This is a genomic window from Bifidobacterium samirii (genome assembly GCF_003952945.1).
GTDB classification, from domain to species: Bacteria; Actinomycetota; Actinomycetes; order Actinomycetales; family Bifidobacteriaceae; genus Bifidobacterium; species Bifidobacterium samirii.
On record NZ_QXGK01000014.1, the window covers coordinates 1 to 57,671 of the forward strand.

The window sequence follows — 57,671 nt, forward strand, 5'->3', positions numbered from 1 at the left end:
CGAGAACGAATCCCGGCTTAACCAGGAATCATCCTCACTGGCGCGCTCTCAACGAGAAGAACCACCGACCATCCCGGCAAATGCGCTCATATGGAAACCGCCAGTGAGAACATCCTCCGGCCAGACCAGCGCGAATCATCTCGATGAGACCGGCCGTCGCCGAAATCGAAGAACCGGGAGGAGAAAGAACCGTCAGGCGAGGACGCCGACGTCGGCGGTACGGACCGTGTGGAGGATGCCGTCGGAGGTGCGAATCAGCAGGGACGCGTCGTCGGCGAGGGCGACGGCGTCGCCGCGCATCATGGAGCCGTCGGCGAAATGGGCTTCGACCGGGCGTCCGAGCGTCCAACACACGGAGCGCGTCTCATCGGCGAGCGCCGCCGCCTCGACATGCGGATCGCGCACGAACCGTCCGAGCCGGCCACGCAGGGAGGCGACGATCCGTGCGGCGATCGCGTCGCGCAGACGGTCGGCATCATATCCGCTCGATCGCGCGGCTCCACCGTCATGCGACGCGGCCGCGGCATCAGGAGAGGAGGACGACACGGATGTGACTGCCGAGTCGGACACCCCCGACCTCCGCATGCGTTCCGTAAGGTCGGGGAAGCACAGTTGCAGGGACGTCGCCTGCGGGGTCGGAAGCCGGTCGGCGGGGATGGCGAGGTTGATGCCGATGCCGATGATGATGGCCACGTCGTCCGCCGATGCGGCGGGCGGGACGACCAGTTCGGTGAGGATGCCGCCGAGTTTGCGGCCGTCGCAGAACATGTCGTTGGGCCATTTGAGACGCAGACGGTCCGGCGCGGAGCCGCTCGCGCAGCCGCCCGCAGACCTGTCGAAAACGAGCGCGCGCAGGGCGTCGAGGGCGGCATGGCCGGCGATCATCGTCAGCCATCCGTTGACCTGCGGGTCGGCGGCGACCGCGCGCGGGACGCGCACGACGAACGAGACGGTGAACGACTCCCCCGGCCGGCTCGTCCACGCGTGGTCGAGGCGCCCTCGCCCGGCGGACTGCCGGTCGGCGGCGACGACGGCGACCGGGATCGGCGGTACCGGATCCGAGTCAGGAGCGGATGCGACCGCACCATCATCCATCCCGGAGCCCGGCCCGGAATCCTGCCCGAAGCCCCTGCCGACGCCGGCCCCGGAATCCTTCCGACCATCGGCGAAACCGCCGTCGAGAATCAGACGGCGGGCGACGACGTTGGTCGAATCGACCTCATCGAACAGCAGCGTCGCGGAACGGCCGGCGGCCGCGCAGGTGAGCGGCATGCGGGCGGCCGCCATCCGGACCGCATCGGAGACACCGTCGGCGGAACGGCCCGCGGAACCACCAGGAACGGAGGCGAACGCATCAACGAACGTGATCATGGCGACCAATCTTAGGCGGGATATGAGGCTTCTCGCGCTGTGGCGCGCAGGCGCAATACGGTTCCCATCCAATCCACGAAAGAACCGGACCGTGCAAGCGCCGAACCCGCTGATCTGATTGTTGAGGCGGTCTCTGCGGACAACGAACCGTATGCGCGTCCGATCCGTAACTGGACATCGGCGTCGGCGACGCGTACCGCTCCGAGGCGAAAATGCGAGGCGATTTGCCGAGTGAGGGGAAGAATCGGGGCCTTGCATGCTTCTTTCGGCGATCTGAGGGGAAGGTTCTTCCGGAGAGCTCCGGTCCCGTTACGCCGTTTCGACCGGAAATCCTTGATTTCCGGGCTTCGGTTCGGGAGATCCTTTCCCCTCAGTCGAAAGAAAGAAGCGTGCAAGGCCCCGATTCTTCCCCTCAGATCGGAAAATCATGCGGATGCGGCCGGCATATGAAACCACACGCCCCGTATCCGCACAATATGGGGAGTCGGCATGGCACCGCAGACGGCGGCCGCCCGACCTACGGAATCGTGGGCGGGCGGCCGCAAAAACCGGTACGGTCCGACGCAACCGGAACAGGCGTCGGACGATCGGACGATCAGACGAGGACGCCGACCTCGCTGGCGAGGAGCGGACGGACCTCGCCGGACGGCATGCGCACGCTGATCGACGCGTCGTCGTTGAGCGCGACGACCTCGCCGGTGACGGACGTGCCGTCGCTGAGCTGCGCTTCGATCCGACGGCCCATCATCCAGCAGACGTGGCGCATTTCGGAATGCAGACGGCCGCTCTGCACCAGCGGCATGTCGACGAACGCTTCGAGACGGGCGCGCAGGGACGCGACGAGGCGGGCGGCGATCATGTCGCGCAGGATGTCGGTGGACGGCAGCGGCGCGACGTGCATGCTCAGCGACGTGGCCTTCGGCGTGGGCAGGCGGTCGGCCGGTATCGCCAGGTTGATGCCGAGGCTGAAGATGACGGCCATGCGCTCGTCGTCGTCCGGCAGCGGCATCGACTCGGTGAACGTGCCGCCGAGCTTGAGCCCGTGGCAGTAGATGTCGTTGGGCCACTTGAGTTTGAAGCCGCAGTCGGGGTCGGTCGCGCGGGCGCCGCATGCGTCGATCGCGCCCTCCAGCGCGTCGAGGGACGCCAGGCCGGCGATCATCGGCAGCCATCCGTTGACCATCTCGTCCTCGGCGACCGCGCGCGGGATGACGGCGATGAACGACATCGTGAACGATCCGCCCGGCAGGCTCACCCACGGGCGGCCGAAGCGCACCAGCGCGTTCGTCTGACGGTCGGCGGCCACGACGGTCACGGCGATGCCGCCGTCCTCGCGTACGTGCGGCACGTCGCCGGCCTCGACCATGCGCCGGGCCTGCGCGTGCGTCGCATCCAACTCTCCTTCGGCGACCACCTTGTCGGCCACTTCCTGCGTGGCGGTAAGTCGCGGCGTCGCGACCTTCAGCAATGAAATCATGGTCAACACCATACGCCGCGCCATTGCGGCCGTCAAAGCCGAACCCGCCTCCCGGACCCGCAAACGCTTGCAATGTGACGCATCTCACGCTCCGCCCGCCGCGGCGTGGACGGCGGCGTGAGACGGGCGGACGATCGCAGCCGGACGCCGCCGTTCCGCCGTTCCGGCGTTCCGGCCGATCGGCCGCGTTCGGAACGGCTCGGTAGAATGGCGTCCTATGACCGACTCCAGCCGTCCCGCCGCAACCCCCCGCACCCGCGCCACCCTCGCGTCCCGTCTCGCCGCCGTCGCCTGCTGGACGCCGGTGGCGCTCGCCTGCCTGTGGATCGGCCTGTGCGTCGCGGTCGGACCGCTGTATTGGAAGGACGGGTCGATCGCCGACTGGACGGGCGCCAACACGCGCTATTTCATCGCCGCGACGCTCGTAGCCGCCGCAATCGTCGCCGCGCTCACGCGCATCGGCCGCGGCCGGCGCGTCATCCCCGACTCGTGGCGTCGGTCCGTATTCTGGCGCGCGTGGGCCGACTGGGGTCGCGCGTGGGCCGCCGACCGTCGCGTCGCGCGCCTCATCGCCGCGATCCGCCGTGCGGGAGCCGCCGTGGCGCGGCTGATCGTGCGTGCCACCGACCGCCGGTGGAAGATCGTGCTGATCCTCGCGATCGGCTGGCTGTGGGTGCCGACGACGCTGCTGAGCGCGTTCGGCGCGGACGTGCGCTCGCAGGCGCGCGAGTTCAGCTGGGCGTGGAACCAGTGGACCGGCATGAAGCAGCCGTACATCGGCTTCTTCTCGTTCGTCCCGATGGACATCTACCCGACCGCCCACTATCTGTGGCCGGAGAACCCGACGTATCTGACCGATCAGCACAACATCGTGCTCACGCTCGTCTACGGCGGCGCGGCGGCCTTGTCGCGTTCGCTGACCGGCTCGAACGACGCGGGTTTCGTCGTATTGTCGGCCGTGCAGTGGATGTTCGCCGTCGGCTGCTGCGCGGCGGCGGCGAACCGCTTCCTCAACCTGCCGTGGCTGCGTCCCGCGTATGCGACACGGCCGGTGCGCTACGGCCGGCCGGAGCGCCCGCACTATCTGACGCCGGTCGATTTCGCGCATCCGGAGCGCGGCATGGTCTCGTCGCTGACGGTGACGAAGCTGCCGCCGATGGACTATCCGAACCGTGCCGCCGGCGCGTTCGCGCGCGCGGCGACGGTCCTGTTCTTCCTGACGTGCCCGCTGGCCGTGTTCGCGACGATCTCGATCACGAAGTCGCCGCTGTTCGCGTTCGCGTTCGTCTGGTGGTTCTCGATCTGGTACGAGCTGCATATGACGCGCCGCGACGACGATGCGCGCGACCGCGGCGACCACGACGACCGCGGCCTGCGCGGATGGTCGCGTCGTCTGCGCGCCGGCCTGCGACGCGGCCTGCGCGGCGTCGTCCGCCCGCCGGCGCGCACGACGGCCGCGTTCACGGCCGCCACGTGCGTGATGCTCGTGTCGGCGAAGTACGCGTGGTACATCATCGCCGCGCAGATCGTGCTCGCGCTGCTCGCCGACCGCCGCCGATGGCGCACGTACGCGGTCGCACTGCTGCTGCCGACCGTCGTCATCCACGGCGGCGTGGCGATGCTGATCTCCAGCGGCGCGATCATCGGCGGCGACGCGATCGAAAGCCGCGCGATCCAGCTGCAGACGATCGCGCGCGCGGCGAAGCTCGCGCCGGACAGCATCCCCGAATCCGCCAAGGAGAAGCTCGAACCGCTGTTCAACCTCGATCAGATGGCCGACGCGTACTACCGGCAGGACGCCGACCCGGTCAAATCGTCCGGCATCCAGTCGAAGAAGGTGAGCTACAAGTGGCGCACCGTCACCGAAGCCGACATGGACGCGTTCAACGAGGCGTGGATCGAGATTGTCAAGGCGAACCCGATCGTCGCCGTCGACGCGCTGCTGACCGAATGCTTCGGCTACTTCGACCCGACCGACCTGCCGTACGTGTCGATGGACTACTACGTGAACAGCGACTACGTGCAGAAGACCAGCACGTGGATCAAGGACTACAACCACGACTGGCGCGACCTGGTCGCCGGATTCGCCAAGGCGTGGGGCTCGATTCCCGTGCTCGGATGGCTGACGCACGGCAACCTGTACGTGACGCTCACGCTGCTCGTCGGCGGCGTCGAAGTGGCGCTGCGACGCTGGCGCACGCTCGCCACGCACTTCCCGCTGCTGCTGCTCATGGGCGTGATGATCACCGCCCCGGCGAACAACTTCGAACGCCACATGCTGCCCGTCGCGTTCGTGTTCGGCTTCGTCTGCCTCACGTTCTGGCGCGAATCGCGCGCCGGCGCCAGGGTGGACGGCCGGATGTCCGACACGTCCGACGCGTCCGGGGATACGGCCGATAGCCGGACGCCCGCCGAGCGGAGCGCCCGTTAGTCCGACCGTGAGAAACGGCACGATTCGACCGTCACGCCTGATCGTCCGCCGGTAGGCGACGGCTAGACTGGGCGGTATGAGACTGACGGGCAGACGACACGACAGGAACGGGCGCGGCAAGGACGCGGACACGCAGGCGGAGTCCGTGACTGCCGTCACGGCATCGGACACGAGTGCCGGCGCGACGATTCCGACGACGCATGGCGTCGCCATGTCCGCCGCCGACCCGGCATCGGCAGACGCGGCGGGTCCGACGGTTCCCGCAACGACGGCCGTCGAGCCGGGCGTCATACCGCACTCCCCGGCGACCGCACCGACCATCGCGCCGCCCGCCGTCCCCGATTTCCTCGACCTGATCGCCGCCGACCCGGCACGGCTCGAATCCGTCGCCTTCGAATGCCTCATCAACCGGCTCGCCGACGCGCGCGTCGCGTCCGTCATGCATGTCCTCGGCTGGCCCGACGACGCCCCCTGCTTCGCCGTCGCCGGCCGTCCGCCGCGGTCCGTCGCCGCCGCGGCGACGCTGGAGCGGCTGCGCGGCGCCGCGCGCGATCTGGGCGGCACGCTCGCGATCGCCGGCATCCACGACGGCGTCGCCGCGATCGTCGTCGCCATGCAGGCCGCCGCCACCGGCGAGGTCGCCTGCACGACGATGGCCGCCGCGTTCGCCGACGACTCCCCCATCGCGCTCGGCCCCGTCCGGCACGGCGTCGGCGGCGCGGTCGCGACCCTGCACGCCGCCCTGCACACGATGACGGCCGCACCGGCGCTCGCCGTCGGCGTGCCGGCCGCGGTCACGTCGTCGCCGACGGTCATCCGCGCCGACGACGCGCTGCCGGAGCGCGCCCTACTGGGCGACGCGGATGCGCGGCGCGAGCTGGTCGACGTCGTGTACGCGAGTCTGACCGAGTCGGGGCCGGACGATCCGACGCTGGGCACCGTGTCGACGTTCCTGTTCTCCGGCGGTTCGCTGGAGATCACCGCGAAGACGCTCGGCGTGCACCCGAACACGGTCCGCTACCGGCTCAAGCGCGCCGCCGACACGACCGGCTGGGACGCGACCGACCCGCGCGAGGCGTACGTGCTGCGCACCGCCATCGCCCTCGGCCGCATGACCGTCGCCTGAGCCGGGGCCTGAACGGTCCCAGCGTCGCAATCCGCATCGAGAACCCGACTCATGTACGGATTGCGACGCAATACACGTCCCCAGCGTCGCAATCGGCACGCGGGAGACCGTCCGCATACGAATTGCGACGCAACATGCCTCCCCAGCGTCGCAAACTGCATACAGGAGGCCGGTCATGTACGGGTTGCGACGCAACACGGACCGGCCGCCCGCCCCAGTCCGCTCAACCCGCACCGCACCAGCCCCGAGATACGACGAAGCCCCGCTCGCTCGGGGCGAGGCGGGGCTTCGGTCCGCTAGGCGAATGCTCTAGGCGAGATGCGCTCAGGCGACGGTCATCGGGTCGACCGGAACGCCCGGGTTCATCGTGGAGGTGATGGTCACCTTGGTCAGGTAACGGCCCTTCACGGTGGACGGCTTGAGACGCTTGACCTCGTCGGCCACGGCCTTGAAGTTCTCCTCCAGGGCGGCGGCGTCGAAGGACAGCTTGCCGATCAGGAAGGACAGGTTGCCGTGCTTGTCGACGCGGAAGTCGACCTTGCCGCCCTTGATGTCCTTGACGGCCTTGGTCACGTCCATGGTGACGGTGCCGGTCTTCGGGTTCGGCATGAGGCCACGCGGGCCGAGCACGCGGCCCAGACGGCCGACCTTGCCCATCATGTCCGGGGTGGCCACGACGGCGTCGAAGTCGAGGAAGCCGCCGGCGACCTTCTCGATCAGCTCGTCATCGCCGACGATGTCGGCGCCGGCCTCGGCGGCCTCGGTGGCCTTCGGGCCACGGGCGAACACGAGGACCTTGGCGGTCTTACCGGTGCCGTTCGGCAGCATCACGGAGCCGCGGACCAGCTGGTCGGCCTTGCGCGGGTCGACGTTCAGGCGCAGGACGGCCTCGACGGTCTGGTCGAACTTGTACTCCGGCATGCTCTTGATCAGAGCGATGGCCTCGCTGGAGGTGTAGAGGTTGCTGCGATCAACGCGCTCGGCAGCTTCGCGGTACTTCTTGGAACGCTTCACCATTGGTCCTTCTCCTCTCTCAGTCCTCGACCGTGATGCCCATGGAGCGGGCGGTGCCCGCGATGATCTTCATGCCGGCCTCGATGTCACGGGCGGACAGGTCGGCCATCTTGATCTCGGCGATCTCGCGGACCTGGGCCTTGGTGACGGAGCCGACCTTGTGGGTCAGCGGGTTCTCGGTGCCCTTCTCGATGCCGGCGGCCTTCTTCAGCAGAGCCGCGGCCGGCGGGGTCTTCAGGACGAAGGTGAAGGAACGATCCTCGTAGACGGTGATCTCGACCGGGATGACCTGGCCCATCTTGTCCTGCGTGGCCGCATTGTAGGCCTTGCAGAAGTCCATGATGTTCACGCCGTGCGAACCCAGGGCCGGGCCCAGCGGCGGGGCCGGGTTGGCCTTGCCAGCCTGGATCTGGAGCTTGATCAGCGCCGAGACTTTCTTCTTGGGAGCCATGTTATGGTTCTTCTTTCTATGAAGCGGTGATAGTGGCGGACGCGTTGGTCTCCCGCGGCGAACTCCTCCCGCAACGTGTGTGTTTGCTGTGCTGTGCTAGCGGATGGACGCGCCGTCGCGCCGCGTGGCGCGGGCCGTCGTTCCTCCAGACACAAACCTCATCATTATGCCCGTCGCCGCGGACATCCCCGCCGCCGACGCCCGTCGCCACCCGTCGATGCCCGGATACGAGAAATCCCCGCCCGGAGGCGGGGATTTCGCAAAGTCCTACGATCGTCACCACCCAGTAGCGGTGCGATGCGCGTGCGGAGACCGCCGTCCGAACCCGAAAGCGTGCTTCGCACGTCGAGGGTGAGGTAAGGCGGTATACGCTCCGCAGCGTGCCGCTACTGCAGCTTCTCGACCTGATTGAAGCCGAGCTCCACCGGCGTATCGCGGCCGAAGATGGAGACGAGCACGGTGAGCTTCTGCGTGGTCGGCTCGACGTCGGAGACGACGGCGGCCATCGTGGTGAACGGGCCGTCGGTGACGGTGACCTGATCGCCCACGGCGTACGACACCTCGACGCGGCGCTTGCGCGCGGCAGCGGGCTTGTCGCCGGCCTTCTTGAGCGCCTCGGAGGCGATCATCGGGGCCATCATCTGCACGACTTCCTTGCGGCTGAGCGGAGCCGGGTCCTTGGTCGGACCGACGAAGCCGGTGACGCCTTCAGTCTCGCGCACGATGCGGCGGGCGTCCTCGTCGGGCCACATGCGGATGAGCACGTAGCCGGGGACGCGCACGCGGGTGATGACCTTCTTGCCCTTTTCGGTGTGCTTCTCGACCTCCTCCATCGGCACTTCGATCTGGAAGATCTTGTCTTCGAGACCGAAGCTGGCGATGCGGGATTCGACGTTGGTCTTCACGCGCTTCTCGTAGCCGGAGTAGGTGTGGACAACGTACCACTTGCCTTCGAGGGTGCGCAGCGACTTGGCGAACTCCTCGACGGCCTTGGTGCCCGGATCGACGGTCTCGTCCTCATCCTCGACGGTCTCATCCGACTCGTCATCGGATTCGCCGGACTCGCCGGATTCGGAGGTCTCGTCGGCAACGTCGGCATCATCGGATTCGTCGGCGGCCGGAGCGGCGATGAGATCGCCCATGATGTCCATGTCGTCCTCGTCGGAGGCGACGGGCAGCGCTTCGAGGTTCACCTCGGCCTCCTCGGCGCCATGCTCGGGCGTCTCGCCCAGCGCGTCGAAGCCTTCGAGATTCACTTCATCATTCATGCGTTATTTCACCTTCACGTTGATTCGCGATCAGCCGAACATCCACAGCATGAGCTTGCCGAGGCCGAAGTCCATGCCCGTGACGAACGCCATCAGAAGCAGCACGAAGATGAACACAGCCAGAGACCAGAAGAACAGCTCCTTGGCAGTGGGGGTGACGACCTTGCGCAGTTCGTCGATGATTTGCTTGATGAACAAACCGATGCGCATGAAGACGTTGGGTTTCTTCGCCTTGACAGTCGTGCTTGCCTTCGCCATGAAACCCATCCTTACGATTACGATCGTTTGTTGCACACGATACTTGGCAGGGAAGGCGGGACTCGAACCCACAACCTACGGTTTTGGAGACCGTTGCGCTACCAATTGCGCCACTTCCCTAGGTGAACTCTGCCGCGCCATCCTGCAAGACAGGACGCTAACGCCCGGCAAAACCGCCAAGTCGATATAGTAGCGGGTATTTCCGGTTTCGTCCAATCAACAGGAAATCCCGCGGCGAAAACCGCGGGATTCCAACGTTTGTTCGGCATGTCTCACGTCGCGTCGGCGACGGTGAGACATGCGTCCGACGGCCGTCCGTCAGTCAGCCGTCGAGGCGTCCGTCGGGCCGGACGTCAGGCGGCCCACTCCTTGAACCGGCGCATGCCCTCGGCGAGCTGGTCGTCGGCGAGCGCGTACGAGAAGCGCAGGTATCCGGGCGCGCCGAACGCCTCGCCGGGGACGGCGGCGACGTGCGCCTGGTCGAGCAGGGCGGCGGCGAGCGCGGACGAATCCTCGCACACGACGCCGTCGGGGCCGATCGGGCGGCCCAGCAGGGCGCGCACGTCGGCGAACGCGTAGAACGCGCCGGTCGGGGTCGGGCAGACGACGCCGTCGATGGCGTTGAGCGCGGCGACGATCGCCTTGCGGCGCGCGTCGAACGCCTCGCGCATGCGGTACACGTCGTCGAGCGGGCCGGAGACGGCGGCGAGCGCGGCGCGCTGGGACACGTTGGCGACGTTGGACGTCATGTGGCCCTGCAGCTTGGCGACGGCCTTGGCGACGGGCGCGGGGGCGACCATCCAGCCGACGCGCCAGCCGGGCATCGCGTACGTCTTGGCGACGCCGTTGAGCACGATCAGCTGGTCGCGGCATTCGGGGACGGCGGCACCCACGTACGTGGTCCTGGCGCCGTCGTAGTTGAGGTGCTCGTAGATCTCGTCGGACACGATCCAGATGTGGTGTTCGATCGCCCAGCGGCCGATGCGTTCGATCGTGTCGGCCGACCAGACGGCGCCGGTCGGGTTGTTGGGCGACGTGATGATGATCGCCTTGGTGCGCTCGGTGCGCGCCGCCTCGAGCGCGTCGAGGTCGGGTTCGAAGCCGCGTTCGCCGCCCGCGAAGACGGTGACGGGCACGCCGCCGGCGAGCTTGACGGCCTCCGGGTAGCTGGTCCAGTACGGGGTGGGGATGATGACCTCGTCGCCGTCGTTGAGCAGCACCTGGAACGTCGAGTAGACGGCCTGCTTGCCGCCATTGGTGACGACGACTTGGTCGGCGGTGACTTCGTAGCCGGAGTCGCGCAGCGTCTTGGCGGCGATGGCCTCGCGCAGTTCGGGCAGGCCGGGGGTGGGCGTGTAGCGGTAGTTGCGCGGATCCTGGACCGCTTCGGCGGCCGCGGCTACGATGGGCGCCGGGGTCGGGAAGTTGGGTTCGCCCGCGCCGAAGCCGACGACGTCGATGCCGGCGGCCTTCATGGCCTTCGCCTTGGAGTCGACGGCCAGGGTCGCGCTCGGCGCCACGTTGTTGATACGGTCGGAGAGTGTCTGCCATTGAGCCATAGTCATGGCCCCCAGAATAGTCCTGCCGTACGAAATGCCGGGGCCGTCGTCCATGATGGCGACAGGCCCGGCGGGACGCCGACGCGCCCCCTACACGAGGACGAGCCCGTCGCGGTGGACGAGCGGGTGCGCGTACTCCTCGCCGAGCGTCTCGCCCAGGTCGGCGGTGGTGCGACCGAGCATCTGCGGCACCTCCTCCGCGTCGTAGCCGGCGAGGCCGCGCGCCAGGTGGGTGCCGTGCTCGTCGTCGATCCACACCGGGTCGCCAGCGGAGAAGTCGCCGCGCACGGCGAGCGTGCCGGCGGCCAGCAGGCTCGCCCGGCCGCCGCGCACCGCGCGCGCCGCGCCGTCGTCGACGACGAATGTGCCGCGCGGGTCGGCGGCGAAGCCGATCCACAGCCGCTTCGACGTGTCGCGTCCGTTGACGGGCGCGAACGCGGTGCCGACCGGGTCGCCCATGAGCGCCGGTCCGGCGTTCGACGCGCATGTCATGACGGCGGGGATACCGGATACGGCGGCCACGCGCGCCGCCTCGAGTTTGGTGACCATGCCGCCGGTGCCGACGCCCGACGTCGACCCGCCGACCTGCACGGCGGCGAGCGCCTCGATGACGTCGGGGACGTAGCCGATGCGCTGCGAGCCGGGTTCGGACGGGGGCGCGGTGTACAGCGCGTCGACGTCGGTGAGGAGGACGAGCGCGTCGGCGCGCACGATGTTGGCGACGAGCGCGGAGAGGCGGTCGTTGTCGCCGAAGCGGATCTCGTTGCTGGCGAGCGAGTCGTTCTCGTTGACGATGGGGACGACGCCGAGGTCGAGGAGCCGGTCGAGGGTGCGCTGCACGTTGCGGTACTGCGTGGCGCGGATGGTGTCGGCGGCGGTGATGAGGATCTGGCCGACGCGCAGGCCGTGGCGGGCGAACGCGGTCTCGTACTGCGCCATGAGGAGGCCCTGGCCGACGGCGGCGGCGGTCTGCTGGGTGACGACGTCGGCGGGGCGGGCGTCGAAGCCGAGCGGTCCGAATCCGGCGGCGATGGCGCCGGAGGAGACGAGCACGACGCGCGCGCCCTGGTGGGCGGCCGCGGCGAGGGCGGCGACGAGCGCGGTGAGCCGGTCGGCGTCGAGGTGGCCGGACGGCGTGGTCAGCGAGCTGGATCCGACTTTGACGACGATGGTCTGCGCGCCGGCGATGGCGCGGCGCACTGCGGCTTCGTTCATGGACATGGTCGTTCCCTCTCCCCTGCTCCCGTGGCGGCTGTGGTGTCTGGTCCTATCTTGCGACGACGCCTCCCTCGCGTGAGGGAGGCGTCCGGATTGCGGCGGTCGCGGGTTATTCGCCGCGGCCGAAGAGGCTGGTCTCGTCGTGGCGGTCGTCGTCGATGGACGGGTCGGCCCAGTGGCCGGCGGCGCGTTCGGCCATCATGGCCTCGCGCACGGCGGCGCGGGCGTCCATCATCTCGTGGTACTGGCGGCGGCGTTCCGCGTTGGTGCGGCGGCGTCCGCCCGGCTCGTCGCCGGCGAGGCGCAGGTCCTTGCCGCGCGCGCCCAGCTGGGCGCCGTCGAGCATCTCCGCGCCGGCGGCGATGGCCGGATCCCAGTCGAATTCGACCATGCGGTTGCCGCGGCCGATGCGCACCTCGTCGCCGGGCTTGGCGCCCTTGCGGCGCAGCTCGTCCTCGACGCCGAGCTTGGCGAGACGGTCGGCGAGGTAGCCGACGGCCTCGTCGTTGTCGAAGTTGGTCTGCATGACCCAGCGTTCGGGCTTGGTGCCGAGCACTTCGAACCAGAATTCGCCGTCGGCGTTCTCCTTGCGTTCGACGGTGAATTCGAGCATGTTGCCGGATTCGTCGGCGCGGCGGCGTCGGCGGGCCGCGGTCTCGAGCGGCTTGATGACGACGCGCGACTCCTCCTCGGCCTGCTCGCGGCGGGCGACCTCCTGGCGCATGTCGGCGACCATCGCGGCGAGCGCGAAGCTGAGTTCCTTGAGGCCGGCGTGCGAGGCGGTGGAGATCTCGAACACCTTGAAGCCGAGCTTCTCGAAGTCGGGGCGCACGAATTCGGCGAGTTCCTTCGCCTCGGGCACATCGACCTTGTTGAGGATGATGATGCGCGGGCGTTCCGGGATCGGGATGGCGCCCAGCGGCAGTTCCAGCTGGTCGGCGTAGACGGCCAGCTCGTGTTCGAGCGCCTCGTAGTCGGCGACGGGGTCGCGGTCGGGTTCGAGCGTGGCGCAGTCGATCACGTGCGCGATGATCTCGGTGCGTTCGATGTGGCGCAGGAATTCGAGGCCGAGGCCCTTGCCCTGCGAGGCGCCGGGGATCAGGCCGGGCACGTCGGCGATCGTGTAGCGCGCGTCGCCGGCCATGACGACGCCGAGGTTCGGCACGAGCGTCGTGAACGGGTAGTCGGCGATCTTCGGCTTGGCGGCGCTGATGGAGGCGACGAGGCTGGACTTGCCGGCCGACGGGAAGCCGACGAGCGCCACGTCGGCGATGGACTTGAGTTCGAGGATGACGTCGCGTTCCTCGCCGAGCTCACCCAGGAGCGCGAAGCCGGGGGCGCGGCGGGTGCGGTTCGCCAGCGCCGCGTTGCCCAGGCCGCCCGCGCCGCCGGCCGCGGCGACGAAACGATCGCCCTCATGACGCAGGTCGGCGAGCTGTTCGCCGGGCTGCTTGGCGGCGCCCTGCGGGCCCTTCGCCTCGAAGATGACGGTGCCGACCGGCACGGGCAGGATCAGGTCGTCGCCCTTGGAGCCGTCCTTGGTGTCGCCCAGGCCCATCGTGCCGTTGCCGGCGCTGCGATGCGGCATGAAGCGGTAGTCGAGGAGGCTGTTGGCGTTGCGGGTCGCCTCGAAGACGACCGAACCGCCGTCGCCGCCGTTGCCGCCGTTGGGGCCGGCCAGCGGCTTGTACTTCTCTCGTTTGATGCCGGCGGAGCCGTTGCCGCCGTCGCCGCCCTTCACATGGACGGTCACTCGATCCACAAAATCACTCATGGTTCTCCACTGTACAGATTGGGGGTGATGGCCCGGACGCCCTACGCCCGGGGAGGATTCGGGGATATCGCGGGGCGTGCAGAGGGCCGTATACGAAAGAAGGCCGCACCGGCGGATGCGCGGTGCGGCCTTGCGAAGCCTTGGAAGACTGTCGTGAACCCTGGTCCTATCGGACTCAGGCGGCGACGACGTCGACGACCTTGCGGTCGCGGCGGACGCCGAACTTCACGGAGCCGTCGGCCAGGGCGAACAGGGTGTGGTCCTTGCCCATGCCGACGTTGGCGCCCGGGTGGAACTTGGTGCCACGCTGGCGGACGATGATGTTGCCGGCCACGACGGCCTCGCCGCCGAACTTCTTCACGCCGAGGTACTGCGCGTTAGAATCGCGACCGTTGCGAGAGCTGGATGCGCCCTTCTTATGTGCCATGATCTGTTCCTTTCGGTGCTAGCTAGGCCTGGTTTCAGGCGATCGCCGTGATCTTGACGGCGGTCAGCGGCTGGCGGTGGCCCTTGCGACGGGCGACGCCGGTCTTGTTCTTGTACTTCATGATGTTGATCTTCGGGCCCTTGGCCTCGTCGTCAACAACCTCGGCCTTGACGGACACCTTCGCCAGATCGGCGGCGGCCATGGTGACCTGGGCGCCATCGACGACGAGGGCCACCGGGAACTCCACGGTGTCGCCCTTCTTGGCGTCGAGACGGTTCACGAGGATCACGTCACCGACCTCGACCTTTTCCTGATGGCCACCGGCCTTCACAATCGCGTACATGCTCAATTCCTTTTTATGGTGTTATAAAGCTACTTGCCTGACGCACGCAAGCCGCTGGTCAGACACCGACTATCTAACGTACACCGACCCCTGTACTAACGCAAGTCAAACCCCGGCGTGTCAAGTGCGACACGCCACGGTCCGCGGCGCATCCGGGACACGCCCGGGATTCCCGCGGACCGGAGTCCGACACGCGTCCGAATGGCGTACATACGGCGTCCGCATGCTGTCTGGACGCCGTCGCGGCGCCGCCCACCGAAGCGGGTGCGGCGCCGCCGGGATCGGAGTCGTCGAGCGGGTCGGCCCGCTCCCCAGCCGGCGGACGGCCGTACACGGTCATCGCATGACCGCAGGCCGCCGCCGGCGTTCCCGTCAGTCGTCGACGCCGGTCGCGGCGACCGCGGCCGCGGCGATCTGCGCCAACTTGGCCTTGACGTCCGCGGAGGAGCCCTGCGGCACCTGCACGTCGGAGCCGCGGCCGTGCTTGTTGGTCTTGACGAACGGGTCGCCGCCCTTGAGCGCGTACGGATCGTCGTAGTCCGCGCTCACGGTCGGATCCTCGTGCAGGATGAAGCCGCGGCCCTTGCAGGTCGGGCACTCCTCCGAGAACGCCTCAACCAGGCCCTGGCCGATGCGCTTGCGCGTCATCTGCACCAGACCCAGCGACGTCACCTCGGCCACCTGATGCTTGGTGCGGTCGCGCGCCAGGCATTCGACCAGCCGGCGCAGCACCAGGTCGCGGTTGGCGGGCATGACCATGTCGACGAAGTCGATCATCACCATGCCGCCGATATCGCGCAGGCGCAGCTGGCGGGCGATCTCCTCGGCCGCCTCCAGGTTGCAGCGCGTCACCGTCTCCTCCAGCGACTTGCCCTTGCCGATGAACCGGCCGGTGTTCACGTCGATCGTGGTCATCGCCTCGGTGCGGTCGATGACGATCGAGCCGCCCGACGGCAGGTACACCTGACGTTCCATGCCCTTGCGCAGCTGCGAGTCGATCTGCCAGCGGTCGAACACGTCCTTGCCCTCGTGCTCGGCCGGATCCCAGCGCTCCAGCTTGTCGCGCAGGTCCGGGGCCATCGTCTCGAGGTACTCCTCGATGCGCTCGTACACCTTGTCGCCCTCGACGATCATCCGGGTGAAGTCGTCGTTGAAGATGTCGCGCACGACGCGGATCGCCACGTCCGGCTCGCCCTGCAGCAGCTTGGGGCGACGGCCGTGCCAGAACTCGTCGCGCTTGGCGCAGATGCGCTCCCACTGGCGCACCAGGTTCTCCAGGTCCTTGACGATCGCCTCCTCGGACGCGCCCTCGGCGGCCGTGCGGATGATCACGCCCATGTCCTTCGGCGCGATCTTGGAGACGATGTTCTTCAGACGGCTGCGCTCACGCTCCGACAGCTTGCGGCTCACGCCCGTCATGCCGCCGGACGGCACGAGCACGAGGAAGCGGCCGGCCAGCGTGACCTGCGACGTCAGACGCGCGCCCTTGTGGCCGATCGGATCCTTGGTGACCTGCACGAGCACCGGGTCGCCGGACTTGAACGCCAGCTCGATGCGGCGCGGCTGGCCCTCCAGACGCGTCGCGTCCCAGTTGACCTCGCCCGCGTACAGCACGCCGTTGCGCGCCTGGCCGATGTCGACGAACGCGGCCTCCATGCTCGGCAGCACGTTCTGCACGCGGCCCAGATACACGTTGCCGACGGTCGCGACCTCCTGGATGTCGGACACGTAGTGCTCAACGAGCACGTTGTCCTCGATCACGGAGATCTGCGTGTGGCGGCCGCGCTCGCGCACGACCATCAGACGCTCGACCTTCTCGCGGCGCGCGAGGAAATCCTGCTCCATGAGCTGCGACTGGCGGCTGCGCTCGCGACGGTTGTCGCGGCGGCGCTGCTTCTTCGCCTCGAGTCGCGTCGACCCCTCGATGTCGGTGATCTCGTCGATGTACTGCTGCTTGCGCGAACGACGCGGCGTCGCCTCCTCGGCCGGCTCCTCGCCGGAACGGGAGCGACGACGGCGACGACGGCGGGTGACGGTCGAATCCTCGTCCTCGCCCTCCGATTCGCCGCGGCGGCGACGCGACGCGTCCTCGCCCTCGACGACCTGCTCGACGAGCTCCTCGACGACCTCGGCCTCGCGCTCCGCCTCGTTCTTGGCGCCGCGGCGACGGCGACGGCGCGAACGCGTCGGGCCTTCGCTCAGATCCTCCTCGGTGATCGGCGCGTACGTGATCTCGTCGAGCTCGAGGTCCTCCTCGATCTGCTCGACCTCGGCGGCGGCGCGGCGCTCCTGCGCGTTCAGACGGCGCGAACGGCGCGAGCGGCCGGACGTCTCGCCGTCCGACTCGCCGCGGTCGGCCGCGCGGCCGTCACGCTCGTCGGCGTCGGCGGACTGGTCGTCGGCGCGGTCGTCGCGCGGCGACTCGGCGCTCTCGCGACGATCGTCGGACGCGGATGCGGATGCGCGGCGACGGCGGGAGCGACGCGACGGGCGCTCCTCGCGCGCCTCGTCGGCGTCGCGATCGTCGCGATCGTCGCGCGTGTCGCGGGATGCGCGGTCGTCGGCGCGATCGTCGTCACGGTCGTTACGGTCGTTGCGGCGGTCGTCGTCACGGTCGTCGTCGCGCGCGTCGCGGGACGCGCGGGAGGACCGGGACGGGCGTTCGGCGCGCTCCGCACGATCGTCGTCGGCGGCGGCGCGACGGGAACGACGGCGTCGCGGCGTCTCCTCGACCTCGTCGTCCTCGTCGTCGCGCGACGGACGGGCGACGATCACCGGCTCCTGGAACAGCAGCGACGTCATCGGACGGATGTTGCGCGGCATGTCGTCGACCGTCTCCTCGCGCGACGAGAACGTCTCGTCGGCGGACGCCGTACGACGACGCGAACGGGTGCGCACGGCCGGCTCGTCGTCCTCGCGCGGCGACTCGTCACGGGACTCGTCGCGAGCCTCGTCGGCGGCACGCGACGCGCGCGTGCGACGGCGGGTGCGGGTCGGACGCTCCTCGTCGCCCGACTCCGGCGACGCGGCGGACGGACGGTCCTCGGACGCGTCGGCGTCGCGATCGGCGGACGCAGACGACGCGGCGGACGCGCGGCGCGACGGCGCGGCCGGCGGGGCCGGCGGGTCGAGCACCGGCACGCGCGGCTCGGCGAACAGCGGCGTATGCTCCTGGACGGTCATCTCTACGGCGGCGCCGGCGGCACCGGCGCCACGCACGACGCGACGGCCGCCGCGACGGCGACGCGGCGCCGGGGACGCGGCCGCGGAAGAAGCGGATTCGGATGCGACGGTATCTGCGGCTGCGGCTTCGCCGAGCCCCTCGTTATTCACACTGGGCACAATGCTCCTCGACGGCGCGCTGCAATCGCCCCGCCCTCTGTCAAGCCCGCACGGCTGTCACACCACGCTCTCACCGTGGCCGCGCATCGGTTGCGCCCGTACAAAGCACCGGTCAAAAAGTCAATGCCACGACGGCGGACACCGGCCCTGCGGAGGTCGAACTTGCGCGCAGGGGGATCGACGCCATCGGATGCTGCGGCGGCTTGCAGAACCGCCACCACTAAGTATGGCACAACAATCGACCGGATGTTGACGGTGGGTCACCAGCGGCGGCGGACCGCCGGCCACGGGCGGCCACCGTCCGCAGGCGACTCACCGACGTTCACTCGCCGGCGACCAGCCACTCACCGAGGATGTCGGCCATCAGCGTCAGCTCCGATTCGGCGAGCTGCTCGTCGTGCTTGTGGGCCAGCAGCGGGCTACCCGCACCCAGGTTCACGGCCGGGATGCCCAGGATCGCGAAGCGCGCCACATCCGTCCACCCCAGCTTGGCGAGCGGCTCGCGCCCCGTGCGCTCGCGCACCAGCCTGGAGAGCGACGCGGCCAGCGGCGAATCCATGCCCGGACGCGCCGACGGCGACTCGTCCTTCATCTCGATGCCGAAGCCCTCGAACATGCCGCCCGTGGCCGTATGCTCGCCGTTGCCCAGTTCGGCGCCGCAGTCCGCGCCCATCATCAGCGCCTTCGCCTCCGGCAGCGTCTTGTCCGGCGCGAACCGGTAGTTGACGTGCACGCGGCACTCGTCCGGGATCACGTTCGTGCCCTTGCCGCCCGAGATCAGCGTCGCGTTCACGCCCTCCCGGTACGTCAGGCCGTCCACCGGCACGTCCGCCGGCTCGTACGCGGCCAGCCGGCGCAGGATCTCCCCCGCCTTGTGGATCGCGTTGTCGCCCATCCACGCACGCGCCGAATGCGCCGCCGTGCCGTGCGCGACCACGTCGAAGCGCATCGTGCCGTTGCAGCCGCCCTCGATGCCGCAGTCCGTCGGCTCGCCGATGATCGCAAAATCGCCTTCGATCCAATCCGGATGCGCCTCGACGACCTTCCTCAGGCCGTTCTTCTCCGCCACGACCTCCTCATGGTCGTAGAACACGTACGTCAGGTCGTAGCGCGGACGCACCGCCACGTCGTCCAGCACCGCCGCCAGATACAGCATCACCGCATCCGACGCCTTCATGTCGGTCGCGCCGCGTCCCCACATCACGCGGTCGTGCGGGAACGCCGCCGCCACATCCTCGCGGATCAGCGGATCGCCCGGCTCCAGCCAGCGCGGCGGGAAGTTGTCGATCACCGGCACCACGTCGAGATGGCCGGCGAGGATGACGCGGCGCTCGCGTCCGAACGCGGTCGACGCGACGATCGTGTCGCCGTGGCGGCGGACGGTCAGATGCGGCTGGGCCTGGAGGAACCGTTCGACCGCGTCGGTGAGCGGTCCTTCGTCGTCGCTGACCGAATACGAGGCCATGAGCTGTTCGGTGAGTGCGGCGAGCGCCTGCGCGCGCGTCGCCGTCGCCTTGTCGAATCCGATCTCGCGGACGGTCTGCAGGGCGAGGGTGTTGGTGGTGGCGTCTGTCATGCGTCCCATCGTAGGCGGGCCGCGGCACGGGCCGCCCCGCCCGCCTACGTGGTGAGACGGTCCGTCCGTCTGCGCCGATCCGCCGGCCGACCCGTACGGATGAACGGATTGCGACGCCGCCGGCCCGTGTTGCGTCGCAATTTGTAACGTCCGCGCCGCCCGTATACAGACTGCGACGCTGACGCTCCGTTTCGCGTCGTAATCCGTAACGTCCGCACCGCCCATATGCAGATTGCGACGCTAACGGGGTGCGTTGCGTCGCAACCTGTACATGAATCCCCACGGGTAAACGGATCGCGACGCTGACGGCCTGCGTCGCGTCGTAATCCGTCACAACCCGTACAGATCATCGGTTTCCATACCGACGCCGCCCCGCCAATCCCCTCTCATGTCGCAATCGGTAAGATTCCCGCCTGTCGTATGCGGATTGCGACGCTGACGGCCCGTTTTGCGTCGCAATCCGCATGAGAATCCTGTCCGATGACCAGATTGCGACGCTAACGCCCCGTTTTGCGTCGCAATCCGTAATGTTCCGCCGGTTTCCGTACAGATTGCGACGCCGATGGCGGCGGCCGCACCGCCGGACCGCCCTGCCCTCCTACGTGGTGAGACGGTCCGGCGGCGATGTCAACGGCGGTGCCATGATGGTGCGGGTCGGTTCGACGGGAAGCGATGGACGAGTGATGGAAGGGAGCGGGTCATGCCGGGGTTGTTGAGTGCGATGGAGGGGTTCTGCGTGATCGGCATCGTGATCGCGACGGGCTATGTCGCGGCGCGCATGCGCATCGGCGGACCTGACGCACAGATGGTGCTCAACCGTTTCAGCTTCTTCGTGTGCAGCCCGTGCCTCATGTTCGCGATCCTGTCGAAGGAGCCGATCTTCGACATCTTCCATTCGTCGATCGTCGTGGCGTTCTTCTCGGCGATGCTCGTGGGCGCCGTGTTCCTGATCCTCAACCGGCTGTTCTTCCATATGGGTGCGGCGGATGCGATCATCGGCGCGCTCAACTCACTGTATCTGAATTCGAACAACATCGGCCTGCCGATCGCGACGTACATCCTCGGCAACGGCGCGCTGGTGGCGCCGATCCTGGTCATGCAGCAGGCGCTGTTCACGCCGATCGGCCTGACGGCGCTGGACGTGACGACGAAGGGCCGCGTCTCGGCGCGCGCGATCCTCACCCAGCCGCTGCATCAGCCGCTGCTGATCGGCTCGCTGATGGGCATCGTGCTGTCGGTCGTGCATTCGTCGACCGGCTGGTTCATCCCCGATTTCCTGTACGACCCGGTGAACATGATCGGCCAGGCCGCCGTGCCGATGATCCTGATGGCGTTCGGCATGTCCCTGCACGGCACGAGGCCGCTGCAGAAGAAGGCGGACGTGCCGGCCGTGATGACGGTCGCCGTGCTCAAGAACCTGGTGATGCCGGTGATCGCATTCCTGCTCGCCTACTTCGTGATGGGCTTCCGCGGCGACGTGCTGTACGCGTGCGTCGTGCTCGCCGCCCTGCCGACCGGTCAGAACGTGTACAACTATGCGGCCCGCTACAACGTGGGCCTCACGTTCGCGCGCGACGGCATCCTCATCTCCACGCTCACCAGCCCGGTCTTCATCGCCGTCATCGCCGCCCTGCTCAGCTGAGTCGGAGCCGGGCCGGCGGTGTGGGCGACGAGCCCCTATCCGGGAGCCTCCCGCCGGGGCGACGCGCCCGGATTGGTCATACGGAACGCAGGTTGCCCCTCGATTCGCCCCGATTCCCGGACCTATCCCCCGTTTCGTGTGACCAACCCGGGCGCGTCTCGCCCGAGTCCAATCGGCACCCGCTCCCATGGTCGTCATCCGCCTGCCCGATATCCCGACCGGCCAGTCACACGATACGGCGGCATCATCAGCGTCGCAACCCGCATCGGAGCCGACGGAATCTTACCGATTGCGACGTAACATGGGCCATCAGCGTCGCCATCCGTACGGAAGTCGGCGAGAACGTACAGATTGCGACGCGACTCACCCCGTCAGCGTCGCAACCTGCATGCAACCATCCGGAATCATGCGGATTGCGACGCAACACGGGCCGCCGGCGACGCAACCTGTAGCGGAACCGACGGAATCGTACGGATTGCGACGCAACGGCCGGCCGGTCAGTCGGCCAACCGGTTAGGTAGCCAGTCGGGCAGCCAGCCGGTCAGTCGTCGGCGCGGCCGCCGGCGACGCCGAGGGCGGCGGCGACGCGGTTCGACGCGAACGCGCCGACGGCGACGAGCGCGTAGCACAGCGCCAGTCCGCCGGCGAACCCGGCCAACGTCACCGGATTCGTCATCGACGCGGCGAACAGCGGGAACATGAGCAGCATCGAGCAGCCGCCGGCCACGACGACGACCGTGTTGAGCGGGGTCAGCACCTCGATGAACCGCGCGCGGTCGAGCGTCGCCCGGTCGATGCCCTCCAGGATGAGCATCCGGTACGAGTCGGCCTGGTCGACGACGCTGCCGGCCTGCATCACGCCGGAGCCGACCGCGGCGAGCACGGCGGCGAACACGAGCGTCAGCAGGCCGCCGGTGCCGATGTCGCGCACGAACAGCAGCGACGGGTCGGCCGCCGCAGACCCGGCGACTCCGGCGGCCCCGGCCCCGCCCGAACCGCCGTCGCCGCCCGATCCGAGCAGCGCGCACACCGACGTGATGCCGGCGACGAACACGGCGAGCGCGATGCCGGACACATTGCGCCACGCGCGCTTCGGATCGTCGAGGATGCGACGCGCGGCGATCATCGTGGCCGCGTCCTTCGGGCGGCGTGCCTTGGCCTTGGCGCGCACGGCCACCACCCACGAGCCGACCACGTTCATCATCGCGAAGCACAGGAACATGAATCCGAACACGACCGCGTACACGGCCGCCTCGTCCAGCATGACGAACATGCCGAGGTTCTGGAACGCGACGACCGCCACCGCCATCACGGCGACGAACGCGATCAGACGCCAGCGGGCCGGCAGCGGGCGGCGGACGCGCGCGGTCACGCCCAGCGGCGTGATCGCGACGCGGCGCAGCGTCACCAGCGCGGACACGAGCGCGATGATCGTCACGCCGGCGAGCACGCCGACCAGCACCGGCGTGCCGACCCACAGCTGGGCGAATGTGAACCGCTGGTTCTGGAAGTTCAGCATCATGATCGCCGGCATGACGGCCAGATAGCCGACGATGCCGATGAGCGCGCCGACGAGCGCCTGACCGGCCGCGTCGAGCGCGGTCAGGCCGGTCACCTGCGCGGTGGTCGCGCCGGCCAGACGCAGCGCGGCGAGGCGCGCGTCGCGGCGGGACGCGGCCAAGCGCGCGGCCGAGCCGGCGAGGGAGACGAACGGGACGACGAGCATCAGGCAGGCGAACGCGGCGAGCATCACGTAGCTCGACGCGTACATCGCCGGATCGTGCGGGTCGACGAGACGGCGGTTCCATGCGGCGAGCGTGCCGGGAGCGCACGTCGCGTCGCTGACCAGGCAGGACAGCGTGTGGTCGGGCGAGGCTCGCCAGACGAACCCGTGCACGCCGCCGAGCACGGTCAGGAAGATCGCGGTGGCGGCGGCGAACGCGACGACGGCCAGCACGGACGTGTCGCCGGCGTCGCGGCGCACGCCGGGCCGGTGGAACAGGCGCCATAGGGCGAACGCGTTCATCGCTCGCCTCCGATCCAGCCGCGGCCGGGGTCGGCCGGCTGCGCGGTGAACGGGTCGGCGGCGGCCGCCGGGGATGACGGGGACTTCGGGGATGACGGCGTCGGTGCGTACGGACCGCCGTCGAGCCGGCCGTCGCGCATCATGACGGTGCGCGAGCAGAACGCGGCGACGTTCGGGTCGTGCGTGACGACGACGACCGCGGATCCGTTCGCACGCGCCGCCTCCATGAGGATCGCCATGACGTCGCGGCCGGTGGCCTGGTCGAGCGCGCCGGTCGGCTCGTCGGCGAACACGACGGCGGGGCGGACCGCCAGCGCGCGGGCGATCGCGATGCGCTGCATCTGGCCGCCGCTCATCTCGCCGGGACGCTGGCCGGCGAGATGGCGCAGGCCGAGCCGTTCCAGCCACAGGATCGCCGCGTCGGTCGCCTCGCGGTAGCCGACGCCGCCCAGCATCATCGGCAGGGCGATGTTCTCGACGGCCGGCAGTTCCGGCAGCAGCTGGCCGGATTGGAACACGAATCCGAACGCGCCGCGGCGCAGGGCGGTACGCTGCGCGTCGCTCATCGCGCCTAGGTCGGCGCCGCGGAACGCGACCGTGCCGGCGGTGGGTCGGATGATGCCGGCGAGCGCGTGCAGCAGCGTCGATTTGCCGGAACCGGACGGTCCCATGACGGCGACCGTCTCGCCGTCGCCCAGCGTGAAGTCGACGTGGTCGAGCGCGAGCGTGTGCGGCGCGGCCGGGATGCCGGACAGCCCCGGCATCGTCCCGGCGGGGACGGCTGCGGGGCCGACGGTGCCGGGCGAGGCGGATGCGACGGGTACGGCGTTGCGGCCGGCCTTCGCGCCGACGGATGCGGCGGGCGCGGCCGAGTAGTCCATGGTCAGGCCCGCGGCGGCCAGCAGCGGCGCGGCGGGATACGGGTTCGTAGTGCTCATGATGGCGAGCGTACGTGCGGCAAACACGGCCGGCCATCGGGCATCGGGATGACGGCAGCGATGGGCATCGTCCGCCGGGATGAGGTCGGGGAGGGCCGATGGCGGGAAGGAATCAGCGGATCGGCGGGCCGGGATGAATCGGGACCTTCCCCGACGGGCGACACGCCCGGATTGGTCATACAGAACGCACGATGCTCCTCGATTAACCCCGGTTTCAGGACCTATCCCCCGTCCTGTATGACCAATCCGGGCGTGTCGCCGTGTATGGGGGTACTCCGCCCGGTCACAGACGTCCCACCAGCCCTCATGTCATCGGCACAGCTGACGTTCCCGCGTCGAAACCCTCACATCCGTCGGCATTCCCATACAGGTCCCGACAAGTCCCGACGCAACATGACCCGCCGGCGTCGCGATCTGCACATGGACCAATGGGAACTTACGGATCGCGACGCAACACACCCTGTCAGCGTCGCAATCTGTACAGGATGGTCCGGAATCATACGAGTTGCGACGCTACACGGGTTCCCAGCGTCGCAATCTGCACAAACGGGACGAATATCTTACGAATTGCGACGCAGAACAGGTCCCCGGTGTCGCAATCCGCAAGTCCGTCGGGATTCCTATGCGGATTGCGACACAACATGACCCGTCAGCGTCGCAATCCGTAACTCAGCGGCCGGCGGCCAGCGCCTCGAGCCGGGCGGCGAAGCGCGGCCAGTCGGTCCGCATCGCGGTGAGCAGCTTCCGGTTCGGCACCTCGTCGATCGGCACCCAGGCGATCTCCATGCTTTCGTCGTCGTTGGCGTGCGGTTCGACATGGCGGCCGGGCTTCTCGAACGCGAACACGGTGGTGTACGCCCACGGCCCGTGGTCCTCGCGGTAGGAGCCGACCACGTCGATCGCGGCCGGGTCGATGCCGGCCTCCTCGTACGCTTCGCGCAGCGCGCCCTCGATCGGCGATTCGCCGTCGGACGACGCGCCGCCGGGGATGCCCCACGTGCCGCCTTCGGCGCTCCACGCGGCGCGATGCTGCATGACGACGTGCGTCACCGCCCCGGTAGTCTCGTCGCGGCGGGCAAGCAGGATGCCGGACGCGCCGTTCACGCCCCAATGCCGTCGTCCGCACGCGCAGTCGACCCAGCCGTCACCGGGCTGATGCACGTTCTCCGCAGGCGGGACCAGACCCGCCGGGTCGGCCTTGCCGCCGGGCGAGTCCTCGCCGAACGCACGGTTCCACAGGTCGGTCCATTCGATGCCGAGTTCGCCGGTGAGGCGCCGCAGCAGCGGCAGGCTGATGCCGATGATCCCGTGCGGGTCGCCTTCGATCCCGTCGATGAACGCGCCGCCGAACCCTTCGAGCGTGAACGATCCGGCCACTTCGAGCGGTTCGCCGGTCGCCAGATAGCGTTCGATGTCACGGTCGCTGTAGTCGCAGAAGTGCAGCGTGGCGCGGCTGGCCCCGCGGGCCACGCGCCCGGTCGCGAAGTCGATCACGCAGTGGCCGGTCCACAGTTCGCCGTCGTTGCCGCGCATCGCGCGCAGGCGCTCGCGCGCCACGTCGACGCTGTGCGGCTTGCCATAGCATTCGCCGTCCATCAGGAACATCGAATCGCAGCCGATGATGACCGGCCCGACTTCGGCGCGCGTCAGTCCCGGCTGCATCATCACGACGTTGCCGATCGGCTCGACGACGGTCGGCATGTCGATGCCGGAGAAGTCGCGCGTCGTCGCGTTCGGCCCGCCGTCGGCCGCGTCGGCCGCGGCGCCGGCGACGGCGGAAACGTCGGCACCCGCCGCAGCCGCATCATCGTCGCCGCCGTCATCGTCGGCGAGCGCGTCGGCGCGCAGCGGATACGCGATGACGCGCTCGCCCGTCGCCGCGGCGGCCGTGTCGGCGACGTCGCGGTAGGCGCGGTGGACGGCCTGGGCCTTCGCTTCGGCGAGGATCATGACGCGTTCCTCGACGCTCAGGTCGGCGACGTCGCGGCCGGTCGCCGCGGCGGCCGCCTCCAGCGCGGCCGGCTCGTCGACGTGCGAGACGCGGATGGTGGGGCATACGCCAGCCGAGTACAGCACGTCGCGGCGCGGCTTGGACTTGGATGCGAGGACGACGGGGATCGCCATGCGTTGCTCCTGTTCTTCGTGGATTCCGTGGTTCCGTGAGGCCATAGGTTCCGTTTTGACGGCCGGCTGACCGCAGCCGCAGCCGACCGGCGGCAGGTCTACCGGCGTTCGATTTCGACGCCGCGCGTGTTGATCGGCAGGTGGAGCACCTTCCACGAGCCGAGCGCGAGCCGCTCTCCCACGACCTGTTCGATCGCGTCGGACGCGTCGCCGTAGTGCAGCACGAGCACGCATGGGCCGGCGCCGGACACCATCGCCGCGTAGCCCTTGGAGCGCAGCAGGCTGATGAGGTCCCACGAGGGGGCCATGAGGTTCTTGCGGTACGGCTGGTGGAGTCGGTCCTGGGTGGCGGCGTACAGCAGCGCGTTGGGGTCGGATGCGCCGGCGAGCGCGCCGGGGTTCATCGCGGCGGCGAGCAGCGTGGCGCGCGACACGTTGAAGATCGCGTCGCGGTGGGCGATGGTTTCGGGCAGGGCCTGGCGCGCCTTTTCGGTGGACAGCTCGTAGTCGGGCACGAACACGGACGCGTGGATCTGCGGGTCGACCTTGTAGCGCACGGTGTGGAAGCCGCCGTGGAGCGGTTCGCCGCCGGGGATCGGGATGGAGCCAACGCCTTCGGCGGTGTCGAGGTTCCACGAGACGGTCATGCCGCCGTAGACGGCCGGGGCGACGTTGTCGGGGTGGCCTTCGATGGCGGCGGCCATTTCGAAGACGGCGTCGCGGTTGAGGTCGTCGTCGTGGGCGAATGCGGCCGCGGCGGCGATGCCGGCGACGATCGCCTCGGCGGACGAGCCCATGCCGCGCGCCTGCGGGATGTTGTTGTGCGCTTCGAGGATGAATCCGACGCGGCCGAGTCCGAGCGTCTGGCAGGCGCGTCGGAACGTGGAGACGACGAGGTGGGTCTCGTCGCGTGGCAGCGTGTTCTCGCCTTCGCCGTAGATGAGCACCTGGGCGGCGCGGTTGGACGGGTCGGCGCACATGGTGAACGTGAGTTCGTCGTGGTAGTCGAGGGCGAGGCCGACGGTGTCGAAGCCGGAGCCCAGGTTGGCGCTCGTGGCGGGGACGCGGACCTTGACCTGCCTGCAGATCGCTTCCATTTCTTCTTTCCTCCGAAAACTAAGAAACCCCCTCGCACCCGGCGGTTGCCGGGGATTCCCGCGGGAATCGGAGGGGATGTCGCTATGGCGTGCCGGTGGCCGGCGGTGCGGCTCAGTCGAGCACGCGCAGGATGGACGGTTCGCCGGTCACGCAGTCGAGTCGGCACACGGCGTCGACGGTGCGGCGCAGCGTGACCTCGTCGGTCAGGTGGGTGACGATGCGCAGCTGCTGGAGTTCGCCGTCGTAGCCGGGTTCGTGCATCGTGGGCTTGAGGTCCTGGTTGACGCCGTTGATGGAGACGCCGTTGTCGGCGAATTCGCGGGCGATCGCGGCGAGCACGCCGGGCTTGTCGTGGATGAGGAAGCGCACGGCGAACGCGGCGCGGCTGGCTTCGATCGGCGCCTTGGGCAGCTTGTTGTACATCGGGATCGACGGTCCGGTGCAGCCGGCGGCGATGTGGCGGGCTTCGGTGACGATGTCGCCGACGACGGCGGACGCGGTGGGCGCGCCGCCTGCGCCGCGGCCGTAGAACATGAGGTCGTCGGCGGCTTCGGCCTTGACGAACACGGCGTTGAAGGAGCCGTGCACGGAGGCGAGCGGGTGGGTGTCGGGGATGAGCGCCGGGTAGACGCGCGCGGAGACGCCGGCCTCGCCGTTCTCGACGACGGCGAGCAGCTTGATGACCTTGTGTTCGGCGGCGGCCGCGGCGATGTCGTCGGCGGTGATCTTCGTGATGCCTTCGACGGACACGTCGTCGATGGTGATGTTGGTGTGGAAGCCGAGCGTGGCCATGATGGCGGCCTTGTTGGCCGCGTCGTGGCCTTCGATGTCGCCGGTCGGGTCGGCCTCGGCGTAGCCCTTGGCCTGGGCGTCGCGCAGCACGTCGTCGAACTGCAGGCTCTTCGTGGTCATCTCGTCGAGGATGTAGTTGGTGGTGCCGTTGACGATGCCGAGCATGCTGGTCACCTTGTCGCCGGCGAGGGATTCGCGCAGCGGCAGCAGGAACGGGATCGCGCCGCCGACGGCGGCTTCGAAGTACACGTCGACGCCCTTGGCTTCGGCGGCGGCGTAGATCTCGGGGCCGTACTTGGCCAGCAGCGCCTTGTTGGCGGTGACGACGGACGCGCCGGATTCGATGGCGGCCATCACGAACGTGCGCGCCGCGCCGGTGCCGCCGATGAGTTCGACGACGATGTCGGCGTTCGTCGCGACCGACATGGTGTCGGTGGTCACGATCGCCGGGTCGATCCATGCGTACGGTTCGGTCTCCTTCGGGTCGAGGCAGGCCACGCCGGTCAGTTCGATCGGGCGGCCGATGCGGGCGGCGAGCTCGTCCTTCTGTTCGACGAGCAGGCGCGCGGTCTGCGATCCGACGGTTCCCGCACCCAGCAGGCCCACGCGGATGGGGGTTTCGTTCGGTTGCGTCACGAGGCTTCCTTTCGTTGCGGCCGATCGCCGGCCGGCGATGTTTACCGTTCCTTCACCATCCTACGGACCGAATCCGACACGCCAATAGGAAACTATCTTTACATAAATAGTTTTCCGACATCTTGTCAACCGGTTTTGAGGCGGCAGTAATGCTTTGGGACTATTTATCTTCCAGCAGACATCGATTTTAAGAAAACTTTCTTAATTAATGGCATATCGGAGCGGTGGACATGCCCTACCATGGACGATAGAGCGATGAGGAGAGCCCCCTGCACCGTGCAAGGCGCCCAAGGATGGGCGCAGCGTTCCGTTCGACGGCGAACGGCATGCCGGGCCGCACACACATCAAGAAAGAGACACTCATCGCCGGACACCACATTCTGGTTTGAAAGGGTTGGAAATGAAAGCGTACATCCAGAGGCTCGGCAAGGCGCTCATGCTGCCGGTCGCCTGCCTGCCCGCTGCGGCGATCTTCCTCGGTCTGGGCTATTGGATCGATCCGAGCGGCTGGGGCGGCAACAACGTCGTCTCCGCATACCTGTGCAAGACCGGTTCGGCGATCCTCGACAATCTCGGCCTGCTGTTCGCCGTCGGCGTCGCCATCGGCATGGCCCGCGACAAGGACGGCGCCTCGGCACTGTCCGCGCTCGTCGGCTTCCTGACCGTCACGACGATCATGGGCTCCGCCTCGATGTTCCTGGGCTTCGATGCCGAGACCGTCGCCACCGAGCACCCGGCCTTCGCGCCCGGCGCCATCGGCAACAAGAACGTGTTCTTCGGCATCATGGTCGGCTGTATCGCCGGCGCATTGTACAACCGGTTCTCCAAGACGAAGCTGCCCGACTTTCTGGCGTTCTTCTCCGGCCGCCGCTGCGTGCCGATCCTGACCGCCGTCACCATGTCGGTCATCTCGCTGCTTCTGCTGTTCGTCTGGCCGGTCGTCTACGGCGCGCTCGTCGCGTTCGGCGAGTCCATCATGGGCCTGGGCGCGGTCGGCGCAGGCATCTACGCGTTCTTCAACCGCCTCCTCATCCCGACCGGCCTGCACCACGCGCTCAACAACGTGTTCTGGTTCAACCTCGCCGGCATCGACGACATCACCAAGTTCTGGAACAGCGCCGACCCGGCGTCCGGTGCCGTCATCGCCCAGGGCTGGGGCTTCCACCCGTTCGGTGAGTATGTGACCGGCATCTACCAGGCCGGCTTCTTCCCGATCATGATGTTCGGCCTGCCCGCGGGCGCGCTGGCCATCTGGAAGAACGCCAAGCCGCAGAACAAGAAGGCCGTCGGCTCCCTGATGCTCGCCGGCGCGGCCGCCGCGTTCCTGACCGGCGTGACCGAACCGCTCGAGTTCTCCTTCATGTTCGCCGCCTTCCCGCTGTACGTCGTGCACGCCGTGCTCACCGCCATCTCGGTGTTCCTGGCCGCCTCGTTCCAGTGGATCGCCGGCTTCAACTTCTCCGCCGGCTTCATCGACTGGTTCCTGTCGCTCAAGGTGCCGGCCGCCAATCTGCCGTTCATGCTGATCGTGCAAGGCCTCGTGTTCGCCGTCATCTACTACTTCGTGTTCGACTTCGTGATCCGCAAGTTCGACATGAAGACCCCGGGCCGCGGTGACGACGAGGAGACCGTCGAATCCCCGACCGCGACCGCCGCGGGCGACGACAAGTACGCCGCGCTGGCCGCCACCCTGTACGCCGCGCTCGGCGGCCACGCCAATGTCACCGAGATCGAGAACTGCGTGACCCGTCTGCGCATGGGCGTCGTCGACTCCTCCAAGGTCGACGTCGAGGCGATCCGCAAGTCCGGCGTGCCGGGCGTCAAGGTCCTCGACAAGAAGAACGTGCAGATCATCGTCGGTACGCAGGTGCAGGCGGTCGCCGACGCGATGGAGGCCATCCACGGCAAGCCGGTCATCGGAGGTGGTGCGGCCCCAAAAGCGTAGCGGCGGCCCCGACCGCCAAGCCCGCCACGCCGGTCAGGCCGGCGGCATCGCCGAAGCCGGCCGCGACGCCGACCCCGGCAGGTGAGACGGTCGTCGCCCCCGTCGACGGCGCGATCAAGCCGATCACCGAAGTCGCGGACGAGACGTTCGCGTCGAAGATCCTCGGCGACGGATTCGCGGTCACACCCTCGTCGTCGATGGTCGTCGCGCCGGTCGCCGGCACGGTGACGCTCGTGGCCAACACGTCCCACGCGGTCGGCATCACCACCGACAGCGGCATGGAGGTGCTCGTCCACATCGGCATCGACACGGTCCAGCTGGAAGGCAAGCCGTTCTCCGTGCTCGTCTCCAAGGGACAGAAGGTGACCGCCGGCGAACCGGTCGTCACGGTCGACTGGCCGGCGATCCGCCAGGCCGGCAAGGGCACCGACGTCATCGTCGCGTTCACCAAGCCGAAGAAGGTCGCACGGCTCACCGTCCTGAGCGACGGCGCCGTCGTCGCCGGCGCGAAGGTCGGCACCGCGACCCCCAAGGCGTAACCGCACGCCATGCACGGCCCGCGTGAGGCCGGCCCCGAACCGTCCCGGGACCGGTCTCACGGGGCCTTCGCACTTCGCCGCGCGGCGGGTATCCCCGGGGCCCCTCCACTCCTCAACCCCCAGCGGCCCCGCATCCGGCGATTCCAGGAAACGATGGGCCCCCTCGCTTACACGAGGGGGCCCATCGTCTTGTCCGGCATGATGATCGGCGCGGATCAGCCCATGTCGAGCGCCAGCAGGTCGTCGACGGTCTGCCGGCGGATCATCACATGCGCGCCCGCCTCGCCCACGGCCACGACCGCCGGGATGAGCGCCTGATTGTAGTTGCTCGCCATCGTACGGCCGTACGCGCCGGTCACCGGCACCGCGAGGATGTCGCCGCGGCGCAGGTCGGCCGGCAGACGGTCCTCGTGGATCACGATGTCGCCCGACTCGCAGTGCATGCCGACCACGCGCACCAGCATCGACTCGTCGCCGCCGCGGCGGTTCGCCAGCCGCACCGTGTAGTCGGCGCCGTACAGCGCCGGACGGATGTTGTCGCTCATGCCGCCGTCGACCGACACGTACGTGCGCACGTCGATCGGCTCGCCGTCGCGGTCGACCGCGCGATGCGCGTTGTCGCCGCTCAGATGCACCGGCTTGATCGTGCCGACCCGGTACAGGGTCACGCCGGCCGGCGCCACGATCCAACGGCCCGGCTCGAACGAGATCGTCGGCGCGGGCATGCCCAGCGCGTGGTTGACGCCGCTCACGGCCTCGGCCAGACGGCCCAGCTCGGCCTCGACGTCCATCGAATCCTCGCCGTCCGTGTACGCGACGGAGTAGCCGCCGCCCAGATCGACCTCGGGCAGCGTGTACGCGTCGGTCGCGTAGAACGTCTTGCGCAGGAGCATCATGCGCTTGGCGGCCTGGATGAACGCGTCCGCGTCGTGGATGTTCGAGCCGATGTGCGAATGCACGCCCACCAGCTCCAGCACGTCCTGGTTCGCCCAGATCGACTTGAGGACCGCGATCGCCGGGCCGTCGGCGACGGTCTCCATCGCGGCCGCGAGCGCGCGGTCCGCGTCGGACACCTCCTCGCCGCTCAGGTCGTACGGATACTTGACGTCGTAGCGCAGCGTGCGGCCCGACGGCGACGCGGCGGTCGCGTCGGCGTCGGCGGCAGCGTCACCGGCGGTCGCCTCGACGCGACGCTCGGCGACGCGCGCGTTCGACCCGGCCGGCGTCACGCCGTCCAGTGCGTCGAGCACGTCGAGGACCGAGGCGTCCGCGCCCGCCGGCAGCAGCGGCACGCCGAACTTCTGATCCTCGTGCGCGGTCGAGATGTACTCGTGGCCGCCGGCGTGGATGCCCGACGTGACGCGCAGCATCACGCGCGCACGGCGGCCCATCCGGCGCGCGATCGCGGCGATGCGTTCCGGCTCGTCCGCCGAATCGACGACGATCTTCGCGAACCCCTGCTCGATCGCCAGCGCGATCTCCTCATCCGACTTGTTGTTGCCGTGCAGCACCAGACGACGGCCCGGCGCGCCCGCGGCGAGCGCGATGCGCATCTCGCCCATCGTGCACGTGTCGACCAGCAGGCCCGCATCCAGCACGATGCGCACGATCTCCTTCGACAGGAACGCCTTGCCGGCGAAGCTCACATGCGTCGTGGAGTTGCGGAACGCGTCGGCCGCGGCCTTCGCGAAGCGGCGGGCGCGCGCGGCGACCTCGTCGGTGTCGATCAGGTACAGCGGCGAGCCGAACTCCTCCAGCAGCGAAGACGCGCTGCGGCCGTGGAACGTCAGTTCGCCGGTCGTCTCGTCGACCGCCGACGCGGCCGGCCAGATCGGGGTGATGGCCATAAGCCCTTCCTTCTTCCTTGTCTCTCGTGTCTCTCGGTTCACGTTCGATTCATGTCGCGGACGGCCGGCGGACGGCCATCCGATACGACGGAGGGTGGCCGGCGACGTGCGTCGGCCACCCTCCGTCGGCTACGCCGATACGGTCGGATCCAATCGGATCACATGCGCTCGGGCGCTTCGACGCCCAGCAGGTCGAGGCCGGCGGCGATGACCGCGCGCACGGCGTCGTTGAGCTTCAAACGGGCCGCGGCACGCGCCGGCTCCGGGTTCTTGGCGATGCGCAGCGCCTCGCGGGCCGCCTCGTCGCCGCGTTCCTCGGGCTCGGTCAGGGCCATCGGCACGACGCGCTCCACGTTATACCACTTGTGGTAGGTGGCCGCGAGGTCCTCCAGATAGTGGGCCACGCGGTGCGGGGCGCGCAGGTCGCCCGCCTGGGTCAGCTGGGCCGGCCACTGGGCGAGCGCGGCCAGCACCTCGCCGTCCGCCTCGGTGTCGAGCAGCGCCAGGTCCGCGCCCTCGTGCGAGATGCCGGCGGCGGCCGCGTTGCGGTCCACGTTGCAGGAGCGGGCGTGCGCGTACTGCACGTAGTACACCGGGTTCTCGTTGGAATGCGACGCCAGCAGGTTCAGGTCGATGTCGACCGGCGAGTTGTAGTCGGTGCGGGCCAGCGAATAGCGGGCCGCATCCGTGCCGATCGCCTCGACCAGATCGTCGATCGTGACGACGTTGCCGGCGCGCTTCGACATGCGCACGGACTTGCCGTCCTTGAGCACGTTGACGAGCTGGCCGATCAGGATCTGCATGTTCTCGCCCGGCTTGTCGCCGAACGCGGCGCACATCGCCATCATGCGGCCGATGTAGCCGTGATGGTCGGCGCCCAGCATGTAGATCGCCACGTCCGCCGGGTCGGCGTCGCGGTGGCGCTTGTTCCAGTAGTAGGCGATGTCGGCGGCGAAGTACGCGTAGTTGCCGTCCGACTTGATGATGACGCGGTCCTTGTCGTCGCCGTGCTTGGTCGACTCGAACCAGATCGCGCCGTCCTTCTCGTAGATGTCGCCGCGTTCGCGCAGCTCGGCGATCGCGCGGTCGACGGCGCCGTCCTCATACAGGCTGTTCTCGTGGAACCACACGTCGAAGTCGACGCGGAAGTCCTTCATCGACTTGCGGATCTCGGCGAACATCATCGGCACGGCGCGCTTGCGGAACTCCTCGCGCAGCTCGGAATCGGCCTCGCCGATCGCCTCGCCGTCGTCGGTGAGGCCCTGGTCGGCGTGCTGCAGGGCCAGCAGGTCGACGCCGTCGGCCGCGGCCTCGTCCTGCACGCGCTGCGCGATCTCGTCGATGTACGCGCCCTTGTAGCCGTCGAACGGGGTGTCGGTCTGATAGCCGCGCTCGCCCAGCCCGTTGATGCGCGCCCACGCGGCGACCAGCGACTTGGCGAAGCGGTTGATCTGCTCGCCGTGGTCGTTGAAGTAGTATTCGCGCACGACCTTGGCGCCGTTGGCCTCCAGCACGCGGGCCATCGCGTCGCCGACCGCGGCCCAGCGGGTGCCGCCGATGTGGATCGGGCCGGTCGGGTTGGCGGACACGAACTCGAGGTTCAGGGTCTCGCCGCCCAGATGCGCGTTCTTGCCGAACGTGGAGATGCCGCGCTCGTCCGTCTCGGCGGCGAGCACCTGGTCGACGACGGCCGCGGCGGACGCGGAGTCGAGCGTGATGTTGATGAAGCCGGGGCCGGCGACCTCGACGGACCTGACGCCTTCGGCGGCGGTCAGGCCGGCGGCGAACAGCTCGGCCAGGTCGTGCGGCTTCATGCCGGCCTTCTTGGCCAGCTGCATCGCGGCGTTGGACGCCCAGTCGCCGTGCGCGCGATCCTTCGGGCGCATCACGGTCAGCTTCTCGACGGGCGGGATCAGATCGGCGGTCAGATTGCCGGCCTTGCCGGACTCGACCAGTTCATGGGCAATACGCGAAATCAGTTCGCTCAGGGCTTCAGGACTCATTCTGCCTAGTCTACCGGCGTGCCTGACAGGTGGCCGGCCGTTCGGGACGCGGGTGGGCGGCATCGTACGCGGACGATCCGTTCGGGACGCGGGTGGGCGGGGATTCGCGTTCCCGACACACTCAAGGCCGTTCGGCCAAGCCTACGGTCGGGAACGTGAATTCCCGCCCACCCGCTTGCTGCGCAGCGTCATCGGCGGCGACGGCGCTCCAGCAGATGATAGGCGAGGTAGCACAGCGCGACGAACGGAATCATGCAGTACAGCGTCGAACGCTGCGTCTCGTCGAGCACGACCAGCACCAGCGCCCCCACGCACATCGCCATCGCCAGCCACGGCAGCACCGGATATCCGGGCGCACGGTAGCCCAGCTCGTCCACGCCGTGCCCCGACGCGGCCCACTCGCGGCGGAACCGCACATGGCACACGCACACCGAGAACCACACCACCAGCGTCGCCAGACCGGACACGGCCACCAGCACCAGGTACACGGTCGAAGCCGCCACCACGGAGCTGAGCAGCGCCAGCAGCGAGCCGGCCATCGAGAACAGCACCGCCCACACCGGCACGCCGCGGAAGTTGGTGCGCGCGAACCGGGCCGGGATCAGCCCCTCCTTCGCCAGCGACCACACCATGCGCGAGCACACGTACAGGCCCGAGTTCGCCGCCGACAGCACGGCCGTCAGCACCACGAAGTTCATCACGTCGCCGGCGAACGGCATGCCGATCGACTGGAACACCAGCACGAACGGGCTCGTGTCCACGCCCGACTCGTGCCACGGGATCAGCGCCGCCATCACCGCGATCGAACCGATGAAGAAGATCGCCAGACGCAGCACCGTCGTATGCACCGCCTTCGGGATCGCCTTGTCCGGATCCTTCGTCTCGCCGGCCGCGACGCCCACGACCTCCGTGCCGGAGAACGCGAACACGACCGTCAGCAGCGTCGAGAACACCGGTGCGATGCCGTTGGGGAACCAGCCGTCGGCGGTGAAGTTGCGCAGCAGCGGCGCCTCGTCATAGCCGGCGATCGGCATCGCGCCGCAGATCGCCAGCAGGCCGATCACGATGAACGCGACGATCGCCACGACCTTGATCGACGCGAACCAGAACTCCGCCTCGCCATACAGCCGCACCGACAGGATGTTCAACGCGAACACGACCGCGATGAACACCGCCGACCACGCCCAGCTCGGCGACCCGGGGAACCAGCGCTGCATCAGCATCCCCGCCGCCGTGAACTCGGACGCGAGCGCCACCGCCCAGTTGAGCCAGTACAGGATCGCGATCGTGAACGCGGTACCGGGGCCGATGAAGCGCTTCGCGTACAGGTGGAAGCTGCCCGCGTACGGCATCGCGACGGACAGTTCGCCCAGGCACACCATGACGCAGTAGACGAGCAGCGAGCCGACCGCGTACGCGATGATCGCGCCGATCGGGCCGGCCTGCGCGATCGTGTAGCCGGAGCTGACGAACAGGCCCGTGCCGATGACGCCGCCCAGCGAGATCATCGTCAGGTGGCGTGATTCCATCCGCCGTTCCAGGCCGCCTTCGGTGGTTGCCGCATCCTGCTTGGCCGTGTCGCCTTGCTTGGGGGCTGCGCTCTGCGGGGCGTCGCCGCGCGTGGTGCCGTGGGTCATGGGAGTCCCTTTCGTGCGTCGAATGCTGCGTCGGGTGCGCCGCGCACGCGATGGCGTGCGCCGGTTTGCGTCGGCCGCAGGTCGATGATTGCCGTCCTTTGCCGCGGGACCGCCGGTACCGCGTTCTTCTCCGAGGCACGATGATAGGCCGGCCGAGGCGCATACGGCCGTTCCGTCTCACCACGGTGCCGATTCGGCGCGGCGACGTCGCGCCTCGGCAGGATGCGCGATTGCGGGTTCTTCGTAGTGTAGGTGCGTGCATCCCGTACGGCTTCATACTCCGACCGGATCAGAATGAATTCCCGATCTGAGGGGATAAATCGGGACCTTGCATGCTTCTTTCGGCTAACTGAGGGGAAAACTTCCCGCGATTCGAAGGCTGGATTCCAAGGATTTCCAGCCGGAACGGCACTATGGTGCCGAAGGTCACCGGCCGATCCGTCCCCTCAGATCGCCAAAAGAAGCATGCAAGGCACCGATTCTTCCCCTCACATGGCCAATTGCCTCGCTACTTTGCACCGAGAGGTCCTGTATCGCCGCACGATACCCGCTGTGGATGCGTCCCCCCACTGTTCGTTTCTCTCACACGCCAGAATCGGATAGGCCGGTTTACGTCAGCTCAACACCATGGCAGGATGGCATCGTTACGCAATGACCCGGCTGAGGTAGTCGGAGACGGCGGCGCTCAGCGGCGTCGTCTCCTCGCCGAGCAGTCCGCTGACGCCGCGGCGCAGCAGGGCGGCCGCATCGGCTTGCCGGCTCACCGCCCCCGCGTAGACGGGGATGCCGCGCTCGCGGGCGGCGTCGAGGAATCCGCGGTCGAGTTCGCGGCCGCGGGCGACGATGAAGTCGAGTCTCAGGGTCGGCAGCGTCAATGCGCGCATCCGCGGCGACGATGTTCCGTCCGACCGGATGGTTCCCGGCAGCCGGTTCCAGTTCCCGTTTCCGTCCGCGCCGGATGCCGCCGCAGCCCGTTCCCGGCCGCGGCCGTCCATATGCACCGCCTGTGCGGCCCGATCCCGGTCGATGATGCTGCCGTGTCCGGCCGCCCCGCCGGCGCCGCCGACGATCGTCGGCCAGACGACCGTGTCGGCGATGCCGCTGGCGCACAGGCCGACCGGCCATTGCGGGTTGCGCCGGGCGAACAGGCGGATCGCCTTGCGGCTGGTCGCCATCGCCATCAGACCGCCGTCGTAGTCGGCGCGGTCCAGTTCGTCGGACACGGCGGCGACGAGCTTCGCCGCGTGACGGTCGTCGGTCTTCAAATCGAGCAGCAGGCCGGGCCGTCCGCCGGCGAGACGGACCGCGGCGAGCACCTGCCTCAGCGTCGGCACATGATAGTCGCGGTCGTTGTGACGCATCGTCATACGCCGCAATCGGCGCAGCGGGGTCTTCGAGACAAGCAGGTCGAGTCCGGCGCGCGACAGCCGACCGGTGCGACGGTCATGGAAGACGACCGGCACACCGTCCTTGGTGAGCCGCACGTCGATCTCGGCGTAGTCGGCGCCCTGCACGCCCGCGTCGACGATCGCGCGCAGCGAGTTCTCCGGATCGCCGGCGGCGCCGCGGTGCGCGATGACGATCGGATCGTGCAACGGCGCGACCGCGGTCGTGCGGAACGCGAGCGCCGCAACCGCGTGGATCATCGTGCATGCGACGATGACACACACGAGCAGCGCCGCGACGGCCACCATCGGCCCGCGGTGGACGCGCGCGGCTGCGGACGGACGGGATGATGCGGTTCCGGCGACGCTGTCGTCCCTGATGACGCCGTACGCACCGGTGGGCTGCGATACGGCCGGTTCCGGCAATGACGGGGGCGGCGTGTGGGTTCGGTTCGCGTGCATCGTGCGCCTCCTTCGGCCGGTCGTTGGTTCCAGTATGACCGTCGCCGCGCGGGCGCACGCACCGACCCGCCGACGTTCAGGGCCGGTTTCAGGGAAGGTTCAGGGTCGGGCGTGGAGCAATTGGCCGAGCGAGGGGAAGAATCGGGACCTTGCATGCTTCTTTCTCCGATCTGAGGGGACGGTCCGATCGGAAATCTTCGGCGTTATTGGACCCTTTCGGCCGAAAACCCTTGGGTTCCGACCTTCGGCTCGGGAGAATCCTTCCCCTCAGTTCGCCGAAAGAAGCATGCAAGGCCCTGATTCTTCCCCTCGGATCGGAAATTCGCGCGGAATCCGGCCGTCACATGACGGCGGAATCGTGGGAATCGTGGATTTGTATGCGTCTCGAAGAACCCGCGGCGCACAAATCCATGATTCGGCCGGTCATTTCGTGGATTTGCATGCGGCCGCCTCGTCGGGCCGCATACAAATCCACGAAACGGCCGGTGCAAGCGTCAGACCGTCCCGACAGGCCTCCGATACGACGAAGGCCGTCCCTCGTCGGGACGGCCTTGCGGGTTGCGGTACGTCTGTCACGTCGGCTCGGCAGTGCAGCGGCACGTCGGCGCGACCTCGCACCGATGCGCCGCCGACACGGCGTCACCGCATAGTCACCGCGGTGTCACCGCGGCGTCACTGGACGGCGATCGCGTCGATTTCGACGAGCGCGCCCTTGGGGATGTCGTTGCCGCCGAACGCGACGCGCGCCGGCTTGACGGGGCCATTGAACACGGCGGCGTAGCGGGCGTCGACCTCCTTGAAGTCGTTGACGTCCTTCATGTAGATCGTGGCGCGCACGACCTTGTCGATGCCGCTGCCGGCCTCGGCGAGGATCGCGGCGATGTTCTTCAGCGCCTGGTCGGCCTGCTCGCCGGCGGTCGCGCCCGCCAGTTCGCCGGTGGCCGGGTCGAGGCCCAGCTGGCCGGACACGAACACGAATCCGTTGGCCTTGACCGCCTGGCTGTACGCGCCCAGCGCCGCCGGCGCCTGATCGGTGGCGACCGCTTCCAGCTTCTCGCTCATGATGGTTCCTTCCGTATGATGTCACGCTGTCGCCGACCATCGTAGTCGCCGCCGACCGCTCCCCTGCCGCCGCGTCCGCACCGCGGATGACGGCGTCGGTGGCGACGATCATCGGCGACCGTCGGCGGCATCGTTCGGATAACCGCGGATAACAAAACAGCGGAACCGCAGGATGTCGATGATCCTGAGATTCCGCCGTACTCGTGGGCTCGATGGGGATCGAACCCACGACCTTCTGTTCCGGAGACAGACGCTCTATCCACTGAGCTACGAACCCGAGCAACGACTACTTTACACGTCGCCCGGACCAACGCGCGCATCGGACACGCAGCGTCGCAATCCGTATGGAATGAGCCGGTCCTGTACGAATCCCGACACAAACCGGGCCATCCGCGTCGCAATCCGCAAACAGCAGACCAATCATGAACGGATTGCGACGGGAACAGGGCCTCCCGCGTCGCAATCGGCAAATGGGAACCCAATCGTGAACAGATTGCGATACAAACAGGGGGGCCGGCGTCGCAATCGGTACGGGACAGCCCAGTCATATGCAAATTGCGACACAAACCGAGCGTCCCGCGTCGCAATCCGCAAACAGAAGGCCAATCGTGAACAGATTGCGACGGAAACGGGACCTCCCGCGTCGCAATCGGTAAACGAGGAGCCGATTCCATACGAGTCCCGACGCAAACGAACCGGCCGGCGTCGCAATCCGTAAGAGGGAACCCGGTCATGGACGGATTGCGACGCGGCGGGTGGGCGGCGGATACGGGGAAAGACGCGGCAAGCGGCCGAATCATGCCGCGGCAGACTGCGTAACACGGCGTGAAACATTAGACTGGGGGCATGGCCGATCCGATGAACGATTTCGAATACGAACGCCGCTTCTTCTGCCGCGACATGCCGGCCGCGTTCGACGACGGGGACGAACCGTCGCTCATCGTGCAAAGCTACTACGTCCACGACGGCGGGTACGCGCTGCGTGTGCGCGCCGTATCGCGCACGGCCCGCGTCGCGATGACCCCCGACCTGGACCCGATCGACGTGCTCGACGCCAACCGCGATTCGTTCCGCGACGCGTTCGTCACCGTCAAGGGGCCGTCGGTGGGCGGCACGCGGTACGAGGCGGAGCGTCCGATCGACGCGCGCATCGCCACGGAGCTGATCCGCCGCGGCGGGTCGACGATCATCAAGACCCGTCATGCGGCGTGGATCGGCGAGGACGGCTGGTGCGTCGACGTGTTCGGCGGGGCGAATGCGCCGCTCATGGTCGCCACCGTGCGCCGGCCCGCGCCCGTCACCAACCTGCGGATTCCGAAATTCTGCGTGACCGAGATCACCGATCAGGCGCGCTTCGGCAACGACGGCCTCGCCGCGCGCCCGTTCGGCGAATGGCGCGATGATTTCGAACGCGAGCTGGCCGAGCACGGCCCGCAGTTCCAGCAGCTGTTCGGCCGCAACCGGCTCGACTGAGACCGATGGAACCGACCGTCCGGAGAGCGAAGCACGGCCGTCATCCGTTCGGATTGCGCCGCCTCCATATGGTCGGACGGCTCAGGCCTGCAGCCGGCCGACCATGAACGTCGCTCACCGGCAAAGCCAAAACCCGCCCATTCCCGAAAAGACCGTCATCCGACCGGATCGGCGGCCTTTCTACCCTCCAACGGGTAAGGCCACGGCCTGCGTACGCCGGTTGCGCGCAGGCCGTGGACCACCGGTAAGTCGCTGAATCGTCGGCACGAATCGACGTGGACGCAGCCCGGAATCAGCGCGGAATCAGCACTGCGATCAGTACATGAGGGTGGCGAGGCGGCGGCGGGCGCGCTTGAGGCGCTCGTCGTCCGGCTCGGGGATGGTGAAGTATTCGAGCAGCCGCTGGCGCACCGGCTCCACGTCGGCCTTGTGGCCGGCGAGATGGTCGAGCAGACGGTCGAACGCGTCGGCGATCTGGCCGCCGATCATGTCGATGTCGGCGACGGCGAGCTGCGCGTCGACGTCGTCGGGATGGTCCGCGGCGGCGGCGCGCACGACGCGCACGTCGGCGTCGGCGGAGCGGGCGAGCAGCAGCGCCTTGGCGCGTTCGCGCGCGGCGAGACGGTCGTTCGGGTCGGCTTCGAGCACCTGCGCGTACGCGGCGGCCGCACCCGCGTAATCGCCCGACTGGGCCAGCTGGTACGCCTCCATATGCTCCGGCGGGATGGCGGACGCCGGGTCGGCGGCGCCGTCGCCGGCCGCGTCCGGATCGCCCGAGTACGGGGCGACGCCGGTGACGCCGGCCTGCTGCGCCATGGCGATCAGCTTGGGGATGACGGTGTCGGTCAGCTGCTGGAGTTCCGCCTCGGACGGCAGGCCGGCGAGGATCGGCATCGGACGGCCGTTGATGAGCACGAACAGCGCCGGCGCGGCCTGCACCTGGAACGCCTGCGCGATGGACGGGTTGGATGCGACGTCGATGCGGGCGAGCTGGATCTGGCCGTTGAGCGCGTTGACGGCGTCGCCGAGCGCCTGCGCCATCGGGAACAGGCGGTCGTCGGTCGGCACCCACATGAGCAGGATGATCGGGAACGTGGCCGACGTGGCGACCATCGCCTGGAACGTGCTTTCGGACACGTCGATCACGTAGCCGCCGGCCGCGGGCGCGCCGCCGGCCTGACCGGGTTCGGCCTTCACCTGATGCTTGAGGGCCTCCAGATCGACCGCTCCGGCCAGCGATACCCCGGGATTGAACTGCGCCATGTCATGCCTCCGAATCCGTGCGCGAACATTCGATGTCGCCATCCACTATAGTGACCGCCCGCGCGCGGCCCGGCCGTGGTTCACGCCCCGCATACTCCCGGGAACATCCCAGCCTTCCCCTGTAGCGGCCCGCACACCGTGCGGATTCGCCGGCCCGGTCTACAACGCCTCGACCTTCACCACCTGACGGTCGGCGCCGACGGCGGTGATCTGCTTGCCGCTGTCCTTGGCGGGCACGTACAGCGCGACCACGATCGTGCGGGTCGCCTTGAGGGTGCTGGTGGCCTGCGTGTCGCCGAACAGCGCCTTCTCGTCGTCGGATGCGGGCTGCGATTCGCGGCCTTCGCCGGCCTGCCGGACCCACTCGTGGGTGAGCTGCGCGACGACCAGGTCGCCGCCGTCGGGCGAGCGCATCACGTGGATCGCGCCGTCGACGGGCGTGAACGTCTGCTGCTGCGTGCCGTGGTTGCGTTCGATGCCCTGCTGCACGTTCTGCGTCTCCTGCACGAGCGCCTGCCGCAGCTGGTCGTCGGCGAAGTCGGCGGCGTACTGGCTGGCGGTGCCGTTGGCGAGCACGTCGGCGTACTGCCGCACGGCCTCCTCGGGCGTGGCGATCAGGCCTTCGTCCTTCGCGGTGCCCATCTGCGCGCCGATGCTGGGGATGTTGAAGCTGGGCAGCTGCGCGCCGGAGAACAGGCGGGCGACGCCCCACAGCTTGTAGTTGGCGTGCGCGTCGGTCTGCGTCATGACGAGGAGTCGCTTCGACTGCTGGTCCTCGGTCGTGGTGGTGATGGTGACGACGTCGCGCGGCCAGCCGGAGTCGGTGGGGATGACGGTCTGCGCGATGTCGTCGGGGATGACGGACAGCCGATCCACGTCGGTGTTGTTACGCTGCGCGATGAGGATGCGGCTGGATGCGATGTCGAGCGCGGGGCCGGTGACGCGCGCGTCGAGGCCGTCGGTGGTCTTGTTGGCGATGGCCGCGTCGTACACGTCGAGGATGCTCTTGCGGATCGCCGCCTCCTGGTCCTCGGTCAGATCGGGGGTGGCCTTCGCGGTGGCGGTCGTGCCGGTGTCGCCGCTGCTGCCGGCGGTCGCGGGCGCGGGCAGCTGGCCTTCGCAGCCGCCGAGCGTCAGGCAGGTGGCAAGGGCGAGCATGGCCGCCGCGATTCGTGTCGTTCGTGCGGTCATCGGCGGTCCTCCTCGTCGTCGTTCTGCGCGTTGTCGTCGTTCGATGCGTCGTCGCCATCCGATTCGGCGGTTTCGACGTCGGATTCGACGTCGTCCGTTTCGTCGGATTCGTCGCCGTTCGATTCATCCGGCTCGCCGTCCGATTCTGCCGATCCGGACGGCTCGTCCGATTCGGCCAGTTCGTCGCCGTCGGATTCGTCCGACGATTCGTCCATCTCATCCGCCGAGTCGCCTCGATCGTCCGTTGCGACGGATTCGACGTCGTCGGATGATTCGGTCGCCTCGTCGCCGTCACTGATGTCGCCGGATTCGTCGACGTCGGCCGTGTCGGTGACGTCATCCGCCGTTTCGACGATTCTGTCGGCGTTATCGGTCGATCCGGGTTCCTCGATGAAACCGTCATCGGTCGCAGCGCCCGTCGCGGCCGGCGCGAATGAGGACGGTTCCGAACCGCCGGCCGTATCATCCGAACCTGCAGAACCGGTCAGGCCAGTCGAATACCCGGTCGAGCCGGACACGGCCGCACCGGCGGATTCCTGCGCGAGTCGGGCGAAGTAGGCCTGGAGTTCCTCGGCGGTGATCACCGACGTCTCGGTGCCGGTGTCGCCGGTCGAACCGCCTGCGACCTCGCGGCCGGTCGTTGCGTTGCCGGAGGATGCCGCATCGGAGCCGGAGGCGGCCGCAGCGGCCGTGTCGGCGACGATGTTGCGCGCACGCGGGTCGACGATCGTCGGCTGCCCGTTGTCCTCCGCACCGGAACGGCCGGCGGCCGGCGCATGCCCGGCGGCGTGACGGCGGCGCTTGCGTCGTCCGAACGACGGTTTGAGCGACGCGAACGTGCCGGCGAGCGCCTCGCGGATCGTCACTTCCTCAGCGGCTTCGGCGGCGGTCGCACCGGATGCGGCGGCGTCGGCCGCTCCGGCGAGCGCGCCCGCGGCACCGACGGCGGTGCCGAGCGTTCCCGCGGCGGTTCCGGCGGCATCGGCGCGCGCTGACCCGTCGGCGGAACCGTCCGTCGACCCGTCGCCACGGCGCGCGGCGGCGCGGAACGCGGCTTCGTCGTCGGCGCCTCCGCCGATGCCGACGGCCGCGGCGACGGCCTTGATCTTCTTGCGGCGCTTGTGCGGCGGCATCGCGAATACGGATGCGGTGAGCACGGCCGTGACGGCGAGCAGGCCGCCGGCGAAGTAGAACGGCATCGCGAAGTCGGGCAGGGTCTGGCGCACCCAGTGGAGGGTGACGTCGGCGTCGCCTTCGGCGCCGAGGTCGATGATCGCCATCGGGGCGTCGGTCGCGTCGGCGGCGATGTCGGTGGTCATCGTGACGCTGCCGGCGTCGCAGGTGACGTCGTCCCACATGTCGGAGTCCTTGAAGGCGACGCCGGTCGCGGCCGTATCGGTCGCGGCCGTATCGCCGGTATCGCCGCCGTCCGCGCCGCCATCGGCGCTATCGGCGGCGTCTCCGCTCTTGCCCGCCTGCTTCTGCGTGGACAGCGCGGTCCACGATTCGAGTCCGGTGACGCGCGTATAGCCGTCGTCGCCGATCCATCCGTTGATGTCCTTGCCGGCGGCGAGCGCGACGCACACCTGGTCGGCGGCGTCGGACTTGACGGTCAGCGTCGCCTTGGCGTCGACCAGCGGGAGCACGCCCGGGTCGGTGACGATGTATCGGGTGCCGCCGATGTGCGCGGTCGCGTCGATGACGCTGCTGGGCTTCCAGATCGTCGCATTCAGTGCGCCGAGCACGATGCTCGCGACGGCCAGCATGCCGAGGATCGGCGTGACCAGCCCGCGCATGATCCATGCGCGGCGTGAGGGGTTCCCCTCCCCTGTCGCGTTGGCCTGGTCCTGTCGTGGTTCTTGTTCGTTCACACTCATAGCCATCCCATTCTACATTCCGTCATGCGAACGGCCCGGGGATCGCCTCGTCGCGCACATCCCCGACGCATTCGCAGCCGCCTCGCCTATGCCGTGAGGCATACCGTGAATCATTCTCAAGGTTTGACGATACTGTGGTGTCTTATGCGTATCAAGTTTTTCTCCGATCGTCTCGCCGCGCCGGCCGCGGCCCTGTGCGCCGCCGCGATGATGCTGTCGCTGGGCGCCTGCGGCGAAACCGCCGCCTCCGATGACGCGGGCGACAAGTCGTCCGACAACACCACGTCGCAGATCGCCGGCGTCGTCGCCAAGGGCGACCCCGGCTCCAAGCCGCAGATCTCGCTCAACTCCACGCCGATGACCGTCAAGGACGGCGCGTACGCGATCCTGCAGGAAGGCGACGGCGACGTCATCGAGGACGACGACCGCGTCTGCGTGCAGGCGATCTACGTGAACGTCAAGGACGGCTCCGAACTGGCCAGCACGTGGGAGGACGGCGTGCCGGACTGCTCGCTGAGCCTGGCCGACGGCAATCTGGTCGAATCGTACCGTGACGTGATCGTCGGGCAGAAGGTGAACGCGACGATCGCGTGGGGCATCAACGACGAGAACTCGTCGGGCACGTCGTACCTGTCGGTGCTCACGTTCGTGTCGAAGTCGAAGGACTACACGCGCGCCACCGGCGAGAAGGTCAAGGACATTCCGTCCGACCTGCCGAAGGTCACGCTCGACAAGGACGGCAAGCCGTCGATCGACATGAACGGCTACAAGGGCTCCGACAAGCTGGTCGTGCAGCCGCTGATCCAGGGCGACGGCGCGACCGTGGCCGAGGACGGCACCGTCAAGGCGCACTACACCGGCTGGCTGCTCGACGGCACGCAGTTCGATTCGTCGTGGGATCGCGGCGAGGCGAGCGAATTCGCGCTCGACCAGGTCATCAAGGGCTGGACGCAGGGCCTGGCCGGCCAGAAGGTCGGCTCGCAGGTGCTGCTCGTGATCCCGCCGGATCTGGGCTACGGCAGCACGTCGACCGGGTCGATTCCGGCGGATTCGACGCTCGTCTTCGTCGTCGACATCCTCGCCACGTACTGATCCGTACCGATCCGGCGGTTCGCGCCGGCTTACGATGAAGCGGCCGGAGGCATCCTCTGGGGAGTCTCCGGCCGCTTCGTATTGCGGGTGCGTCGGCGGTCGTCCGACGGACGGCGGTCCGGCGGACGACGGGCTGACGGAAACCGGCCCGTCGGCGGTCAGAACAGCCGCAGCGAGTCGTCCTCGACGCCGCGCATCTCGTCGTAGTCGAGCAGCAGGCAGGTGAAGCCGCGGTCCTCGGCGAGGACGCGCGCCTGCGGGGTGATGGTCTGGGCGGCGAAGATGCCGCGCACCGGCGCGAGCAGCGGGTCGCGGTTGAGCAGTTCGCAGTAGCGCGTCAGCTGTTCGACGCCGTCGATGCCGCCGTGGCGTTTGATCTCGATCGCCACGTGCATGCCGTCCGCGTCGATCGCCATGATGTCGACCGGGCCGATCGCGGTCGGGTATTCGCGGCGCACGAGCTTGGCGCCTTCGCCGATGCGTTCGATCTGCTGCGCGAGGTAGCGCTGGAGATGGTCCTCGACGCCGTCCTTGATCAGGCCCGGATCCTCGCCCAGATCGTACGTCTCGTCGGAGTGCACGCGGTAGATCGACACTTCGAGGATGTCGCTGCTCTTCGTCGCGGCGACGCGCAGCACCTTGACGGGCGTCGGGTCGGCGGAACCGGCGGTATCGGCGGTATCGGCGAACGGGTCCGCACCGGGCTTGCCGGAACCGGTGGCCGCATCCGCATCATCGGCCGCGTCATCCGCATCATCGGCGGAGGCATCGGCATCCGCAACCGGCGGCTCGATCTCCTTGATCGTGCACGGCGCGGCCATCCAGTTGAGCGGCTTGTACGAGCCGAGCTCGGAGAAGATCAGCAGGCTGTTGTCGGCCTTGATCAGCAGCACGCGCCGGGCCGGCGGCAGCGTGGCGTTGAGACGGCCGGAGTATTCGGCCGAACAGTCAGCAACAATGATTCGCACGGGCATTCACTCTAGCATCCCGCCTCCCGCCGCTCCGGCACACCTCCGGTACCTGCATATCAACCTGCCTATCTGGTGCCTCACCCCCGGAACGCCCCGGAACCATGCCCGCCGGCACCGGCAGCGGCCTCTAGGCAACACGAAACCTCGCAACGGACGCGCAATAACGATACGTGCGTGTCCGCTGCGAGGTTTCGGGCCGCTCGAACTTCACAACGGTCACGCAGCCCCCGAGATTGCGCGTCCGTTGCGAAGTATCAGACTGCCCGAGACTCACGTTGCTCGCGCAATCGCATGCCTTGCGCGAGCAACGTGACGTTTCGCACGCCGTAAGGCTCACGTTGCTCGCGCAGACCCTTCGATTGCGCTGGCAACGTGAGTCTTCGGGCATGCGAAAGGGGCGGGGATCATGCCCGTAAGGCATGGCCCCCGCCCCTATGCGGTTCAGCACGGTTCAGCGCGCGTGGCGCCGTCACTCGGCGTCGGCCGGCTCCTCGTCGGAGGTACGCACCACGTCGTGGCCGCGTTCGACGGCCACGGTCAGCTTGTTCGAGTCGAACGAGATGAACCCGTCCGTGACCTCGAACGTGTGGCGTCCGCCCTCCGCGTCCACGAGCGTGACCAGGCCGTTCCTGATGACCGTCAGCACCGGCTCGTGGTTCGGCAGGATGCCCATGCCGCCCGACGAGGCGGGGATCGTGACGGACTGCGCCTCGCCGTGCCACACGGGGTGGTCGGCGGCGACGATGTTCACCTGCAGCAGGGTCCTGGACGAATCAGCCATCACGCACCGAATTCCTTCTGCATGTCGTGCCACTTCTTCTCGAGGTCGTCGATGCCGCCGATGCCCGAGAACGCCTGCTCCGGCACCTCGTCATAGTAGCCGTCGCAGATGCGGGTGAAGGCCTCGATGGTCTCGTCGGCCGGCACGTAGGAGCCCGGGCGACCGGTGAACTTCTCGGCCACGTAGAAGTTCTGGCCGAGGAACTGCTCGATCTTGCGGGCGCGGTTGACGGTGGTCTTGTCCTCCTCGCCCAGCTCGTCGATGCCGATCAGGGCGATGATGTCCTGCAGCTCCTTGTTGCGCTGCAGAATCGCCTTGACGCGGTTCGCGCAGTCGTAGTGCGCCTGGCCCACGTAGCGCGGGTCGAGGATTCGCGAGGTGGAGCTCAGCGGGTCCACTGCCGGGTAGATGCCCTTCGACGCGATGTCTCGGGACAGCTCGGTGGTGGCGTCCAGGTGGGCGAACGTGGTGGCCGGGGCCGGGTCGGTGTAGTCGTCGGCGGGCACGTAGATGGCCTGCAGCGACGTGATCGAGTGGCCTCGGGTCGAGGTGATGCGCTCCTGCAGGGAGCCCATCTCGTCGGCCAGGTTCGGCTGGTAGCCCACGGCGGACGGCATGCGGCCCAGCAGGGTCGACACCTCGGAACCGGCCTGGGTGAAGCGGAAGATGTTGTCGATGAACAGCAGCACGTCCTGGTTCTGCACGTCGCGGAAGTACTCGGCCATCGTCAGCGCGGTCAGCGGCACGCGCAGACGGGTGCCCGGCTGCTCGTCCATCTGGCCGAAGACGAGGGCGGTCTTCTCGAGGACGCCGGCCTCCTCCATCTCGCCGATCAGGTCGTTGCCCTCACGGGTGCGCTCGCCGACGCCGGCGAACACGGAGACGCCGCCGTGGTTCTGGGCCACGCGCTGGATCATCTCCTGGATGAGGACGGTCTTGCCGACGCCTGCGCCGCCGAACAGACCGATCTTGCCGCCCTGCACGTACGGGGTCAGCAGGTCGATGACCTTGATGCCGGTCTCGAACATCTGGGTCTTGGACTCCAGCTGGTCGAATGCCGGGGGCTTGCGGTGGATGGGCCAGCGTTCGGTGACGGTGATCTGCTCGCCCGGCTTGGCGTTGAGCACGCGGCCGGTCACGTCGAAGACGTGGCCCTTGGTCACGTCGCCGACCGGCACGCTGATCGGGCCGTTGGTGTCGGTGACGCGCGCGCCGCGCACGAGGCCGTCGGTCGGCTTCAGGGCGACGCAGCGGACGGTGGAGTCGCCCAGGTGCTGCTCGACCTCGAGGGTGATCTCGGTCTCCTTCGCCTCGCCTTCCTCGCTGCCGGCGTTGACGATGGTCACGTTCAGGGCGTTGTAGATGTCGGGCAGGTGCCCCACCGGGAACTCGACGTCGATGACCGAGCCCTGGATGCGCGTGACGCGTCCAAAGATCGGCTCCACATCCGTCTCGGCAGGTGCCGTGGTCTGGTTCACAGCCATATGCGTTCCTACTCTTCCTTAGTGTTCAGCGCGTCGGCGCTGCCGATGATTTCGGTAAGTTCCTGGGTGATCGACGCCTGACGCGAGGCGTTGAGCTTGCGGGTCAGCTCGTCGATCAGGTTGCGGGCGTTCTCGGTGGCCGTGTGCATCGCGTTCTGGCGGCTGGCCGTCTCGGACGCGGCGGCTTCGAGCAGGCATTCGTGGATGCGCGACTGCACGTACTTCGGCAGGATCGCGTCCAGCACCTCCTCCAGGCTCGGCTCGAACGCGTACAGCGGACGCACCTTGGAGATGTCGGCGGAGGCGTTCTCGTCGCCGTCGGCGCCGGGGACCTCGTCACGGACGATCTCGACGGGCAGCATGCGCAGCACGCGCACCTTCTGCGTGACCATGTTGATGAACTCGGTGTACACGATGTACAGTTCCGAGACGCCGCCGGCGACGGCCGGCTTCATGTAGGCGTCCAGCAGGGCCTTCGAGATGGCCTCCGCGACTTCGACGCCAGGCTTGTCGGTGTCGCCCTCCCACGTATCGGCGATGTCGCGGTTGCGGTACTTGTAGTACGTCACGCCTCGGCGTCCGTACACGTACAGTTCCGGCTTCTTGCCCGCGGCGTCGAGACGGGCCAGCAGATCCTCGGTCTCACGGATGATCGAGGAGGTGTATCCGCCGGCCATGCCGCGATCCGCCGTGAGCGACAGGACGGCGACCCGGGGGTTGTCCTCCTGCTTGCTCACGATCGGATGCGCGATCTTGGAATGGGCCACGACGGCCTGCACGGCATCGAAAATCGCATCGGTGTAGGGCTTCGCATTCATGGCCACGTCGCGGGCCTTGGCGATATGCGAAGACGCGATCATCTCCTGGGCGTTGAAAATCTTCTCCAGCGATCCCGTCGAGGCGATCCTGCTCTTCAATGCGAGTTGCGATCCCATGTGCTACTTCTTTTCTCCGGCCATCGGGTGCTTGTTCGGATCGGCCTCGGCCTTGTCGGCGTTGGCGACGATGCGCTCCTGCTCGACCGGGGTCGGGTTCTTGGAGACGGGCTTGCGGGAGACCAGCGGGGTGCCGGCCTTCGTCACGTACGTCTCGCGGAACGCGTCCACGGCCTTGTCGAGGGCCGCTTCGGTCTCGGCGGTGAAGTCCTCGGTCTCGCGGATCACCTTGAGGATGTCCGTGTTGTGGTCGAGGTAGTCCAGCAGCGCATGCTCGAACGGCAGCACGTCGCCGATGGGCAGGTCGTCCATCTTGCCGTGGGTGCCGGTCCACACGGACACGACCTCCTGCTCCATCGAGTACGGCGAGAACTGCGGCTGCTTGAGCAGCTCGGTCAGGTGCGCGCCTCGGTTGAGCTGGGCCTTGGACGCCGCGTCCAGATCGGAGGCGAACATCGCGAAGGATTCGAGCGAGCGGTACTGCGCCAGCGAGATCTTCAGCGTGCCGGAGACCTTCTTGAGCGCCTTGGTCTGCGCCGCGCCGCCGACTCGGGACACGGAGATGCCCACGTCCACGGCCGGGCGCTGGTTGGCGTTGAACAGGTCGGACTGCAGGAAGATCTGGCCGTCGGTGATGGAGATCACGTTGGTCGGGATGTACGCGGAGACGTCGTTCGCCTTGGTCTCGACGATCGGCAGACCGGTCATCGAACCGCCGCCCAGGTCGTCGGAGACCTTGGCGCAGCGTTCGAGCAGTCGGGAGTGCAGGTAGAACACGTCGCCCGGGTACGCCTCACGTCCCGGCGGGCGGCGCAGCAGCAGCGAGATCGAGCGGTACGCCTCGGCCTGCTTGGACAGGTCGTCGAACACGATGAGGACGTGCTTGCCGTTGTACATCCAGTGCTGGCCGATGGCCGAGCCGGTGTACGGGGCGATGTACTTGAAGCCGGCGGAATCGGACGCCGGGGAGGCCACGATCGTCGTGTACTCCATCGCGCCGGCCTCTTCGAGGCTCTGGCGCACGGAGGCGATGGTGGAGCCCTTCTGGCCGATGGCGACGTAGATGCAGCGCACCTGCTTCTTCGGGTCGCCGGATTCCCAGTTGGCCTTCTGGTTGATGATCGTGTCGATCGCGATGGCGGTCTTGCCGGTCTGGCGGTCGCCGATGATCAGCTGGCGCTGGCCGCGGCCGACCGGGGTCATCGCGTCGATGGCCTTCAGACCGGTGGACATCGGCTCGTCGACCGGATGGCGGTGCATCACGTCCGGGGCCTGCGCCTCGAGGATGCGGCGGCCTTCGATGTCCTTGATCTCGCCCAGTCCGTCGATCGGGTTGCCCAGCGGGTCGACGGTGCGGCCCAGATAGCCGTCGCCGACGGGCACGGAGAGCACTTCGCCGGTGCGACGGACCTCCTGGCCCTCCTCGATGCCTGCGAAGTCGCCGAGGATAACCACGCCGATCTCACGGGCGTCAAGGTTGAACGCCAGGCCGAGCGTGCCGTCCTCGAAGGTCAGCAGCTCGTTGGCCATGCAACCAGGCAGTCCCGTCACGTGCGCGATGCCGTCGCCGGCCGTGGCCACGTAGCCCACCTCCTGGGTGGGGGTGTCCGACGGCTTGTACGACTCGACGAACTCATCGAGCGCCTTGCGTATCGTGGCGGGATCAATGGTAAGTTCTGCCATGATCACTCCTTATTGGTTGTTGAAATCTGTTTCAGGCTCCGGCCTGGATGCTGCGGCGCAGATGCTGCAGCTGCGCGACCACCGTGTTGTCGGTGATCTCGTCGCCCACCTGGATGCGCATGCCGCCGATGACGTTCGGGTCGACGACCGAGTTGACGTGCACGGGCCGTCCGACCTTCGCCGTGTAGACGGCGACGAGGCGCTTGACCTGCGCTTCGGTCAGCGGCACCGCCGTGGTCACGGTGACCATCGACTCGCCCATGTGGCGCGAGTACTTGTTGATGAGCCACTGGACGGTCTGCAGGTAGCGGCGGTTGCGCAGGTTGCAGGTGGCGTGCTCGGCCAGGCGCTTGGTGACCTGATCGAAGTCGGCCTTGCCGATCAGGCTGTACAGCAGCTTGATGCGGGCGTCGGCGCTCACGGACGCGTCGTAGAGCTTGGAGCGCACGACCGGCAGGTTGAGCAGCGCGGAGTGCAGCTGCGCCAGTTCGATCGAGACCTTGAGCGTGGTGCCGGTGGCGTCGCTGTAGTACATCATCGCGTCGACGCCGAAGTCCTCGACGGCGTTCGCGATGTCGGACACGCGGCTCCACTTGCGGCCGACCAGATCGGCCATGATCTCCATGGTCATCGGGTGGGCCGTGCCGCCGATCAGGGTCTCGACGACCGCGACCTTGTCCTCGACGGGACGCGACGGGTCGGTGAGCGCGCGTTCAAGCCGGGCGTTGTGGTCGAGCACGTTGGTGATCGTGAACAGCTCGTTGCCGATCCGCCACGCCTCCTTGCCCGTCTCGCGCAGCTTGGGTGCCAGCGAGTCACGAGAGACGCGATCGGCTATGCGCGATGCTTCTCCTCGCATGGGTCACCTCCCTTTCTTGGATTCACTTCTTGGCGCCGTCCAGGTCGGCGATCATCCGGTCGAGCATCGACGTCTGCACGTCGGCGTCGTCCAGCTTGGCGCCCAGGATCTTGCCGGCCAGGGCCGCGGCGAGCGTGCCGACTTCGCCCTTGAGGCTGACCATCGCCTGACGCTGCTGCGATTCGATCGCGCGCTGCGCGTTGGCGGTGATCTGGGCGGCGTCGGATTCGGCGCGCGAGCGGGCGTCGGCGATGATGTGCGACGCCTCGGCGCGCGCGTCGTCGCGGATCTTGGACGCTTCGACGCGGGCCGTGTTCAGCTGGGCCTCGTACTTCGCCTTGGCGGCGTCGGCGTCCTTGCGCGCCTGCTCCGCCTTGACGATGTTGCCTTCGATCTTCGCCGCGCGTTCGTCGAAGATCGCGTTGAACTTCGGCATGAAGAACTTATAGAAGAACAGCGCGATGACGACGAGGATGATCAGGGACCACACGATGTCGTACAGCTCCGGGATGAACAGCGCGATGCCGTTCACTTCTTCTTCGGCCAATGTCACTCCGAGGTCCTCCTTTCATGCGTGTGCGTGCTGGGCACGAAAAACGGTGTGTACCGGTACGTGCTGCCTTACGCGACGACCAGGGCGGCGACGAAGCCGAGCAGGCCCAGCACCTCGACGAGGGCCATGCCGATGAACATGATGGTCTGGATCTTGCCGGAGACCTCGGGCTGGCGGGCGGTGGACTCCATCGCCTTGCCGAACAGGATGCCCAGACCCAGGCCCGGGCCCAGGGCGGCGATGCCGTAGCCGATGACGGAGAGGCTGCCGGAGACTTCCGCGAGGGTGATGATATCCATGGTGTTTCCTTTCTAACGTATGACGACGTTACAAATCTTGGTATGCGTCCGGTCGGGCGGCGGCGTGCGATCACGCCGCAGTCCGCGCCGCACCGGCGCGTCCGGAGGTCAGTCCTCCGGATAGCTCAGGTTGATGTAGACGGTCGCGAGGATCGCGAACACGTAGGCCTGCAGGAAGGCGACGAACGCCTCGAACAGGGTCATGAGCAGCGAGCCGGCGAACCAGAGCACGCCGACGGGGACGCCCACCATCTTGTCGGCCATGTCGACCAGGCAGTACTGCAGGAAGCCGATGCACGTGGCCAGCATGAGGTGGCCGGAGATCATGTTCGCGAACAGTCGGATGGTCAGCGAGGCCGGGCGGATGACCAGCAGCTCGAGCAGCTGGATCGGGCTGAGCAGGATGTAGACCGGCCACGGGATGCCCGGGGTGAAGACCTCGTGGCGGATGTAGCGGCCCAGACCCTGCGAACGGGCGGCGGCGATCCAGTACTGGACCATGACCCACAGGGCGAAGACGAGCGGCATGACCATCGTCGCGGTGGCCGCCATGTTCGCGCCCGGGATGACGCCGCACAGGTTGAACACGAAGATCGTGAAGAACAGGGTGGTGATCATCGGCAGGTAGCGCTTGCCGCGCTCCTCGCCCATGACCGAGTAGACGACGCTGTTGCGTACGAAGTCGAGGCCCATCTCGACCACGCCCTGCCAGCGTCCGGGAATCAGCTTGGCGCGGGACGCCGTCGCCCCCAGCACCACCATCAGCACGATGGCGGCGATGACGCGGATCAGGATGATGCGGTTCATCGCGAACGGGGTTCCCTGGAACAGGATCTCCGGAAGGATGAAGTCCTCGACCGAGGGCAGATGCGGACCGGATTCGGATGCCAACGGCATGCCGACGCCGAACGAACCGACCATTTCACGCCTCCTGCTTCTCTTGTTGGTACAGGTGTCAGTTTAGCCCAACGGGCGGCGTCGATGTGACGAGGCGGTTACCCGCGCACCCGCATGAAGGGGTCTGCCTTGCGTGACGCGGAGTCGACGTAGTGGCATTCGACTCCGAATGGCTGAGAAGCGATTATTAGCCCGCGTTCGGACAAATCTCCGACGATTCGTCCGTCGCGCGGACGAACGGCTAAATTGCGCGGATTGCCCGGCGTTTCGCGCCGATACGGCCTTCCGGGACGGCCTGCGCGGCTATGCGACAGCGGCGTCCCGGATGTCGAAATTGACGGAATGTCAACGATTCTGGGCGGGTCCGCGGGCGTCGATGACGGCGGTCGGGCCGGTCGGATGGCGGTCGTCGGACGGCCGCCATCCGACGGACGTCGTCCGGCCGTCAGCCGCGGATGACGCCGTAGCCGTCGGCGGCGAACGGCGCGAACGCGTCGGCGCGCGGACCGCCCGGCTCGTGGCGGATCGAACGGTCGGTGCCGAGGCGCTTCTCGGCGCGCAGGCCCGGCACCTCGGTCAGGTCGTACGGCGTGGTCTGGTACACCCAGTTGAGCCAGTTGCGCCACAGCAGGTTCGCGTGCGCACGCCATGCGAACAGCGGTTCGAGCGACGGGTCGTCGTGCGGGAAGTAGTTCTCCGGGAACGGCACGTTGGTCAGGCCCTTGGCCATGTCGCGCTCGTACTCCTCGGCGAGCGTGGTCTTGCCGTACTCCCAGTGGCCCAATGCGAACACTTCGGAGAAGTCGCGCGTGGCGATCAGGCCCGGACCGGAGCGCGGACCCCACGTGAGGACCTGCAGGTCGGGCACGGCCGCCACGTCGTCCTCGTCCACGCCGGCCAGACGCGAGTGGGGCTGGAGGCAGATCTCGTCGAAGCCGTTGGTCAGGAAGCAGTACTCGTCCTGCAGATACTGCGGGAACACGCCGAACAGCTTCTCGGGCAGGTTGACCTTGCGCACGCCGTAGCGGTGGTGGAGCGCGGCCATCGCGCCCCAGCACAGGTACATGGTGGAGAAGACGTGCGTGGACGCCCAGTCGAGGATCTCCTTGAACTCGGCCCAGTAGTCGACGTCCTCGAACGGCAGGTGCTCGACGGGCGCGCCGGTGACGACCAGACCGTCGTAGTAGTTGTCGCGGAACGCGTCGAGCGTCTGGTAGAACGTGACCAGATGGTCGGCGCTGACATGCGTGCCCTCGTGCGTGGAGGTCTTCATGAAGTCGATCTCGACCTGCAGGGGGCTTTTGGAGATGAGGCGCAGCAGCTGCGTCTCCGTCTCGATCTTCTTGGGCATCAGGTTCAGGATCACCAGTCTGAGCGGACGCACGCGCTGGCGTTCCGCTTCGGGCTTCTCGAGCGCGAAGATGCGCTCCGAATCGAGGATGGCACGGGCCGGCAGGCCGCTGGGGATCTTGATAGGCATGGTTCCCATTATGCCGACGCCGCGGCCAACGGGGCCGCCGACGTCCCCGTCAACGTCCCCGCCGGGTCGCGGCCGCCGATTCCGTAGATGCCGTCGGCAACAGCTCCGCCGGGTCACGGCCACCTCCGCCGGGTCACGGTCGCATCCGACCGTGTCCTTTCCCGTCATCCGCCAACGATCCGCCGCCGGCACCGGGTCGTAGACGCCCCACTCACCCCGGCCGTCCACCGTTTCGTGGATTTGCGCGCGTCCGGACGACGGCGCCGCATGCAAATCCACGAAACGGATAGGCAAACCGTGGATTTGCATGCGTACGTCTCGTTCCGGCGCATGCAAATCCACGCCAGTTGCATGACCCGACGGATCCGACACGCCCGCGACACGCCGATTTGACTTATGTGGATTCGCCGGTATCTTAGATTGAGCTGTCTTTGAGACAAGCCGACGCGGGGTGGAGCAGCTCGGTAGCTCGCTGGGCTCATAACCCAGAGGTCCATGGTTCAAATCCATGCCCCGCTACCAACCGGAAGGCCGGGAATCGCAAGGTTCCCGGCCTTCGTCGTATTCACCCAGCAACCACATCCGTCAGTACGTGCCGTACGGGCGGCGGCTGACGGCGAAGGCGAGCATGCCCGCGCCCAGCAGGGCGAGCGCCGCACCGGCGACGAGCGTCGTGTCGGTTCCGGTGTGCGGCAGGGGTTCGTCGGGTTCGCGCACGGTCACCATCTCTCCTTCCGCGCCGAGGTCGTGGGTGGCGAGGATGTCGCCGTCCTTGCTGTACAGCGTGGCCTTCCAGTAGACGATGCCGGCGGTGGGCGATCTGGTTTCGGGGCTGGTGACGAGCTGATCGGTCAGGTTCGGATCGGCTTCCGCCCTCACGTTGTCGAGGAGCATGCCGTTGCGGCCGGGTTCCTCTCCTTCCGCTATCGCCTCGTAGGCGGTGAACGTCACGTATGCGCCTTCGGGGACGGGTCCGGTGATGTGCGCGACGTCGTGGAACGGTTCGTCCACGTCCACGGTGTCGGCGCTCACCTGGGTGGTCAACGTCACGGGTTCGGGTTC

At 68.1% G+C, this 57,671-nt stretch carries 44 protein-coding genes, 3 tRNA genes and 2 pseudogenes (1 of these 49 running past the window's edge); 8 read left to right on the top strand and 41 right to left on the bottom strand.

The window, feature by feature from the left end:
- Window positions 1–192: 192 nt before the first annotated feature.
- The gene (locus D2E24_RS10315; protein ID WP_420897485.1) at window positions 193–1,287 is read right to left on the bottom strand and encodes a biotin--[acetyl-CoA-carboxylase] ligase; all 1,095 of its coding nucleotides are present in this window, start codon (window positions 1,285–1,287) and stop codon (window positions 193–195) included.
- A 679-nt stretch (window positions 1,288–1,966) separates the two neighbouring features.
- Window positions 1,967–2,848, bottom strand: a complete 882-nt coding sequence (locus D2E24_RS07100; RefSeq protein WP_125968650.1) for a biotin--[acetyl-CoA-carboxylase] ligase — start codon at window positions 2,846–2,848, stop codon at window positions 1,967–1,969.
- A 217-nt stretch (window positions 2,849–3,065) separates the two neighbouring features.
- Here D2E24_RS07100 and D2E24_RS07105 point away from each other — a divergent pair, with 217 nt between their 5' ends.
- Window positions 3,066–5,279 (top strand): DUF6020 family protein, encoded by a 2,214-nt coding sequence (locus D2E24_RS07105; protein WP_125968651.1) that lies wholly within the window; start codon window positions 3,066–3,068, stop codon window positions 5,277–5,279.
- 319 nt (window positions 5,280–5,598) lie between these two features.
- Window positions 5,599–6,405: a PucR family transcriptional regulator gene (locus D2E24_RS07110; protein ID WP_420897486.1), complete on the top strand. Its 807-nt coding sequence runs from the start codon at window positions 5,599–5,601 to the stop codon at window positions 6,403–6,405.
- Between the two features lie 324 nt (window positions 6,406–6,729).
- Here D2E24_RS07110 and rplA read toward each other — a convergent pair whose 3' ends face one another.
- From rplA to dapE, 12 genes are all read right to left on the bottom strand, one after another.
- Window positions 6,730–7,422, bottom strand: a complete 693-nt coding sequence (gene rplA, locus D2E24_RS07115) for a 50S ribosomal protein L1 (RefSeq protein ID WP_125968652.1) — start codon at window positions 7,420–7,422, stop codon at window positions 6,730–6,732.
- Window positions 7,423–7,438: 16 nt separating this feature from the next.
- Window positions 7,439–7,870, bottom strand: a complete 432-nt coding sequence (gene rplK, locus D2E24_RS07120; RefSeq protein ID WP_125968653.1) for a 50S ribosomal protein L11 — start codon at window positions 7,868–7,870, stop codon at window positions 7,439–7,441.
- Window positions 7,871–8,256: 386 nt separating this feature from the next.
- Window positions 8,257–9,138, bottom strand: coding sequence for a transcription termination/antitermination protein NusG (nusG, locus tag D2E24_RS07125; protein ID WP_125968654.1), 882 nt, complete (start codon window positions 9,136–9,138; stop codon window positions 8,257–8,259).
- Window positions 9,139–9,168: 30 nt separating this feature from the next.
- A complete protein-coding gene (gene secE, locus D2E24_RS07130) occupies window positions 9,169–9,396 on the bottom strand; it encodes a preprotein translocase subunit SecE (RefSeq protein WP_125968655.1) in 228 nt (75 codons plus the stop codon).
- A 44-nt stretch (window positions 9,397–9,440) separates the two neighbouring features.
- A tRNA-Trp gene (locus tag D2E24_RS07135) sits at window positions 9,441–9,516 on the bottom strand.
- 233 nt (window positions 9,517–9,749) lie between these two features.
- Complete coding sequence (locus D2E24_RS07140; RefSeq protein ID WP_125968698.1) at window positions 9,750–10,955, bottom strand: pyridoxal phosphate-dependent aminotransferase; 1,206 nt, start codon at window positions 10,953–10,955, stop codon at window positions 9,750–9,752.
- Window positions 10,956–11,045: 90 nt separating this feature from the next.
- On the bottom strand, window positions 11,046–12,176 hold the full coding sequence (proB, locus tag D2E24_RS07145) for a glutamate 5-kinase (protein WP_125968656.1): 1,131 nt from the start codon (window positions 12,174–12,176) through the stop codon (window positions 11,046–11,048).
- 106 nt (window positions 12,177–12,282) lie between these two features.
- Window positions 12,283–13,947 (bottom strand): GTPase ObgE, encoded by a 1,665-nt coding sequence (gene obgE / locus D2E24_RS07150; RefSeq protein ID WP_125968657.1) that lies wholly within the window; start codon window positions 13,945–13,947, stop codon window positions 12,283–12,285.
- A gap of 175 nt (window positions 13,948–14,122) precedes the next feature.
- On the bottom strand, window positions 14,123–14,374 hold the full coding sequence (gene rpmA / locus D2E24_RS07155) for a 50S ribosomal protein L27 (RefSeq protein ID WP_125968658.1): 252 nt from the start codon (window positions 14,372–14,374) through the stop codon (window positions 14,123–14,125).
- Window positions 14,375–14,408: 34 nt separating this feature from the next.
- Complete coding sequence (gene rplU, locus D2E24_RS07160) at window positions 14,409–14,717, bottom strand: 50S ribosomal protein L21 (protein ID WP_125968659.1); 309 nt, start codon at window positions 14,715–14,717, stop codon at window positions 14,409–14,411.
- A gap of 372 nt (window positions 14,718–15,089) precedes the next feature.
- On the bottom strand, window positions 15,090–18,059 hold the full coding sequence (locus D2E24_RS07165) for an Rne/Rng family ribonuclease (RefSeq protein ID WP_125968660.1): 2,970 nt from the start codon (window positions 18,057–18,059) through the stop codon (window positions 15,090–15,092).
- Window positions 18,060–18,381: 322 nt separating this feature from the next.
- Window positions 18,382–19,635: a succinyl-diaminopimelate desuccinylase gene (gene dapE, locus D2E24_RS07170; protein WP_164521052.1), complete on the bottom strand. Its 1,254-nt coding sequence runs from the start codon at window positions 19,633–19,635 to the stop codon at window positions 18,382–18,384.
- 700 nt (window positions 19,636–20,335) lie between these two features.
- On the opposite strand from dapE, the gene D2E24_RS07175 reads away from it, so the two are divergent.
- Complete coding sequence (locus tag D2E24_RS07175) at window positions 20,336–21,277, top strand: AEC family transporter (protein ID WP_125968662.1); 942 nt, start codon at window positions 20,336–20,338, stop codon at window positions 21,275–21,277.
- A 541-nt stretch (window positions 21,278–21,818) separates the two neighbouring features.
- Here the strand turns inward: D2E24_RS07175 and D2E24_RS07180 are convergent.
- From D2E24_RS07180 to D2E24_RS07200, 6 genes and pseudogenes are all read right to left on the bottom strand, one after another.
- On the bottom strand, window positions 21,819–23,303 hold the full coding sequence (locus D2E24_RS07180) for an FtsX-like permease family protein (protein ID WP_125968663.1): 1,485 nt from the start codon (window positions 23,301–23,303) through the stop codon (window positions 21,819–21,821).
- Window positions 23,300–24,067 carry an ABC transporter ATP-binding protein gene (locus D2E24_RS07185; protein WP_420897487.1) on the bottom strand — a complete coding sequence of 256 codons (768 nt, stop codon included), beginning with the start codon at window positions 24,065–24,067 and terminating at the stop codon, window positions 23,300–23,302. The genes D2E24_RS07180 and D2E24_RS07185 overlap by 4 nt, the downstream gene beginning before the upstream one ends.
- Window positions 24,068–24,910: 843 nt before the next feature.
- Window positions 24,911–25,975, bottom strand: a pseudogene (locus tag D2E24_RS07190) (Maf family protein); the annotation flags it as partial.
- A gap of 104 nt (window positions 25,976–26,079) precedes the next feature.
- Window positions 26,080–26,365 (bottom strand): annotated as a pseudogene (locus D2E24_RS10815) (Maf family protein); the annotation flags it as partial.
- Window positions 26,366–26,463: 98 nt separating this feature from the next.
- Window positions 26,464–27,462 carry a homoserine kinase gene (gene thrB, locus D2E24_RS07195; protein ID WP_125968665.1) on the bottom strand — a complete coding sequence of 333 codons (999 nt, stop codon included), beginning with the start codon at window positions 27,460–27,462 and terminating at the stop codon, window positions 26,464–26,466.
- 112 nt (window positions 27,463–27,574) lie between these two features.
- Complete coding sequence (locus D2E24_RS07200) at window positions 27,575–28,891, bottom strand: homoserine dehydrogenase (RefSeq protein WP_125968666.1); 1,317 nt, start codon at window positions 28,889–28,891, stop codon at window positions 27,575–27,577.
- A 400-nt stretch (window positions 28,892–29,291) separates the two neighbouring features.
- Between D2E24_RS07200 and nagE the strand changes: the two genes are divergently transcribed.
- Window positions 29,292–30,836, top strand: coding sequence for an N-acetylglucosamine-specific PTS transporter subunit IIBC (nagE, locus tag D2E24_RS07205; protein WP_125968667.1), 1,545 nt, complete (start codon window positions 29,292–29,294; stop codon window positions 30,834–30,836).
- On the opposite strand, the gene D2E24_RS10625 is transcribed toward nagE, so the two are convergent.
- Complete coding sequence (locus D2E24_RS10625) at window positions 30,805–31,077, bottom strand: hypothetical protein (RefSeq protein WP_241222909.1); 273 nt, start codon at window positions 31,075–31,077, stop codon at window positions 30,805–30,807. The two genes, nagE and D2E24_RS10625, sit on opposite strands and share 32 nt — an antisense overlap.
- Between D2E24_RS10625 and D2E24_RS07210 the strand changes: the two genes are divergently transcribed.
- A complete protein-coding gene (locus D2E24_RS07210) occupies window positions 30,959–31,375 on the top strand; it encodes a PTS sugar transporter subunit IIA (protein WP_241222912.1) in 417 nt (138 codons plus the stop codon). The two genes, D2E24_RS10625 and D2E24_RS07210, sit on opposite strands and share 119 nt — an antisense overlap.
- A gap of 215 nt (window positions 31,376–31,590) precedes the next feature.
- Here D2E24_RS07210 and D2E24_RS07215 read toward each other — a convergent pair whose 3' ends face one another.
- The 6 genes from D2E24_RS07215 to D2E24_RS07240 form a co-directional block, all read right to left on the bottom strand.
- The gene (locus tag D2E24_RS07215; RefSeq protein WP_125968669.1) at window positions 31,591–33,222 is read right to left on the bottom strand and encodes a diaminopimelate decarboxylase family protein; all 1,632 of its coding nucleotides are present in this window, start codon (window positions 33,220–33,222) and stop codon (window positions 31,591–31,593) included.
- A gap of 158 nt (window positions 33,223–33,380) precedes the next feature.
- Entirely contained in the window at window positions 33,381–35,225 is a 1,845-nt protein-coding gene (argS, locus tag D2E24_RS07220; RefSeq protein ID WP_125968670.1) for an arginine--tRNA ligase, read from the bottom strand.
- Window positions 35,226–35,413: 188 nt separating this feature from the next.
- A complete protein-coding gene (locus D2E24_RS07225) occupies window positions 35,414–36,754 on the bottom strand; it encodes an amino acid permease (protein ID WP_241222913.1) in 1,341 nt (446 codons plus the stop codon).
- A 752-nt stretch (window positions 36,755–37,506) separates the two neighbouring features.
- Complete coding sequence (locus D2E24_RS07230; RefSeq protein ID WP_125968672.1) at window positions 37,507–38,709, bottom strand: glycerophosphodiester phosphodiesterase; 1,203 nt, start codon at window positions 38,707–38,709, stop codon at window positions 37,507–37,509.
- Between the two features lie 672 nt (window positions 38,710–39,381).
- On the bottom strand, window positions 39,382–39,771 hold the full coding sequence (locus D2E24_RS07235; RefSeq protein ID WP_125968673.1) for a Rid family detoxifying hydrolase: 390 nt from the start codon (window positions 39,769–39,771) through the stop codon (window positions 39,382–39,384).
- 204 nt (window positions 39,772–39,975) lie between these two features.
- Window positions 39,976–40,048 (bottom strand) — tRNA-Arg (locus D2E24_RS07240).
- Window positions 40,049–40,617: 569 nt separating this feature from the next.
- On the opposite strand from D2E24_RS07240, the gene D2E24_RS07245 reads away from it, so the two are divergent.
- Window positions 40,618–41,244, top strand: a complete 627-nt coding sequence (locus D2E24_RS07245) for a CYTH domain-containing protein (RefSeq protein ID WP_125968674.1) — start codon at window positions 40,618–40,620, stop codon at window positions 41,242–41,244.
- Between the two features lie 315 nt (window positions 41,245–41,559).
- Here D2E24_RS07245 and D2E24_RS07250 read toward each other — a convergent pair whose 3' ends face one another.
- The 3 genes from D2E24_RS07250 to D2E24_RS10320 all read right to left on the bottom strand — a co-directional run bounded on the left by D2E24_RS07250 (window position 41,560) and on the right by D2E24_RS10320 (window position 45,575).
- A complete protein-coding gene (locus tag D2E24_RS07250; RefSeq protein WP_125968675.1) occupies window positions 41,560–42,507 on the bottom strand; it encodes a tetratricopeptide repeat protein in 948 nt (315 codons plus the stop codon).
- Window positions 42,508–42,666: 159 nt separating this feature from the next.
- Window positions 42,667–43,698, bottom strand: a complete 1,032-nt coding sequence (locus D2E24_RS07255) for a DUF8094 domain-containing protein (protein WP_125968676.1) — start codon at window positions 43,696–43,698, stop codon at window positions 42,667–42,669.
- The gene (locus D2E24_RS10320; RefSeq protein ID WP_164521053.1) at window positions 43,695–45,575 is read right to left on the bottom strand and encodes an ICP22 family protein; all 1,881 of its coding nucleotides are present in this window, start codon (window positions 45,573–45,575) and stop codon (window positions 43,695–43,697) included. The genes D2E24_RS07255 and D2E24_RS10320 overlap by 4 nt, the downstream gene beginning before the upstream one ends.
- A gap of 144 nt (window positions 45,576–45,719) precedes the next feature.
- On the opposite strand from D2E24_RS10320, the gene D2E24_RS07265 reads away from it, so the two are divergent.
- Window positions 45,720–46,667 carry an FKBP-type peptidyl-prolyl cis-trans isomerase gene (locus tag D2E24_RS07265; RefSeq protein ID WP_241222910.1) on the top strand — a complete coding sequence of 316 codons (948 nt, stop codon included), beginning with the start codon at window positions 45,720–45,722 and terminating at the stop codon, window positions 46,665–46,667.
- A 158-nt stretch (window positions 46,668–46,825) separates the two neighbouring features.
- Here the strand turns inward: D2E24_RS07265 and nucS are convergent, their stop codons facing one another.
- The 10 genes from nucS to D2E24_RS07315 all read right to left on the bottom strand — a co-directional run bounded on the left by nucS (window position 46,826) and on the right by D2E24_RS07315 (window position 56,609).
- The gene (gene nucS, locus D2E24_RS07270; protein WP_125968677.1) at window positions 46,826–47,635 is read right to left on the bottom strand and encodes an endonuclease NucS; all 810 of its coding nucleotides are present in this window, start codon (window positions 47,633–47,635) and stop codon (window positions 46,826–46,828) included.
- 472 nt (window positions 47,636–48,107) lie between these two features.
- Window positions 48,108–48,419, bottom strand: a complete 312-nt coding sequence (locus tag D2E24_RS07275) for a F0F1 ATP synthase subunit epsilon (RefSeq protein ID WP_125968678.1) — start codon at window positions 48,417–48,419, stop codon at window positions 48,108–48,110.
- Entirely contained in the window at window positions 48,419–49,903 is a 1,485-nt protein-coding gene (atpD, locus tag D2E24_RS07280; protein WP_125968679.1) for a F0F1 ATP synthase subunit beta, read from the bottom strand. The genes D2E24_RS07275 and atpD overlap by 1 nt, the downstream gene beginning before the upstream one ends.
- A gap of 8 nt (window positions 49,904–49,911) precedes the next feature.
- A complete protein-coding gene (locus tag D2E24_RS07285; RefSeq protein ID WP_125968680.1) occupies window positions 49,912–50,838 on the bottom strand; it encodes a F0F1 ATP synthase subunit gamma in 927 nt (308 codons plus the stop codon).
- Window positions 50,839–50,841: 3 nt separating this feature from the next.
- Window positions 50,842–52,521 (bottom strand): F0F1 ATP synthase subunit alpha, encoded by a 1,680-nt coding sequence (atpA, locus tag D2E24_RS07290; protein ID WP_125968681.1) that lies wholly within the window; start codon window positions 52,519–52,521, stop codon window positions 50,842–50,844.
- Between the two features lie 31 nt (window positions 52,522–52,552).
- A complete protein-coding gene (locus D2E24_RS07295) occupies window positions 52,553–53,380 on the bottom strand; it encodes a F0F1 ATP synthase subunit delta (protein WP_125968682.1) in 828 nt (275 codons plus the stop codon).
- 22 nt (window positions 53,381–53,402) lie between these two features.
- Window positions 53,403–53,933, bottom strand: a complete 531-nt coding sequence (locus D2E24_RS07300; protein ID WP_125968683.1) for a F0F1 ATP synthase subunit B — start codon at window positions 53,931–53,933, stop codon at window positions 53,403–53,405.
- Window positions 53,934–54,001: 68 nt separating this feature from the next.
- On the bottom strand, window positions 54,002–54,232 hold the full coding sequence (gene atpE / locus D2E24_RS07305) for an ATP synthase F0 subunit C (RefSeq protein WP_125968684.1): 231 nt from the start codon (window positions 54,230–54,232) through the stop codon (window positions 54,002–54,004).
- Window positions 54,233–54,340: 108 nt separating this feature from the next.
- The gene (atpB, locus tag D2E24_RS07310; protein WP_125968685.1) at window positions 54,341–55,153 is read right to left on the bottom strand and encodes a F0F1 ATP synthase subunit A; all 813 of its coding nucleotides are present in this window, start codon (window positions 55,151–55,153) and stop codon (window positions 54,341–54,343) included.
- 421 nt (window positions 55,154–55,574) lie between these two features.
- A complete protein-coding gene (locus D2E24_RS07315) occupies window positions 55,575–56,609 on the bottom strand; it encodes a homoserine O-succinyltransferase (RefSeq protein WP_125968686.1) in 1,035 nt (344 codons plus the stop codon).
- 445 nt (window positions 56,610–57,054) lie between these two features.
- Here D2E24_RS07315 and D2E24_RS07320 point away from each other — a divergent pair.
- A tRNA-Met gene (locus D2E24_RS07320) sits at window positions 57,055–57,131 on the top strand.
- Window positions 57,132–57,194: 63 nt separating this feature from the next.
- Here the strand turns inward: D2E24_RS07320 and D2E24_RS07325 are convergent.
- A protein-coding gene (locus D2E24_RS07325) for a peptidase (RefSeq protein ID WP_125968687.1) crosses the window boundary here: on the bottom strand, window positions 57,195–57,671 show its end. The gene runs 1,773 nt beyond the window's last position; only the last 477 of its 2,250 coding nucleotides appear in the window; its start codon lies beyond the right edge, outside the window — the gene reads right to left on this strand; it ends in the stop codon at window positions 57,195–57,197.

What these genes read in the sequence shown, in the direction of transcription:
- secE (WP_125968655.1), bottom strand. Translation starts at nt 9,396, where the DNA reads ATGGCGAAGGCAAGCACGACTGTCAAGGCGAAGAAACCCAACGTCTTC.
- rplA (WP_125968652.1), bottom strand. Translation starts at nt 7,422, where the DNA reads ATGGTGAAGCGTTCCAAGAAGTACCGCGAAGCTGCCGAGCGCGTTGAT.
- dapE (WP_164521052.1), bottom strand. Translation starts at nt 19,635, where the DNA reads ATGACAGACGCCACCACCAACACCCTCGCCCTGCAGACCGTCCGCGAG.
- atpE (WP_125968684.1), bottom strand. Translation starts at nt 54,232, where the DNA reads ATGGATATCATCACCCTCGCGGAAGTCTCCGGCAGCCTCTCCGTCATC.
- obgE (WP_125968657.1), bottom strand. Translation starts at nt 13,947, where the DNA reads ATGAGTGATTTTGTGGATCGAGTGACCGTCCATGTGAAGGGCGGCGAC.
- nusG (WP_125968654.1), bottom strand. Translation starts at nt 9,138, where the DNA reads ATGAATGATGAAGTGAATCTCGAAGGCTTCGACGCGCTGGGCGAGACG.
- atpD (WP_125968679.1), bottom strand. Translation starts at nt 49,903, where the DNA reads ATGGCTGTGAACCAGACCACGGCACCTGCCGAGACGGATGTGGAGCCG.
- D2E24_RS07315 (WP_125968686.1), bottom strand. Translation starts at nt 56,609, where the DNA reads ATGCCTATCAAGATCCCCAGCGGCCTGCCGGCCCGTGCCATCCTCGAT.
- atpA (WP_125968681.1), bottom strand. Translation starts at nt 52,521, where the DNA reads ATGGCAGAACTTACCATTGATCCCGCCACGATACGCAAGGCGCTCGAT.
- rplK (WP_125968653.1), bottom strand. Translation starts at nt 7,870, where the DNA reads ATGGCTCCCAAGAAGAAAGTCTCGGCGCTGATCAAGCTCCAGATCCAG.
- D2E24_RS07265 (WP_241222910.1), top strand. Translation starts at nt 45,720, where the DNA reads ATGCGTATCAAGTTTTTCTCCGATCGTCTCGCCGCGCCGGCCGCGGCC.
- D2E24_RS07235 (WP_125968673.1), bottom strand. Translation starts at nt 39,771, where the DNA reads ATGAGCGAGAAGCTGGAAGCGGTCGCCACCGATCAGGCGCCGGCGGCG.
- nagE (WP_125968667.1), top strand. Translation starts at nt 29,292, where the DNA reads ATGAAAGCGTACATCCAGAGGCTCGGCAAGGCGCTCATGCTGCCGGTC.
- D2E24_RS07245 (WP_125968674.1), top strand. Translation starts at nt 40,618, where the DNA reads ATGGCCGATCCGATGAACGATTTCGAATACGAACGCCGCTTCTTCTGC.
- D2E24_RS07250 (WP_125968675.1), bottom strand. Translation starts at nt 42,507, where the DNA reads ATGGCGCAGTTCAATCCCGGGGTATCGCTGGCCGGAGCGGTCGATCTG.
- D2E24_RS07275 (WP_125968678.1), bottom strand. Translation starts at nt 48,419, where the DNA reads ATGGCTGATTCGTCCAGGACCCTGCTGCAGGTGAACATCGTCGCCGCC.
- thrB (WP_125968665.1), bottom strand. Translation starts at nt 27,462, where the DNA reads ATGGAAGCGATCTGCAGGCAGGTCAAGGTCCGCGTCCCCGCCACGAGC.
- D2E24_RS10315 (WP_420897485.1), bottom strand. Translation starts at nt 1,287, where the DNA reads ATGGCGGCCGCCCGCATGCCGCTCACCTGCGCGGCCGCCGGCCGTTCC.
- D2E24_RS07175 (WP_125968662.1), top strand. Translation starts at nt 20,336, where the DNA reads ATGCCGGGGTTGTTGAGTGCGATGGAGGGGTTCTGCGTGATCGGCATC.
- D2E24_RS07225 (WP_241222913.1), bottom strand. Translation starts at nt 36,754, where the DNA reads ATGGAATCACGCCACCTGACGATGATCTCGCTGGGCGGCGTCATCGGC.
- proB (WP_125968656.1), bottom strand. Translation starts at nt 12,176, where the DNA reads ATGTCCATGAACGAAGCCGCAGTGCGCCGCGCCATCGCCGGCGCGCAG.
- atpB (WP_125968685.1), bottom strand. Translation starts at nt 55,153, where the DNA reads ATGGTCGGTTCGTTCGGCGTCGGCATGCCGTTGGCATCCGAATCCGGT.
- D2E24_RS07285 (WP_125968680.1), bottom strand. Translation starts at nt 50,838, where the DNA reads ATGGGATCGCAACTCGCATTGAAGAGCAGGATCGCCTCGACGGGATCG.
- D2E24_RS07215 (WP_125968669.1), bottom strand. Translation starts at nt 33,222, where the DNA reads ATGGCCATCACCCCGATCTGGCCGGCCGCGTCGGCGGTCGACGAGACG.
- D2E24_RS07185 (WP_420897487.1), bottom strand. Translation starts at nt 24,067, where the DNA reads ATGCCGGGGCTGTCCGGCATCCCGGCCGCGCCGCACACGCTCGCGCTC.
- D2E24_RS07295 (WP_125968682.1), bottom strand. Translation starts at nt 53,380, where the DNA reads ATGCGAGGAGAAGCATCGCGCATAGCCGATCGCGTCTCTCGTGACTCG.
- D2E24_RS07100 (WP_125968650.1), bottom strand. Translation starts at nt 2,848, where the DNA reads ATGATTTCATTGCTGAAGGTCGCGACGCCGCGACTTACCGCCACGCAG.
- D2E24_RS07230 (WP_125968672.1), bottom strand. Translation starts at nt 38,709, where the DNA reads ATGCACGCGAACCGAACCCACACGCCGCCCCCGTCATTGCCGGAACCG.
- D2E24_RS07140 (WP_125968698.1), bottom strand. Translation starts at nt 10,955, where the DNA reads ATGGCTCAATGGCAGACACTCTCCGACCGTATCAACAACGTGGCGCCG.
- D2E24_RS07105 (WP_125968651.1), top strand. Translation starts at nt 3,066, where the DNA reads ATGACCGACTCCAGCCGTCCCGCCGCAACCCCCCGCACCCGCGCCACC.
- rplU (WP_125968659.1), bottom strand. Translation starts at nt 14,717, where the DNA reads ATGTACGCGATTGTGAAGGCCGGTGGCCATCAGGAAAAGGTCGAGGTC.
- D2E24_RS07180 (WP_125968663.1), bottom strand. Translation starts at nt 23,303, where the DNA reads ATGAACGCGTTCGCCCTATGGCGCCTGTTCCACCGGCCCGGCGTGCGC.
- argS (WP_125968670.1), bottom strand. Translation starts at nt 35,225, where the DNA reads ATGAGTCCTGAAGCCCTGAGCGAACTGATTTCGCGTATTGCCCATGAA.
- rpmA (WP_125968658.1), bottom strand. Translation starts at nt 14,374, where the DNA reads ATGGCACATAAGAAGGGCGCATCCAGCTCTCGCAACGGTCGCGATTCT.
- D2E24_RS07255 (WP_125968676.1), bottom strand. Translation starts at nt 43,698, where the DNA reads ATGACCGCACGAACGACACGAATCGCGGCGGCCATGCTCGCCCTTGCC.
- D2E24_RS10320 (WP_164521053.1), bottom strand. Translation starts at nt 45,575, where the DNA reads ATGAGTGTGAACGAACAAGAACCACGACAGGACCAGGCCAACGCGACA.